43 protein-coding genes and 1 riboswitch (1 of these 44 running past the window's edge) are annotated in these 57,671 nt (G+C 61.3%); of the genes, 16 read left to right on the forward strand and 27 right to left on the reverse strand.

Translation table 11 applies throughout. The annotated features are described in order from the left end of the window. Window positions 1-14: 14 nt before the first annotated feature. On the forward strand, window positions 15-2,351 hold the full coding sequence (locus HER32_RS08985) for a patatin-like phospholipase family protein (protein ID WP_168681636.1): 2,337 nt from the start codon (window positions 15-17) through the stop codon (window positions 2,349-2,351). A gap of 69 nt (window positions 2,352-2,420) precedes the next feature. On the opposite strand, the gene HER32_RS08990 is transcribed toward HER32_RS08985, so the two are convergent. From HER32_RS08990 to HER32_RS09045, 12 genes are all read right to left on the reverse strand, one after another. Beyond that, on the reverse strand, window positions 2,421-3,248 hold the full coding sequence (locus HER32_RS08990) for an MIP/aquaporin family protein (protein WP_168681637.1): 828 nt from the start codon (window positions 3,246-3,248) through the stop codon (window positions 2,421-2,423). A 92-nt stretch (window positions 3,249-3,340) separates the two neighbouring features. Then, window positions 3,341-5,350 (reverse strand): type I pullulanase, encoded by a 2,010-nt coding sequence (gene pulA, locus HER32_RS08995; protein WP_197748884.1) that lies wholly within the window; start codon window positions 5,348-5,350, stop codon window positions 3,341-3,343. Between the two features lie 64 nt (window positions 5,351-5,414). Next, entirely contained in the window at window positions 5,415-6,149 is a 735-nt protein-coding gene (locus tag HER32_RS09000; protein ID WP_168681638.1) for an alpha/beta fold hydrolase, read from the reverse strand. 81 nt (window positions 6,150-6,230) lie between these two features. Further along, window positions 6,231-6,686: a hypothetical protein gene (locus HER32_RS09005; protein WP_168681639.1), complete on the reverse strand. Its 456-nt coding sequence runs from the start codon at window positions 6,684-6,686 to the stop codon at window positions 6,231-6,233. 191 nt (window positions 6,687-6,877) lie between these two features. Beyond that, window positions 6,878-8,371: a M16 family metallopeptidase gene (locus HER32_RS09010; RefSeq protein WP_168681640.1), complete on the reverse strand. Its 1,494-nt coding sequence runs from the start codon at window positions 8,369-8,371 to the stop codon at window positions 6,878-6,880. A 12-nt stretch (window positions 8,372-8,383) separates the two neighbouring features. Next, on the reverse strand, window positions 8,384-9,823 hold the full coding sequence (locus HER32_RS09015) for a M16 family metallopeptidase (RefSeq protein ID WP_168681641.1): 1,440 nt from the start codon (window positions 9,821-9,823) through the stop codon (window positions 8,384-8,386). A 92-nt stretch (window positions 9,824-9,915) separates the two neighbouring features. After that, a complete protein-coding gene (locus HER32_RS09020; protein ID WP_168681642.1) occupies window positions 9,916-11,250 on the reverse strand; it encodes a family 1 glycosylhydrolase in 1,335 nt (444 codons plus the stop codon). Window positions 11,251-11,264: 14 nt separating this feature from the next. Continuing rightward, window positions 11,265-12,941: a GMC family oxidoreductase gene (locus HER32_RS09025; protein WP_168681643.1), complete on the reverse strand. Its 1,677-nt coding sequence runs from the start codon at window positions 12,939-12,941 to the stop codon at window positions 11,265-11,267. A gap of 13 nt (window positions 12,942-12,954) precedes the next feature. Further along, on the reverse strand, window positions 12,955-13,554 hold the full coding sequence (locus HER32_RS09030) for a gluconate 2-dehydrogenase subunit 3 family protein (RefSeq protein WP_168681644.1): 600 nt from the start codon (window positions 13,552-13,554) through the stop codon (window positions 12,955-12,957). Between the two features lie 135 nt (window positions 13,555-13,689). Then, complete coding sequence (locus HER32_RS09035) at window positions 13,690-14,673, reverse strand: SDR family oxidoreductase (protein WP_149069647.1); 984 nt, start codon at window positions 14,671-14,673, stop codon at window positions 13,690-13,692. A 136-nt stretch (window positions 14,674-14,809) separates the two neighbouring features. Beyond that, window positions 14,810-15,937, reverse strand: a complete 1,128-nt coding sequence (locus tag HER32_RS09040; RefSeq protein WP_168681645.1) for an alkene reductase — start codon at window positions 15,935-15,937, stop codon at window positions 14,810-14,812. Window positions 15,938-16,099: 162 nt separating this feature from the next. After that, entirely contained in the window at window positions 16,100-17,215 is a 1,116-nt protein-coding gene (locus HER32_RS09045) for a PA14 domain-containing protein (RefSeq protein WP_149069649.1), read from the reverse strand. A gap of 179 nt (window positions 17,216-17,394) precedes the next feature. Here HER32_RS09045 and HER32_RS20315 point away from each other — a divergent pair, with 179 nt between their 5' ends. The 6 genes from HER32_RS20315 to HER32_RS09070 all read left to right on the forward strand — a co-directional run bounded on the left by HER32_RS20315 (window position 17,395) and on the right by HER32_RS09070 (window position 24,507). After that, window positions 17,395-17,520: a hypothetical protein gene (locus HER32_RS20315; protein WP_262383896.1), complete on the forward strand. Its 126-nt coding sequence runs from the start codon at window positions 17,395-17,397 to the stop codon at window positions 17,518-17,520. A gap of 97 nt (window positions 17,521-17,617) precedes the next feature. Next, a riboswitch (SAM riboswitch) is annotated at window positions 17,618-17,730 on the forward strand. Between the two features lie 72 nt (window positions 17,731-17,802). Next, window positions 17,803-21,525: a methionine synthase gene (gene metH / locus HER32_RS09050; RefSeq protein WP_168681646.1), complete on the forward strand. Its 3,723-nt coding sequence runs from the start codon at window positions 17,803-17,805 to the stop codon at window positions 21,523-21,525. 87 nt (window positions 21,526-21,612) lie between these two features. Further along, a complete protein-coding gene (gene metF, locus HER32_RS09055) occupies window positions 21,613-22,569 on the forward strand; it encodes a methylenetetrahydrofolate reductase [NAD(P)H] (protein ID WP_149069651.1) in 957 nt (318 codons plus the stop codon). Window positions 22,570-22,676: 107 nt separating this feature from the next. Continuing rightward, window positions 22,677-23,156 carry a tetratricopeptide repeat protein gene (locus HER32_RS09060; RefSeq protein WP_197748885.1) on the forward strand — a complete coding sequence of 160 codons (480 nt, stop codon included), beginning with the start codon at window positions 22,677-22,679 and terminating at the stop codon, window positions 23,154-23,156. A 202-nt stretch (window positions 23,157-23,358) separates the two neighbouring features. Then, on the forward strand, window positions 23,359-23,934 hold the full coding sequence (locus HER32_RS09065) for an energy transducer TonB (RefSeq protein WP_168681647.1): 576 nt from the start codon (window positions 23,359-23,361) through the stop codon (window positions 23,932-23,934). A gap of 42 nt (window positions 23,935-23,976) precedes the next feature. Further along, window positions 23,977-24,507: a hypothetical protein gene (locus HER32_RS09070; RefSeq protein WP_168681648.1), complete on the forward strand. Its 531-nt coding sequence runs from the start codon at window positions 23,977-23,979 to the stop codon at window positions 24,505-24,507. 72 nt (window positions 24,508-24,579) lie between these two features. Here HER32_RS09070 and HER32_RS09075 read toward each other — a convergent pair whose 3' ends face one another. Next, window positions 24,580-25,806, reverse strand: a complete 1,227-nt coding sequence (locus HER32_RS09075) for a molybdopterin molybdotransferase MoeA (protein ID WP_168681649.1) — start codon at window positions 25,804-25,806, stop codon at window positions 24,580-24,582. A 141-nt stretch (window positions 25,807-25,947) separates the two neighbouring features. Between HER32_RS09075 and moaC the strand changes: the two genes are divergently transcribed. From moaC to HER32_RS09090, 3 genes are all read left to right on the forward strand, one after another. After that, window positions 25,948-26,436, forward strand: coding sequence for a cyclic pyranopterin monophosphate synthase MoaC (gene moaC / locus HER32_RS09080; protein ID WP_168681650.1), 489 nt, complete (start codon window positions 25,948-25,950; stop codon window positions 26,434-26,436). Further along, window positions 26,426-27,604, forward strand: a complete 1,179-nt coding sequence (locus HER32_RS09085; protein WP_168681651.1) for an NTP transferase domain-containing protein — start codon at window positions 26,426-26,428, stop codon at window positions 27,602-27,604. The genes moaC and HER32_RS09085 overlap by 11 nt, the downstream gene beginning before the upstream one ends. Window positions 27,605-27,682: 78 nt before the next feature. After that, window positions 27,683-29,968, forward strand: a complete 2,286-nt coding sequence (locus HER32_RS09090) for a S41 family peptidase (RefSeq protein ID WP_168681652.1) — start codon at window positions 27,683-27,685, stop codon at window positions 29,966-29,968. A 14-nt stretch (window positions 29,969-29,982) separates the two neighbouring features. Here HER32_RS09090 and HER32_RS09095 read toward each other — a convergent pair whose 3' ends face one another. Together HER32_RS09095 and moaD are read right to left on the reverse strand one after the other, a co-directional pair. Continuing rightward, the gene (locus HER32_RS09095; protein WP_168681653.1) at window positions 29,983-30,402 is read right to left on the reverse strand and encodes a molybdenum cofactor biosynthesis protein MoaE; all 420 of its coding nucleotides are present in this window, start codon (window positions 30,400-30,402) and stop codon (window positions 29,983-29,985) included. A 155-nt stretch (window positions 30,403-30,557) separates the two neighbouring features. Beyond that, window positions 30,558-30,827, reverse strand: coding sequence for a molybdopterin converting factor subunit 1 (gene moaD / locus HER32_RS09100; protein ID WP_232066457.1), 270 nt, complete (start codon window positions 30,825-30,827; stop codon window positions 30,558-30,560). Between the two features lie 91 nt (window positions 30,828-30,918). Between moaD and moaA the strand changes: the two genes are divergently transcribed. After that, window positions 30,919-31,929: a GTP 3',8-cyclase MoaA gene (moaA, locus tag HER32_RS09105; RefSeq protein ID WP_149069660.1), complete on the forward strand. Its 1,011-nt coding sequence runs from the start codon at window positions 30,919-30,921 to the stop codon at window positions 31,927-31,929. Window positions 31,930-32,101: 172 nt separating this feature from the next. Beyond that, entirely contained in the window at window positions 32,102-32,380 is a 279-nt protein-coding gene (locus tag HER32_RS09110; RefSeq protein ID WP_149069661.1) for a DUF1294 domain-containing protein, read from the forward strand. 55 nt (window positions 32,381-32,435) lie between these two features. Here HER32_RS09110 and HER32_RS09115 read toward each other — a convergent pair whose 3' ends face one another. The 3 genes from HER32_RS09115 to moeB form a co-directional block, all read right to left on the reverse strand. Then, window positions 32,436-32,819: an ester cyclase gene (locus tag HER32_RS09115; protein WP_168681654.1), complete on the reverse strand. Its 384-nt coding sequence runs from the start codon at window positions 32,817-32,819 to the stop codon at window positions 32,436-32,438. Between the two features lie 35 nt (window positions 32,820-32,854). Then, window positions 32,855-34,018 (reverse strand): putative sulfate/molybdate transporter, encoded by a 1,164-nt coding sequence (locus HER32_RS09120; RefSeq protein ID WP_149069663.1) that lies wholly within the window; start codon window positions 34,016-34,018, stop codon window positions 32,855-32,857. A 237-nt stretch (window positions 34,019-34,255) separates the two neighbouring features. Next, the gene (gene moeB, locus HER32_RS09125; protein WP_168681655.1) at window positions 34,256-35,350 is read right to left on the reverse strand and encodes a molybdopterin-synthase adenylyltransferase MoeB; all 1,095 of its coding nucleotides are present in this window, start codon (window positions 35,348-35,350) and stop codon (window positions 34,256-34,258) included. 209 nt (window positions 35,351-35,559) lie between these two features. On the opposite strand from moeB, the gene fdhD reads away from it, so the two are divergent. Then, the gene (gene fdhD / locus HER32_RS09130; RefSeq protein ID WP_168681656.1) at window positions 35,560-36,426 is read left to right on the forward strand and encodes a formate dehydrogenase accessory sulfurtransferase FdhD; all 867 of its coding nucleotides are present in this window, start codon (window positions 35,560-35,562) and stop codon (window positions 36,424-36,426) included. Window positions 36,427-36,431: 5 nt separating this feature from the next. Here the strand turns inward: fdhD and HER32_RS09135 are convergent, their stop codons facing one another. The 4 genes from HER32_RS09135 to HER32_RS09150 are packed head-to-tail and all read right to left on the reverse strand — an operon-like array spanning window position 36,432 to window position 43,541. Next, window positions 36,432-38,849: a hypothetical protein gene (locus HER32_RS09135; RefSeq protein WP_168681657.1), complete on the reverse strand. Its 2,418-nt coding sequence runs from the start codon at window positions 38,847-38,849 to the stop codon at window positions 36,432-36,434. A 26-nt stretch (window positions 38,850-38,875) separates the two neighbouring features. Further along, window positions 38,876-40,018 carry a DUF4249 domain-containing protein gene (locus HER32_RS09140; protein ID WP_168681658.1) on the reverse strand — a complete coding sequence of 381 codons (1,143 nt, stop codon included), beginning with the start codon at window positions 40,016-40,018 and terminating at the stop codon, window positions 38,876-38,878. Then, the gene (locus HER32_RS09145) at window positions 40,018-42,804 is read right to left on the reverse strand and encodes a TonB-dependent receptor (RefSeq protein WP_168681659.1); all 2,787 of its coding nucleotides are present in this window, start codon (window positions 42,802-42,804) and stop codon (window positions 40,018-40,020) included. The genes HER32_RS09140 and HER32_RS09145 overlap by 1 nt, the downstream gene beginning before the upstream one ends. 8 nt (window positions 42,805-42,812) lie before the next feature. After that, window positions 42,813-43,541, reverse strand: coding sequence for a hypothetical protein (locus HER32_RS09150; protein ID WP_168681660.1), 729 nt, complete (start codon window positions 43,539-43,541; stop codon window positions 42,813-42,815). 205 nt (window positions 43,542-43,746) lie between these two features. Between HER32_RS09150 and HER32_RS09155 the strand changes: the two genes are divergently transcribed. Beyond that, entirely contained in the window at window positions 43,747-44,073 is a 327-nt protein-coding gene (locus tag HER32_RS09155) for a DUF7009 family protein (protein WP_168681661.1), read from the forward strand. Between the two features lie 32 nt (window positions 44,074-44,105). Further along, window positions 44,106-46,655 carry an FdhF/YdeP family oxidoreductase gene (locus HER32_RS09160; protein WP_168681662.1) on the forward strand — a complete coding sequence of 850 codons (2,550 nt, stop codon included), beginning with the start codon at window positions 44,106-44,108 and terminating at the stop codon, window positions 46,653-46,655. Window positions 46,656-46,684: 29 nt separating this feature from the next. Here HER32_RS09160 and HER32_RS09165 read toward each other — a convergent pair whose 3' ends face one another. The 5 genes from HER32_RS09165 to HER32_RS09185 form a co-directional block, all read right to left on the reverse strand. After that, window positions 46,685-48,964, reverse strand: a complete 2,280-nt coding sequence (locus tag HER32_RS09165) for a BamA/TamA family outer membrane protein (RefSeq protein WP_232066458.1) — start codon at window positions 48,962-48,964, stop codon at window positions 46,685-46,687. 105 nt (window positions 48,965-49,069) lie between these two features. After that, window positions 49,070-54,244 (reverse strand): translocation/assembly module TamB domain-containing protein, encoded by a 5,175-nt coding sequence (locus HER32_RS09170; RefSeq protein ID WP_168681664.1) that lies wholly within the window; start codon window positions 54,242-54,244, stop codon window positions 49,070-49,072. A 262-nt stretch (window positions 54,245-54,506) separates the two neighbouring features. Next, window positions 54,507-54,899, reverse strand: coding sequence for a RidA family protein (locus HER32_RS09175; protein ID WP_168681665.1), 393 nt, complete (start codon window positions 54,897-54,899; stop codon window positions 54,507-54,509). A 100-nt stretch (window positions 54,900-54,999) separates the two neighbouring features. Further along, entirely contained in the window at window positions 55,000-55,959 is a 960-nt protein-coding gene (locus tag HER32_RS09180; RefSeq protein ID WP_168681666.1) for a helix-turn-helix transcriptional regulator, read from the reverse strand. A gap of 180 nt (window positions 55,960-56,139) precedes the next feature. Further along, window positions 56,140-57,420 carry a TPR end-of-group domain-containing protein gene (locus tag HER32_RS09185; protein ID WP_168681667.1) on the reverse strand — a complete coding sequence of 427 codons (1,281 nt, stop codon included), beginning with the start codon at window positions 57,418-57,420 and terminating at the stop codon, window positions 56,140-56,142. Window positions 57,421-57,640: 220 nt separating this feature from the next. On the opposite strand from HER32_RS09185, the gene HER32_RS09190 reads away from it, so the two are divergent. Further along, on the forward strand, window positions 57,641-57,671 hold the beginning of the coding sequence (locus HER32_RS09190; RefSeq protein WP_168681668.1) for a 4-alpha-glucanotransferase. The gene runs 2,708 nt beyond the window's last position; only the first 31 of its 2,739 coding nucleotides appear in the window; the start codon lies at window positions 57,641-57,643; the stop codon falls past the right edge of the window.

Below are 57,671 nucleotides of genomic sequence, written 5' to 3' on the forward strand. Positions count from 1 at the left end.
CTCCTTCCCTGTCTATGCAACGAAAACTCTACTCCTGGCTGAGCGGCTTGCTGCTGCTGCTTAGCATTTCTACTTCCCAGGCCCAGAAAGTGGGGCTGGTACTGAGTGGCGGCGGCGCCAAAGGCCTGGCCCACGTGGGCGTGCTGAAGGTGCTGGAGAAAAACCGCATCCCCATCGACTACATTGTGGGCACCAGCATGGGCGCCATTGTGGGGGCTATGTACTCGGCAGGCTACTCGCCCGAGGAAATTGAGAAGATTGTGCTGAGTCAGGCGTTTCAGGACTGGGTGGCCAACCGCCCGCTCACGGGCAAGGTCTACAACTACTTTGAAACCGACGCCGACCCGGCCGCCCTGCACCTGGGTCTGGCCATCGACAGCAAATTCAAGACGCGCATCACGCCCCGGCTCATCAACGACGCCACGCTGAATTACCAGCTGGCCACCATGCTGGCGCCCGCCGGGGCCATTTCCGACTATAACTTCGACCAGCTGCTGGTGCCGTACCGGGCAGTGGCCTCCGAGGTATTCACGCGCAAGCGGGTAGTGCAGCGTAGTGGTTCCCTGGCCGATGCCGTGCGCAACTCCATGGCCTTTCCGCTGGCATTCCGCCCCATTCGGCAAACCGACGGGCGCTACCTCTTCGACGGGGCCGTGGTTGACAACTTTCCCACGGGCGTGATGAACGAAGAGTTCAAGCCCGATATCATGATTGGGGTAAACGTGGGCGACGTGGCTTACAAGCAGTATCCCAAGGACAAGGACGACCAACTGCTGACCGGCACCCTCATTTTTCTGGGCTCCAACGTAGCCGATACGCTGTCGGTGGGCCGCAACGGCATTTTCATCCAGCCCGATCTGGAGGGCTATGGCGCAGGCGACTTTAACCGCGCGAAGAAGCTGGTAAACCTGGGCGAAACCGCCGCCGAGGCCAAGCTGGCGCTGATGCTGCGCCGGATTCCGCGCCGGGAAGATACCCTGGCCCTGCAGCAGCGGCGTCGCGCCTTTCAGGAGCAGGCCCCACGTCCCGATTTCAAGCAGATCAACGTGCAGGGCCTGCCGGCCGAGCAGCAGGAGTTTGTGCGGCGCTTTTTCCGGCGCACCGGCAGCAGCTACACGCCTTCTGATATTGAGGAAGGGTATTTCACACTGGTAGACAACGACTTCTTCTCCAATGTATACCCGCGCGTGATGTACGATAAGGAGAAGAAAGGCTACGTGCTGAGCGTGGATGCCCGCCAGGCCAACAACCTCACCGCCGACCTGGGCGTGCTCCTTTCCACGCGCTCCATGAGCAACTTTTACCTGGGCGGCTCTTTCCGCTACCTCAACCGCTACCTCTACACCGTGCAGGCCAACGCCACGGTGGGGCGTTTCTACAACGGGGCCCACGCCGCGTTCCGCATCAGCGTGCCGGGCCGGTTCCCGCTGTACATCCAACCTCAGATTACTTTCAACAACTTCAACTACCAGGACACGGGCGGCCTGCTGGGTACCAACACCGAAACCACCCAGATTCAGCAGCGCGACCTGGTTACCAACATCCAGATTGGCATCAGCCCCAACTACCGCAGCCGCTATATTATCACGGGCGGGGCATTTACCAACCGCGACCGGTTCGCCAATACCGACCAGCTCAGCTCCGATGCCAGCCTCGACCAAAGCAGCCTGAGCGGCTTCACGGCGGCGCTGCGCTTCGAGCGCAACTCCCAGAACCGGCGACAGTACGCTACCCTGGGCCGCCGCGTGGAGTTTGGCTTTCGGGGAGTGTCGGCGGTAGAAAACTACGACCCCGGTACTACTGCCTTGGATATTCCGGGCCGGAAGAAAAACCACCAATGGGTGCGGGCCAGCGCCTTTATTGAGCAGTTTTTCTCCCTGAACAAGGTCGACAGCGTGGGGGTACGCACCAAATCGTGGGGGTTCACCACTGATCTGGTGGCTACTACCCAGGGAAAGTTTGCTACCTACCGCTCCTCTCTCACAGCTTCCCCGGCCTTCCTGCCCCTCCCCGACTCTCGCACTTTATTCCTCGACCGGTACCGGGGCACGGCCTACGCCGCCGCTGGCCTGCACTATGTACAGGCCCTGCTTGGGCCCATCGAGTGGCGCACCTCGGTGTACGCGCACGTGCTGGTGCGCCCCTGGGAAAGAGCAGCGAGTAACCCGCTGCTGGCCAACCGCAAACAAGCCATCAGCCGCCCCTACCTTACGGCCATGACGGGCTTCACCTACGAAACCCCCGTGGGGCCGGCTTCCCTGCAGTTCATCACGTATGATGAGCGGGAGCACCGCTTTGGGGTATTTGCCCACATCGGCTACGTGTTGTTCCGCGACCGGTCGTTGGATTAAGTTGCTGGTTTCTGGTTGCTGGTTTCTGGTTCCTAGTTATAAGCCAGCAACTAGCAACCAGAAACTTCATTACCGCGTGGGGTACAGGGGAGGCTCCTCGCCGGTAGCATGCGGGGAGGCCGGGCTGGGACCGCAGCCTGCCAGCACGGCGCATTCCAGGTCTTCGCCGTGGTAGAAATACCGGAACAACACCGTAGCCAGCCACATGGCCAGCGGGGGCGCCACCCAGTAAAGCCACAATCCGTGGTAGCGCCCGGCCGCTAAGGCGGTGCCCAAGGAGCGGGCGGGGTTCAGGCTCATGCCCGAGAGAGGCGTCTCAAAGACGATGTACAAGGCTAATAATGCTCCCAGTATGCAGCCCGTGTACTGCTTAAGCTTACGCGAGTGCAGCAACAGCAGCAGAACCAGCATCAGGAGAAACGATATGCCGAACTCCGCGACGAAAGCCACCAGGGTGCCATATGGCCCAGGCCGGGGCTCCGTCACGGTGAACTTCACGGCAGGGTGCGCATACCAGTCGCCAAACACCAGGCGCAACAGGAATGCTGCCGTGCTAGCTCCAAGCACCTGCGCCAGCACGTACCACACGGCATCGGGGGTACGCAGCTTGCCCAGTTGCCAGAACGCCAGCGTAACGGCGGGGTTGATGTGGGCACCGGAGCGTTTCCCCCAGGGACTGTACACAATAGCCGTGATGACCAGGCCCATTCCCAGCCCCATAAGCACACGGCGGCCCAGTTTCGCGCTCGGTAGCCACGGGGCAAGCGGCGAGGCCGGATGTTCCAGCAACATGGTGAGCAGGCCGGCACACGTCACAAAAAACGCCAGGCCCGCGGCTTCAGCCAGGTAGTGCGGCCAATGGCGACGGAAAGCAGCGCGCAGAGCGGCAAAAGACATGGCAACAGGTTCAGGACAACGCTTGCCTGATAAAACGGCCTCCGCCCGGCTCGGTTGCTATGGTTCAGCTCCCAGGCACGGCACGAGGTGGGTTAGGGCTGCACCAGCAGCATGGCCGAGGAGGCCGGTACTTCCACGCTCAGCGTGGCTCCGGTTCCTTCCAGCTTCCTGATGCCCTGCGGGTTTATCTGGTCGCCGGCCAATACCACGGAGTAGCGGCCGCCAGGCACCGTCAAGGTAGCTGGTTGCCGGTTGCCATTGAAGAGCACTACAATGGTTCCCCACTCGTCGCCGCCGGCGTGGTTGAGCAGGCGGTAGCCAATGGTCGTAGCCGGCTGATCAGGTAAGAACTCCAGGTGCTGCTGTACCAGTTCCCGCGTAGGCAGTCGGAAGGCAGGGTGGGCGCGGCGCAGGGCAATCAGCTGACGGTAGAACTCAAACACGCGCGGGTATTGCGCTTTGCGCGCCCAATCGAGCTGATTGACGTTGTCGGGCAGATTGTAGGAATTGTGGGAGCCACCTTTGGTGCGCAAGAACTCGTCGCCGATGGGCAGGAACGGCACCCCCTGCGAGGTGAACACAATGGTATTGCTGAGCAGGTCCATGCGGATAAGCTCCTCCTCGGTAGCGCCCGGGTTGGCTACCGTGAGCTTGTCCCAGAGCACCCGGTCGTCGTGGCAGGCTACGTAGTTGATGGCCTGCGCGGGTGTATTAGCCCAGGGTGCTTTCGAGTAGTTTACTTTGGTATAGTCGAGCTGGGGGTGCTGGGTAGCCGCCACAATACCAAACTTCACGCTTTCCTCCAGGCCAGGCTGGCCGCTGGCAAAGCCGGGCTCGGCCTGCCGGGCAAAATGGCCCTTTACCCCGTCACGCAGCTCGTCGCCAAACGCGGCAATACGGTCCAGCTTCAATACGTTGGCTTTCAGGGCCCGCTCCGCCTCGGGCAAGGGACTGGCGCCGGCCGTCCACCCTTCGCCGTACACGAAAATAGAATGGTCTATCTGGTCGAGGGCCACGCGCACAGCCCGCATGGTACGGATATCCAGAATGCCCATCAAGTCAAAGCGGAACCCATCCACGTGGTATTCCCGCGCCCAGTACGCCACCGACTCTGTAATGAGTTTGCGCACCATGGGCCGCTCAGAGGCTACCTCGTTGCCGCAGGCCGCGGCATCGGAAAGGGAACCATCGGCGTTGTGGCGGTAGTAGTAGCCGGGCACCAGCTGCTCAAAGGAGCTGCGGGCCGCATTGGCGGTGTGGTTGTACACCACGTCCAGCACCAGCCGTAGGCCGCGGCGGTGCAGCTTCTGCACCATCTGCTTCATCTCCAGGATGCGGGCTGCCGGGTCGGTGGGGTCGGAGGAATAAGAGCCTTCGGGCACGGTATAGTGCAGCGGGTCATAGCCCCAGTTGTAGCGGTTTTCCTGAAGCCGACTTTCATCCACGGAGGCGAAGTCGTTGGTGGGCAGCAGGTGGAGGTGGGTGATGCCCAGCTCGGAAAGGTGGTCGAGGCCGGTTTTCACGCCACCGGGGCCGCGCGTGCCCAACTCAGCCAAGCCCAAGAACTTGCCTTTCTGCTGGATTCCCGACTGCGGCTGCATGGATAGGTCGCGCACGTGCAATTCGCCAATCACAATGTCGGTAGCCTGCCGCAAGCGGGGGCGCCGGTCGTCGTCCCACTCCGTAGGGCTCACCATGGCTGGGTCGAGCAGGGCGCCTCTCTCCCCATTCACGCCCACGGCGTGCACGTAGGGGTCGGGCACCTCAGCCAGCTGCTTGCCTTTAATGGTGGCCTGCACTACGTAGAAACGGCCCGGCGGCTGGGCCGGTAGCGTATACACCCAGGTACCACCCGTCGATTTCTGCATGGCGTACTCGGCTACTGGCGTGCCACCCGTGCCTTCGGTGTAGAGCTTGAGCTGCAGCTTCTCGGCCGTAGGAGCCCACACCCGCAGCCTCGCCTGCCCGCGCACGAAGGTCAACCCCAGGTCGGGTCCGTCGTAGGTGGGCAGATCTGAATAGATATCGGTGAGGCGAGCGGTACGGCAGGTCGTGAGCATGCCTAGAGACAACAGGAGTAGGCAAATCGAGCGTAACTTCATAGCAAACAAAAAGTGGCTAACGAAGGTCGGCTTTTCACGCTGCTATTCCATACGTTGGCAGTAGCTATTCCAGGCCCTGCGCAAACGCGCGCAGCAACCGGGCTACTTCCTCGGGAGCTTCGTAGGGCAGCAAATGCCCCGCCCCGCTGATAATCTCCAGATGAGTACCCGCTGGCAGCAAGGGTAGCGTCTCCAACCCGTGCAACGACGGCGACATCACCGCGTCGGCATCACCCGCCACAATCGTACAGGGCACGTTGATAGACCACAGCCGGTCGGCAATATTCTCGCGGCTCCCACGCAGCAGCCACGCCTCCCAGGCCTCCTGACTACTGCGGAGGTTGTCGGCTATTATTTGCTGCTGCCAGGCCTGGGGCAACGGGCGGGCGGTAATCTTGCGTAGCGTGTTTTCGGCGGCTGCCGGCTTGCCCCAGGCGCGCAGGCTGGCTTGCCTGTCCTCATCGGTCATGGGCTCGGGCGTGGGTGGCGAAGGGCTGAGCAGCACCACCCCTGCCAACCCGGGAGGGCGCTGTGCGGCCAAAGCCAGAGCAATTTTCCCACCCATGCTATGGCCCACCAGCACGTAGCGCCCCACAGGCTGCTGTCGGATAAATAGAGCTACCTCGTCGGCGTAGGCATCCACGGAGTAACCGGCGTGCGGAGCCGGGGCCGTGCCAAAGCCTCCAAGGTCAGGAGCAAAAAAGGCATACTCGGAGCCAAGGGCATCAGCAACCGGCTGAAAGGCATGACCGGCGCCCGCCCAGTAATGCAGGCCGATAAAGGAGAGTGCGTGCGACATAGCTGCCTTGTACGGCAGAAGCCCTCTACTTGGCCTCCTACCTTACCGGCAGGTCCGTTGCTAAGCCGCCTGAAACTTCACTTACAGAGCATTTACCGCTTGCTGAGCCCGAAAAGTGCGCGTAAATCCATCAAATACGTCTTCGCGGAGCACCAGCTCACCGTCCGATAGTTTCTCGATGATGTAGCGCATATCCGGCCGCGCGGCGCTGGGGTTGATGGTAATGATGTCGCGCTGATCGTGGTACAGCAGCGTGGTTTCGATGGCGCGAGCATAAGTAGTGCGCCGGGTTTCCTGGCCGTTTACGTACTCCACCAGGGTGCCATCGGCTTTGAACTGCAAGGTAAGCTGGTAGCCCGGGGCAGGTGTTTGACCCTGGCCGCTTAGTCCGCCTTCGTCGGCTACCCACACCCACTGCGTACGCAGGGCGGCGGGGTCTTCATCGACCACTACGGCTGGGGCGAGGTCGGTTTTCTGGCAGTTGGCAGTGAGCGTGAGAAGCAGGCCGAACGCGGCGGTGCGCCAAAAGGTGTACATCGGGCAGGTAAGTTTGAGTTGGTAGAAAGGACGGAAAGATGCGCTAACAGCAGCATCCGACTATAAGAGCATACGCAACGGCAGAGCGTTGCATGATCTGCCAAGGTTACGCGTTGCTCCGGCAACTTGATGACACAAAAAAGCCACCCGGCGTGTACCGGGTGGCTTTTCATCAACAAATCAGCTATACGCTACAGGGCCTTCTTGCGCGAGGCCTGGAACTTCTTGATCTGGGGGTCGATGATTTTCTTGTCGCCGACTACCACAATGGTCATGGCCTCGGGGCGCACGTACTTGCGGGCAGTTTCGCTCACTTGCTGGGGCGTCACGGCGTTGATGTTCTTTACCTGCTCGGTGAGGTAAGAATCGGGCAAGCCATGCAGCTCCAGGGTGTTGAGCTGGCCGATGATGCCGCCGGGCGTGGAGTTGCGCAGCACAAACATACCCGACTCGTAGTTCTGGATGCCTTTCAGCTCCTCAGCCGTGGGTGGGGTTTTCTGCAGGCGCTCAATCTCATACACGATTTCCTTGAGCGAGTTGCCAGTTTCCTGGGTGGTCACGTCGGCGTTCTGGCTCCAGTTGCCGGTGCGGTAGTGCGTTTCGAGGTAGCTATAGGGCGAGTAGGTGTAGCCCTTGTCTTCCCGAATGTTGCGCGTGATGCGCGAGCCGAAGGAGCCGCCCAGCAGAGAGTTCATCACTCGCGTCCGAATAAAGTCGGGGTGCGAGGGGTCCACGGTAGGCAGGCCAATGATGATGGTCGACTGTGGGGCGTTGGGCCGGTCGAGGGTGGTGATGTCGGGGCGGGTCTGGGATTTGGCAATTTCAATGTGCGGGGCCGGGCCCTTGGGCATGCTTACCCAGGCCTTGGTAATGGCCTCACGCACGGCGGCATTGTCGAACTTGCCAGCCACGAACACGGCCGTGCGCTGGGCACCAAACTGCGTCTGGTAGAAGTTCTTCACCTGGGCCAGCGTGAGGGCATCAATTTCGGCGTCGGAGGGAATGGGCCGGCCGTAGGGGTGCGTGCCGTAGAGCGCAGCCGTGAACTTCTGGCGGGCCTGGGTGCCGGGCTGGGCACGGGCCAAGGCCATCTGACGCTTGAAGTCGGCTTTCACGCGGGCAAACTCGCTTTCCGGCAGCGTGGGGTGCAGCACCACATCGGCCAGCACCGCCGACAGCTCGGGGGCAAACTCGCTCAGGCAGGAAGCATAGATCTGGGTCTGGTCCATGCCCACCGACACGCTCAGGTCGCCGCCCATGCGGGCTACCTTGTCGGCCAGCTGCTGGGCCGAGAGCGTGGCAGTGCCTTCGCTCAACAGCTTGCCCAGCAAATCGGCTACGCCTACCTGGCCGGCTTCCTCGTGCACGTTGCCGGCCTGAATGGCCACCATCATCGTGACTTTGGGCACCTGCCCGTAGGGCACCAGTTTGGCCTTCAGGCCGTTGGAAAGCGTAAATTCTTCCTTGGCTGGCAGCTTGAAGTCGCGCGGGGTGCCGCCAGCGGGCGGGGTTTCGCGGGGCGTGCTGGGTGCAGGCGCAGCCGCGGGAGTTGCGGCTACAGCCGGTTTGGCGGGCGCCGCACCGGTGGTTTTGGTTTTTACCTTGACTTTCGTCTGGGCCAGGGCGGCCGGGGCGGCGGCCGAAGCCAGGGCCACGCAGAGCAGCCCGTTTACTAGGATTTTCATGGCGTGGTTAGGTTAGCTTTTGGCCAGTGGGTTGACGATGAGCAAGGTGCGGTTGGTGGGCCGCAAGTACTCCTGCACGGCGCGCTGCATCACGGCGGGCGTAACTTTGCGGAACTCCGCCTCCAGCTCGTTGATGCGGGCGGGGTTGTTGTCAAACAAGGCAAACGAGGCCAGCATATCGGCCCGGCCAAAGCCGGAAAGCTGGTCGTAGAGGTTGGAGCGCAGCTTCACCACCGCTAGGTCCAACGTGTTCTGGTCGATGCCATCCTTAGCCAGGCGGCTGATTTCCTGATCGAGCACACTTACCACCGAGTCGGATTTCACCGTGTTGTCATACACCAAGTCGCCCATCCACAGCATAGGGCCGGAGTAGTTGAAGGCGTTGCCGAGGTAGTTGATACCCCCGCTCACGTTGTCGGTGAGGCCGCGCTTCTGCACCATGGCCTGGTAGAGGCGCGAGTCTTTGCCCTGCAGCATAATCTGGTCGAGCAGGATGAGGGCATAGTACTCCGGCGTGTTCCGGTCGGGCATGTGGTAGGCAAAGGCCAGGGCCGGCTTGGTGGCCAGCTTGTCGTCCTTGGTGAAGCGCTGCTCCTTTTCCTGGCGGGGCTCCGTGATGTCGGGCTTGGGCGGCTGGGTAGCGGCCGGAATGTTGGCGAAGTACTTCTCTATCCAGGCTTTGGCCTCAGCGGGCTCAAAGTCGCCCGTAATGGCCAGGGCCGCGTTGTTGGGCGCGTAGTAGGTTTTGAAGAAGGCCTGCGCGTCGGGCAGGGTAGCCGCGTCCAGGTCTTTCAGGTCGCCGTAGAAGTTGTGGGCGTTGTTCCAGTTTTTGTTGGCGTACTGGGGCATGTCCAGCCACGGAAAGCCGCCGTAGGGCTGGTTGAGCACGTTCACGCGCACCTCGTTTTTCACCACACCCTGCTGGTTGGTCAGGCTAGCCTGGTTGATGGCGAGGCCGCGCATCCGGTCGGCTTCGGCCCAGAGCATGGTTTCAAGCTTGTGGGCGGGCACTATCTCGAAGTAGTTGGTGAAGTCGAAGCGGGTAGAGCCGTTGAGCGTGCCCCCGTTTTTCTGCACCAGCTGGATGAACTCCATCTTGCCCAGGTTCTGGGAGCCCTGGAACATAAGGTGCTCAAACAAGTGGGCGTAGCCCGTCCGGTCCCGGGGCTCGTTGCGGAAGCCCACGTTGTAGTAGGCCGCCACGGTAGCTGTGGGCGCGGTGTGGTCGGGCGAGAGTACCACCTTCAGGCCGTTGGGCAGGGTGTAGTACTCCACCGGAATCTGGAACGATGATGCCGCCGGAGCGGCGGGGGCTGCCGGAGTAGCTGTTGCCACGGGCGTTGAGGCCGGGGTATTCACAACGGATGTAGCCTTAGGGCTGCACGCGCCCAGCACAGCCAGCAGGGCTGCCGTGCCCCATACCGACCCACGGTCGGATATGCGTGTTTTCATAGAAGAGAGGTTAGGGTGAACGATGCGTGGAAACTGGTCCTCAACCTACAAAATCTTCTACAAACGACCGGTAGTATCCTACCTGTTAGGGTCTACTTCTCCACTTTGAGCGTGGCAGGGCGGCCGGTTAGCTCAAACATTTCACCGTGGGGCACCATGGTTATCTGCCCAAACTCCCGAATCATCATCTTATAGCTCTCTCCCACCGGCCGGATTTTGCGGTCGAGGTCGTAGAGGCCGCAGGCATTCACGGAAAGGCGCTTCTCGGCCAGGCTGATGTCCCAATCGAGCTGGTCGAGCAAGGAGTACCAGGTGAAGCCCACCACCGGCACGCCGTCCTGGCGGATGCGCTGCACGTTCACCCACTGCTTCCAGAGCCAGCACTCGGCATCTTTGGCGTTGAAGGTGTTGGTTTCGGTGTGCATCACGGGCTTGCGGTACCGTTCGTAGTACTGCTTGGTCATGGTGTACCAGCCCAGCACGTCCTCGGCCGCGCACCAGTTGCCGTCGGGCTTGATAATCCGTTCGTTGCGGCCGTAATAGTCGTTGCCCATGATCTGATAACCGGGCGGCTCTCCGGCCATAAACCACTCCAGCTCGTCGCGGGTAAGGCCGTTGTCGAGGCAGTACAGCAGCACTTCCGAGTCGATAGTGTGGGCGTAGAGCAGGTCGAGGGAAAGAAACCGCAGCTTGTTTTGCAGCCGGATTTCGGGGCTTTGCACGGCGCGCATCTCGTGGATGTACTCCGCCGATTCACTCTGCACAATCACGCAGTCGGGCCGGTGCTTGGCTATCTGCTGGTTGCCCATGATGCTGGCCGCCGTAATGTGCTTCATGGCCGTGATGAAGGCGCGGTCATCCTTTAATTGCTCGTTCCAGATACCATCCTTGGCGGAGGCCCGGGCCGTCACGTAAATTTCGTTGACCGGCGTATAGAACCGCACCCAGGGGTAGCGCCGGGCTACGGCCCCACAGTACTCGGCAAAATGCACCGGCAGCTCGGGGTTCTGGAAATTACCCACCCAATCGGGCACGCCAAAGTGCATCAGATCCAGAATGGGCGTGATACCCAGGCGCTTGATTTCGGCCATGGCCTTATCGGCAAACTCCCAGTCGAATTGGCCGGGAGCCTTATGAATGAGGTAGTACGGCAGGTTGTAGCGCAGCACCTTCAGGCCCAGCTCCCGCACCAGCGCGAGGTCTTCCTGGTAGCGGTTGTAGTGGTCGGTTTCAGCCAGCAAGTCGCGCCGGATGGTACCATTGGCAATAGTAGGGTACGAGCATTCGATGCCCGTGGCAAACATGAAGTTGCCGGGCAGGTTGGTGGGCAGGCCGGAGCCGTCGTGCCCGGCCGCGCCGCCGTACTCGTCGCCCTCGTAGGAGCCGTGGCCGAAGTGCTGCTTTATATGGGAGAGGAAGGATTTCATATTGGAGCTGTTAGCTACCGCAGGCTGGCCAGAAACTTATCGGCGGTGCGCAGGCTGAGGGCCATGATGGTAAGGGCCGGGTTGACGCTGAGGGCGCTGGGAAACACGGAGTTGTCGCAGATATAGAGGTTGGGCACGTCGAAGGCCCGGCCATCGGGGTTTACTACCGCGTCGTCGCCGCTGAGGCCCATACGCGCCGTGCCAATCACGTGGGCATACCGCTCGAAAGCCCAGATGTCGGTAGCCCCGGCGGCTTCCCAGATCTGGCGCATCAGCTGCTCGGCGTGGCGGTTCATGCGCTGCTCGTTTTCCTGGGCCGTGAAGTGCAGGCGGGGTTTGGGCAGGCCGCGCGCATCCTTCTCCTCGCTAAGCTCCAGGAAGTTGGCTTTGTGCGGGAGACAGTCCCCCAGGATGTTAATGCCGGCAATGTGGTTGTAGCTGCGCATATAGTTGCGCAGGGCCTGGCCCCAGAGCTTGCGCTGGCGCACCATCTGGGTGGCAAAGGTCACGGGCATCACCCCGATGCTCTGCAGCAGGTAGCCGCCCGCGAAGTCAGCGTTTTTGGGCCGGTGCGTGTCCTCGGAAATCAAGCCACCCGGAATGCCTTTGTAGGGGCGGATGTCTTCCGGGAATGTGCCCCACACCTGCATGCCGGGGTGGGCCATAAAGTTCTTGCCCACGTGGCCACTGTTCAGGGCCAGCTCGTTGAGCATAAGCAGGCGGGGCGTTTCTACGGCTCCGGCGCACAAGAAGAGGTGGCGGCAACGCTGGCGCACTGTCTGTCCATACTGCTCGTACACCACACCCGTCACCCGCCCAGTAGCGTCGCGCTCAATCTCCGTCACAAAGGCATCGGCCCTGATTTCGGCCCCGTAGCTTTCGGCCAGGGGCAGGAAGGTGACGTCCATGCTGGCCTTGGCTCCGCGGTTGCAGCCCGCCTGGCAGAAGCCCCGGTTGGTGCAGGCCTCGCGCCAGCCTATGCCCTCCTGGTAGTAGCGCGCCGACAGCGCCGCATTGGCCGCCGGCGAAGTCTGAATTCCCAGTTGAGCACAGGCCCTTTGCATGAGTTGGGCGGCGCCGTTCAGGGGCAGCGGCGCCAGTGGGTAGCCTTTGCGGCGGCCCGGGTTCCAGGGGTACGGGGTAGGCCCGCTGATGCCCAGGAAGTGTTCCAGCTCCTCATAGTAAGGCTCTAGTTCCTCGATGCCAAACGGCCAGTCGACACCCTGGCCGAAGTCGCGGTGCAGGGTGAGGTCGTCGGCGTGGGCGCGGGGCGTGTAGGCGGTGTAGTGCAGGGTAGAGCCGCCCACGCCGGTGCCCGAGTTGTTTTTGCCGAAAGCCACCGGGTTTTGGCCCGCCGACAGCCGCTCGTCGTTCCAGAACAGGAAGTTTTGGGCTTTTTCGTCAGTGGCATAGTCGCGGGCCGGGTCGCGGCGGGGACCGGCTTCCAGGGCCACCACTTTCAGGCCGGCCATGGCGAGGCGCGCTAGCAGCGGGGCCCCACCTGCACCCGTGCCAATCACCACGCAGTCGACTATCTCATTTGGCTCAGGCAGCGGCGCGGGCTGTTCCAGCTCAGTTGGATCTGTAGCTGGTGCGGCGTTTTCGACCAGAATGCTTTTCAGCAGCGGGTCCTGTATTTCCGGCTTAGTGGGATTCAGTACGCCTTCTTCCAGTACTTCTTCGTCGGGCATGAGGGGGCAATTACTAGTTACTAATTGGATCAGGTTCCCGGTCTTCGAGTTCGTCAAGACCGATACGCTGCCAGCCGGGCCCATCGGCCATGCCCACGTACCCAATTTCTTCCTGGGCCAGCGGATGGGCATAGTAGTTTTCGGTTAGCTCCGCCAGCAAATCCTCAAAAAAGCGGCTTTGCGGAACTGCTTTCCAGTTTTCGCCCGGCGCGGTGCCGGCGGCCACTTGCTCCAGTACTGCATCCTGCTCAGCATCATTCAGGGCTACAAACAGCTGCTGAAACTGCGCCTGGGCAGCCTGGTTGATGCCACCCAGCCCCAGCCGGAAAGCTTCCCGGTCGGGCGGCATAGCGTCGTAGCGCCAACCGTCAGCCAAGCCTGCGGCCAGTCGTTTGTCGATGCCCAGCGCCAGCGCTATGGGCTCGTCGCGCTCCGGCTGCGGAAAAATGCGGGCCGCCACGGCTTCCAATAAGGCATAAGTAGCCGTGTCGAAGAACTGGGGCGCATGGTCGGCGGCCGAAACCAGCCGGGCTTCCAGCGCCGCGCGGGTAGCCGGCGTTACAAGGTCGGTGGAAAGCATGGCGCGAACGGTGCCTGCGGGATACTGGGGCATGGGAAAGGATGCGGCGGTAAGGACGAGCTTATAGCAGTACCGCCGGCTTGGTTTAAAGGTTGTTGGATAAGCAAAAAAGAAGTACCTCCCCTACCCGGGAAAGCACTTCTTTTCTGCGACAGGGCGCTGCTTGGGCTACTGGTCGCTGCTCAGCTTACCGCCCGTGACGTGTACCAGGGAGCCGGTCATAAACGAGCCATCCTGGGAAGCCAGCAGCACATAGGCCGGAGCCAGTTCCTCGGGCTGCCCCGGCCGGGCCAGGGCTACCTCGTAGCCGAACTTTTCAACTTCCTCCTGCGGCATGGTACCGGGGATGTTAGGCGTCCAGACCGGGCCGGGCACTACGCAGTTCACCCGGATGCCCCGCTCGCCCAGGTGCGTGGCCAGGCTTTTGGTGAAGGCATGAATGGCCGACTTGGTGGCCGTGTAATCAATGAGCAGCGGGTTGCCGGTGAGGCCCACAATGCTGCCGGTGTTGATGATGCAGTCGTCCTTGGTGAAGTGCGGGACGGCGGCCTGCGCCATCCAGATATAGCCTAGGATGTTGGTGTCGAAGGTGCGACGGATCTGCTCCTCGGGAATGTCTTCAAACTTCTCCTGCGCCATCTGAAACGCGGCGTTGTTGACGAGGATGTTCAACCCGCCCAGTTCGGCGCGGGTGCGGCGCACGGCCTGTCGGCACTGCTCCGGGTCACGCACATCCAGCTGCAGCAGCAGGCAGCGGCGCTGCTGGGCTTCTACCAGGCGCTTGGTTTCTTCGGCGTCCACCTGGTTTTCGTTGAAAAGCACGGCTACATGAGCACCTTCCATGGCAAAGGCCACGGCCACGGCCCGCCCAATTCCGGAGTCAGCCCCGGTGATTAGGGCAATTTTATCCTGGAGCTTGCCGGCCGCCCGGTAGGTGCTGAAGTTCATGCCCGGTTGCAGCTTCATATCGGCTTGCTTGGCCGGGTAAGGCAGCTTTTGGGCGTGCTGCTTCATGTCCTTGGCGGTGGGGCGCTTTACGGGCTTGGGTGCTTCGGCCGCAGCCTGAGCGGCTTTTTTGGCGGCGGGTGTAGCGGCCGTTTTAACTGGGGCGGCAGCGGCCGGCGTTTTAGTAGTGGTTTTTTTGGCAGCCATACATACGCGGAAAGATGGTAGAGCTCCTCCATACGCAGATTTCTGCGGGGAAGCCGCTCAACAGCAGAAACACGAACAGAAAAGCCCTTTCCTGCCAGGCAGAAAAGGGCTTTTGCTTACGTAGGTTGCCAGGTGCCTAGTCGTGGTACACGTCGTTGGCGGGCTCGGCTACGGCTTCCTCTAACGAGGGGTAGTCGATGTAGCCTTTGTCGCCGGGTACGTAGAAAGTACTGAAGTCGGGCGCATTCAGGGCGGCGCCTTGCTGGAAACGCTCTACCAAGTCGGGGTTGGCAATGAAGGGCACGCCGAAGGCAATGAGGTCGGCTTCGTTGTTGCCTAGTGCTTCTTCCGCCGTCTGCTGAGTGTAGCCCCCGTTCAAAATAAAGGCCCCGTTGAAGATTTTACGCAAGTGCGCGGCCACAGCAGGTGCGCCCGGCGTAGCCATGGGGTGCCCTGGCAGCGCCTCAATAACGTGTACATAAGCCAGTCCGAAGCGGTTGAGCTGCTCGGTTACGTAGCTGAACGTAGCCACGGGGTCACTGTCTTGGATGCTGCTGCTTCCCTGGGGTGAAAAACGGATACCAACCCGGTCGGCGCCCAGCTCATCCACCACAGCCTGCACTACTTCGAGCACGAAACGGGCGCGGTTTTCCACGCTGCCGCCGTATTCGTCGGTGCGCTGGTTGGAGCCGTCCTGCAGGAACTGGTCGAGCAGGTAGCCATTGGCGCCGTGAATTTCGGCCCCATCAAACCCGGCGCGCTTGGCGTTGCGGGCAGCCTGGCGGAACTGGTCAACCACGCCGGCAATTTCGTTTAGCTCCAAAGCCCGGGGCGTCGGAATTTCTTCGAAGCCCTGCCCGGTAAAGGCTTTCACGCCTTCGGGCTTAATGGCGGAAGGCGCCACGGGCAGCTCGCCGCCGTGGAAAGCTGGGTGCGAAACGCGGCCCACGTGCCAGAGCTGAACAAAGATGCGGCCCCCGGCGGCGTGCACGGCATCCGTCACGCGCTTCCAGCCGGCTACCTGCTCTTCGGTATAGATGCCGGGCGTGTTGATGTAGCCCACGCCCTGGGCCGAAACCTGGGAGCCTTCCGTGATGATGAGGCCGGCCGAAGCCCGCTGCTCATAGTACGTTACTACCGAATCAGTTGGCACGTTACCGGCATTGGTCGCCCGGCTGCGCGTCATGGGGGCCATCACCATGCGGTTGGGCAATTGAGTGGCACCTAGCTGAAAAGAGGAGAAGATTTTGGTTGTCTGAGTCATGAGAAGAAAGGTGTGCAAAAACAGACGCGCTGCTTTGCTGGTGAAACCTAATGCCCTTAACCCATGTAGCTACATGAATGTTTCACCACCTATAGTTCTTCGCTTTATTTTTTCTTTAACCCGCCCGTCTTTCTCAGGTTTTGCTGGCGGCCTCATTACGCCCTAGCGGGCAATCAGCTCTACGCGGCGGTTGCGGGGGCGCAGGCGCGGGTCGCGGTTGTCGGCCACGGGTTTTGCCCCACCGTAACCCACGGCCGTCAGCCGCAGGGAGTCTACGCCGTGCTGCACGAGGTAGCGGCGCACCACCTGGGCGCGCTGCTCGGAAAGCTGCTGATTAAGCCGGGCATCCCCTACGTTGTCGGTGTGACCGGCAATTTCAAATCGGGCAGCGGCCTCGGCCCGAAGTACCCGCACCAAGCGGTTCAGCTCGGGCTGAGAGGTGGGCAGAAGCCGGGCTTTCCCCTGCTCGAAGTATAGATTTTTCAATTCCACCACTTCGCCTTTCACCAGATTAGCCAGGTTGGGCAGTGAGTCGGGAGTTGCGGCCGGAGGCGTAGCCACGGAAGCAGGTCGGGCTGGCACGGCTATGGTGGCCGTAGCCTGGGCGGGGGCCGTAGGGCGGGGGCGCCGCTCCACCCGTACGGCAGTCTGCGCCTTCGGGACGGGTGCTGCGGTTACTACCGGCTTGAGGGTGGGCTTTGGGGTGGGAGCGGCCACAGCCGGCGGAGCAGGCTTGGGCTTGGCTACGGGAATGGGGCGGGCCGTGCGGGGCAGACTCGTGAACAGTACTTCACTGCTTACCGGCTCAAATCCGTCCGGGGAATCTACGCGCCGCCAATCCAGCAGCGCCCGGGTATCCAAGTGGTTTTGGAAATACTCGATGCGGATAGGATAGTATTGACCGGCCTTGAGCTTGATGCGCACGGTGCGAGTAAGGTGGTCTTGGTCGCGCCAGGCATTTACCAGCCGCTTGCCGCCCAGCCAGAACCGGAAACCGTCGTCCATCACTGTCGAAAACTCATATTCCGCCGTTTCCGGCACTAGCAGCCAGCCTGTCCAGCGCACCGAAAACTCGTCGCTGGGCATGTCCGGACCCGGGGGGCGCTTTTCCCAGCTGAAGTCGATACGCTTATCGATACGGGTAAATACCAGCTCCTCAAAATTCATCCCGTTGTAGTAAGCCCCCTTGAGGCCGTCACCCACGGGCAGAGCCGATGTTTGCGCCAGCGTGTGGACCGCGCTCAACAGTACAATCAGCCAGGTAAAGGTGTATTTCATCTAAAAGCAGGGGAATAAAAGATAAGCTGAATCAGGCATTACTGGTGGTTGGCCAGCCCAGCCATTCGTTAACGTCTCAACGGCCTCGGGCCGTATAGACCGGAATATAAACCTACTCCGTTGCCTGGTCGTAAACGAAAATTGTGCGTGCGAATCCTATAGCCACGCGCCCTGCTATTATGCCCACGAAGAAAACCTCCGCTGCTACGGCCAAAAAAGAAGATCCGTGCTGGAAAGGCTACGAGCAAGCCGGCACCAAGCAGAAGGATGGAAAAACCGTCCCGAACTGCATCAAGAAAACGTAAGACTCCCGCAAACCTTTTACTAGCAGCACCAACCCCGGCCCAATCGAAAAGCCGGGGTTGTTGTTTTTAGCGGGTTCCGCCGTATCTTCGCCTCTGTTACTTATCCAGAAAGACCGAGGGATTGGGCCCGATGACGTCTTAGCAACCTGACTTGACACAAGGTGCTAACTCCCGTTTCAGGCCGCCTAGCGGGCTGGAAGAAGATAAGTACAGAACCGGCATCCGCGCCCGGCTCTTTCTGGATAGGCACTTTTTTGCTGCTGATTTTCTTGAAGAGCCGATATGCCGACCGTTCTCCCTTTCCCCGCCACTACGTCTCCCCTCCACGATATCCTGCGCCAGCGCGTGCTGATTCTGGACGGGGCCATGGGCACCATGATTCAGCGCCACACGCTCACGGAGGAAGACTTCCGGGGTACGCGCTTTGCCGACCACCAGCACCCGCTGCGCGGCAACAACGACTTGCTTAGCCTCACCCGGCCCGATATCATTCGTGGCATTCACGATGAGTACTTCGCCGCTGGGGCCGACATGGTGGAAACCAACACGTTCAGCGGCACCACCATTGCCCAGGCCGACTACGGCCTGGAGCACATTGTATATGAGCTGAACTACGAGTCGGCGCGGCTGGCGCGGGAATCGGCCGATGCGTTTACGGCCCGCACGCCCGATAAGCCGCGCTTCGTGGCCGGCGCTATTGGGCCCACCAACCGCACGGCCTCCCTCTCCCCCGACGTGAACCGCCCCGGCTTTCGAGCGGTAACCTTCGATGAGTTGGCCACTGCCTACCTGGAGCAGGTGCGCGGCCTGGTAGATGGCGGCTCCGACGCGCTGCTCATCGAAACCATCTTCGACACGCTGAATGCCAAGGCTGCCCTGTACGCGGTGCAGAAGTTCTTCGACGAAGGCGGCAAAGTGGTGCCCGTCATGATTTCGGGTACCATTACCGACGCCTCGGGCCGCACCCTGAGTGGGCAGACTGTAGAAGCCTTCTGGAACTCCATCCGCCACCTGCCCCTGCTGAGCGTGGGGCTGAACTGTGCCCTCGGCGCCGACCAGCTCAAGGTGTATATCAAGGAGCTGAGCCGCATTGCCGACGTGCACATTTCGGCCTACCCCAACGCCGGTTTGCCCAATGCTTTCGGTGGCTACGATGAGTCGGCCCAGGAGTTTGCGGGCGTGGTAGAAGGCTACCTGGCCGACGGGTTGGTGACGGTGGTAGGCGGCTGTTGTGGCACTACGCCCCAGCACATTGCCGAGCTGGCCCGGCTGGCCGAAAAATACGAGCCGCGCCAGCTGCCCGAGCTGCCTAAAGCCACTCGCCTGAGCGGGCTGGAACCGTTTGGCGTGTACCCCGACAGTTTATTTGTGAACGTGGGCGAGCGGTGCAACGTAACTGGCTCCCGCGCCTTCGCCCGCCTTATCCGCACCGGCAACTACGAGGCAGCCCTGCAGGTAGCCCGCGACCAGGTGGAAGGCGGCGCGCAGGTCATCGACGTGAACATGGATGAAGGCATGCTCGATTCGGAGCAGGCCATGACCACGTTCCTGAACCTGATTGCCTCGGAGCCCGATATTTCGCGGGTGCCCGTCATGATTGACTCCTCGAAATGGAGCGTGCTGGAAGCCGGCCTGAAGTGCGTGCAGGGCAAGAGCATCGTCAACTCCATTTCTCTGAAAGAAGGCGAGGACATATTCCGGCAGCGGGCCCGCACGGTGCGTCAGTACGGAGCCGCTGTGGTGGTTATGGCCTTCGACGAGAACGGCCAGGCCGACAACTACGAGAAGCGCATCGAAATCTGCCAGCGCAGCTACGATATTCTGGTAAATGAAGTCGGTTTCCCGGCCGAGGACATCATCTTCGACCCCAACATCCTGACGGTAGGCACCGGCATGGAGGAACACCGCAACTACGCGTTGGACTTCATCGAGGCCGTCCGCTGGATCAAGCAGAACCTGCCCGGAGCCCTCACCAGCGGGGGCGTGAGCAACATCAGCTTCTCGTTCCGCGGCAATGATGTGGTGCGCGAAGCTATGCACTCGGCCTTCCTCTACCACGCCATCCGGGCCGGCCTCGACATGGGCATCGTGAATCCCAGCCAGCTGGCCGTGTATGACGAAGTACCTAAAGACTTGCTGGAGCTGGTAGAAGACGTGCTGCTAAACCGCCGCGCCGATGCCACGGAGCGTCTCGTAGACTTTGCCGACACAGTAAAGCAGAAAGACAAGGTAGAAGTGGTGGCCGACGCCTGGCGCAGCCTGCCGGTGAAGGAGCGCCTGCAGCACGCATTAGTAAAAGGCATTACCGAGTTCATCGACCAGGATACCGAGGAAGTGCGCCAGCAGGTAGGGCGCCCGCTGGAAGTAATTGAAGGCCCGCTGATGGCCGGCATGAACGTAGTCGGCGACCTGTTCGGGGCGGGCAAAATGTTCCTGCCTCAGGTAGTGAAATCGGCGCGGGTGATGAAGAAGGCAGTGGCTTACCTGGAGCCCTACCTGCTGGCCGACAAGCAAAGCGGGGACCGGCAGACGGCCGGTAAAATCCTGCTGGCCACGGTGAAAGGCGACGTGCACGACATTGGCAAGAACATCGTGGGCGTGGTGCTGGCCTGCAACAACTTCGACATCGTGGACCTGGGCGTGATGGTGCCGCTGGAGCGGATTCTCGACGAAGCCCAAAAGCAGCAGGTCGACGTTATCGGCCTAAGCGGCCTGATTACGCCGAGCCTGGACGAAATGGTGTACGTGGCCCAGGAAATGGAAAAGCGCGGCCTCAAAACCCCGCTGCTCATTGGGGGCGCTACTACCTCCCGCCTGCACGCAGCCGTGAAGATTGCGCCCAACTACAGCGGCCCCATCGTGCACGTCAACGACGCCTCCCGCTCCGTGGGTGTGGCGGCGGCCCTGCTGGGCTCGGCCGATGCAGAGTATGCCCGTACCGTGCGCGAGGAATACCGCCAGCTCCGCGAGGACTACGCCGGCCGCCAGCGCGAGAAAAACTACCTGACCATCGAAGCTGCCCGCGAGAATGGCTTCAAGGCCGACTGGGAAACCACGTCCATTGTGAAGCCGACTTTCCTGGGCACCAAGGCGCTGGAGGATTATGATTTGGCCGAGCTGGCGGAGTACATCGACTGGACACCCTTCTTCCAGACCTGGGAGCTGAAAGGCCGTTACCCGCGCATTCTGGAAGACCCGAATGTGGGCGAGGCCGCCACCCAGCTTTTCAACGACGCCCAGAAAATGCTGCGCCAGATCATCGACGAGAAGCTGCTCACGGCCCGCGCCGTGGTGGGCTTCTGGCCCGCCAACACAGTGGGCTACGACACAGTGCAGGTATTCACGGATGACACCCGCACGGAAGTAGCCACCGAGTTTTTCACCCTGCGCCAGCAAAGCGAAAAGGCGGCCGGGGTGCCCAACCTCGCCTTCTCCGACTTTGTGGCCCCGCTCGAAACCGGCCGTCAAGACTATATCGGTGGCTTTGCCGTCACGGCTGGTATAGGCATTGAGAAGCACCTGGAGCGGTTCGAGGCCGAGCACGACGACTACTCTAGTATCCTGATGAAGGCCCTGGCCGACCGCCTCGCCGAAGCCTTTGCTGAGCGCCTGCACCAGCGCGTGCGGGAAGAGTTCTGGGGCTACGACCCGGCCGAAAACCTCACCAACGAGGACCTCATTCAGGAGAAGTACCGCGGCGTGCGGCCCGCGCCCGGCTACCCCGGCTGCCCCGACCACACCGAGAAAATCACGCTCTTTAACCTGCTCGACGCCGAAAACCAGACGGGCATCCGCCTCACCGAGAATCTGGCTATGTACCCGGCCTCCTCAGTGAGTGGCCTCTACTATGCCCACCCCGACTCGCGCTATTTCGGCCTAGGACGCATCGGTAAGGACCAGGTAGAGGATATGGCTCAGCGCAAGCACATGCCGCTGCCGGAGCTCGAGCGTTGGCTGATGCCTAACCTGAACTACGACCCCACTTCGGTAGCTGTTAGCTTGTAGCTACTGGCTGTTGGCTTTCCTCCAATTATTGCCCACTTATCCTTGCAAATAGCTAACAGCCAGCAGCTGAGAGCTAATAGCTGAAAAATGAAAGTAACCGAACACCTGACCCGCGCCGACGGCAAAACGCTGTTTTCCTTCGAGGTGCTGCCCCCCAAAAAGGGAGAGAACATCCAGAACCTGTTCTCCAACATCGAGCCTCTGATGGAGTTTAAGCCGCCGTTTATCGACGTCACCTACCACCGCGAGGAGTATGTGTACCGCCAGCACCCGAATGGCCTGCTGGAAAAGAAAACGGTGCGCAAACGACCCGGCACAGTAGGCATCTGCGCGGCTATCAAAAACCGGTTTGACGTGGACACCGTGCCCCACCTCATCTGCGGGGGCTTTTCGAAGGAGGAAACGGAAAACGCGCTTATCGACCTGCACTTCCTGGGTATCGACAACGTGCTGGCTTTGCGGGGGGACCCCATTAAATCAGAGGGTCACTTCAAGCCAGAGCCCGACGGCCACGCCTACGCTTGCGACCTGATCGGCCAGGTAGCTGACCTGAACAAGGGTGCGTACCTGGATGAGGAACAGGACGATGTGTGGGCCACCAACTTCTGCATCGGCACGGCGGGCTACCCCGAGAAGCACTTCGAGGCGCCGAACTACGGAGCGGATTTGCGCTACCTTAAGCACAAAGTAGACCGCGGCGCCGAGTACATTGTGACGCAGATGTTTTTCGACAACGAGCAATTCTTTAACTTCGAGAAGCGCTGCCGCGACGCCGGTATTACCGTACCCATCATTCCCGGGCTCAAGCCCCTCACCACCAAAAGCCAACTTACGATGCTCCCCCGGGCCTTTTATCTCAATATCCCGGAAGACCTGACCGATGCCGTGCACCTGGCCCCCGACAACGCCGCGGCCCGCGAAATCGGGATTGAGTGGTGCATCAACCAAAGCCGGGAGCTGATGGCCCACGGCGTGCCGGTGCTGCACTACTACAGCATGGGCAAGTCGGAAAGCATCCGGCGGGTAGCAGCGGCACTATTTTAGCAGGAAGCTGGTGACTGCGGGCGTTTGCTCATGCACTCGTGCCCGGGGCGCAACCAGAACGCTACCCCGCCCAGTCGCCAGCATCCTCACATTATCCTCGCACTACTTTGGACGCCCTCGACGAATTATTTGACCACCTGCGCCTGGCTACCACGCCCACGGAAATAGAGGCTTCGCAGGAGGGCATCTGGCAACTGTGGCTGCACACCGGCCACCCCGTGCTGGACAAGCACTTGGAGGCTGGAATGCGGGCCCTGGCGGCCGATGACTACAGTGAGGCCATCCGGGAATTTACGGCGCTAACCACGCTGGCCCCGGAGTACGCCGAGGGCTGGAACAAACGGGCTACTGCCTATTATTTGCGGGGCGAATACCGGGCTTCCCTGGATGATATCACCACTACCCTGGACCTGGAACCCCGGCACTTCGGAGCCCTCATGGGAAGGGCACAGATATTGCTTATGCTGGAACACTGGGCCGGAGCCATTACGACGCTGGAGCGCGTAGGAAAGCTCTGCCCATACTGGCCAGGACTGCAGGCGCAGATCTACGACTTGCGCGACAAAGCAGACGAGCTCGAAAATTAGCACCCCCGGAGTTTTCGTAGTAAAGCAGAAGTTTTGTAAATTTCCCGGAAGGTATGAGTCCCACCCTCTACCGCATGGTGTTTCAATAGCCGGCGCACGGCTACGGGGACAATACTTGTTGCCTGTAAATGGGTGGGAATACAGCCGCTAATTAATTGCACTGATCCCCAAAAAACTTTCCCACCTAGTTTGCGCAATTACCATGAAACAAACTCTACTATGCACATTTTTACTGCTTTTAGTTAGTGCATCAGCGGCATTGGCCCAGCGTACCCGAAAAACCGAATACGAAAGCGGCACCCTGGAGAAAGGTAATAAAGTAGGTGTGTGGGAATACTATGCCTACACCCGGGACGGAACGCAGGTGCTGGCCCAGAAATACGACCATTCCAAAAACCAGCTCCTCTTTTACCGCCCCATTGAAGAACGGATTTACCGCATCAAGGAAGGAGACACCTGGACCAGTGGGCGCGTAGATCAGCCCCCCCTGTTTTTGGGTGGGGACGCCATGCTCGGCTCGTTTGTAAACAAGCTGAACTACCCGGCCGAAGCCCAAAGCAAGAAAATCCAGGGCAAGGTGATTATCACGTTCGTGATTGATACCCTAGGCCGCACCTCCGACCACCAGGTGCTGCTGGGCATTGGCGGGGGCTGCAACGAGGAAGCCTTGCGCGTAGCCAAAAACATTCCCCAGCAGTGGATTCCGGCCCGCCGGGGCTCCAAGGCAGTACCCGTTGTGTACGAAATGCCCTTTACCTTCCGCCTCCAAACCCAGTAGCCTTCCCCGGCCAAATAGCGAGGAGCTGCGTATGTTAGGGGCATGAAAAGGCTCTTATCCTACGCAGCTCCGCTTTTTTGCGCGGCCCTGCTCCTCTCCTCCTGCGACTCTACCCCCCGTGAGCGACAGGAAGCCGTGAAGAACGAAGCCCGCAAGCTTGACACCCTGGCCAGCACCGCGGCCACTAAGCTGCGCGTGGCCGGCCGGCGGGCCGCTCGTTTCGACTCGATTTCGCGGGCGCGCAGCAGGCAACCCCTCGACAATGCCGCAACCCAGGCATTTACTCAGCAACTGCTGGGCACCTACGCCGACATCGACCAGCTTACCGTCACCTCTGTTGAACCGGCTTATACGCAGCTGCTCCGCCAGACGCGTACCCTGCGCCGCAGCTGGTCCCAGCGCGACTGGGACTACGCCAGTGCCATCTACAAGCGCATGAATGAGCGGCTAAAAGCTATCCGGCTCGATTTGCCCGCCAGAAGTGAGCTGCGCATCCGGGCCTTGCAGGCGGAGTTTATCACCATGGAGTCCAGCCGCGACGTGAAGGATCTGGGCGACGCAGTTTCTAAATAGTATAACCTACCTGATAAGCAGCGGCAGCTTACTCTGAGACCATCGGGTCTGGAGCAAGCTGCCGCTTCTGGTTTAGCCACGAAACCGCCAGACGGGCAGCAGGCTGCCGGCCGGAAAAAACGCGGTTTCCGCCGGCAGTTCCAAGAAAGCATTGGCCGCCAGCAAGCTGCTCAGGTCGCCGGAGCCCCCGGCCCGTACGGGGAAGGCCTGAAGGCTGCCCTGGGCGTTGAGGCGCTGCTCCACCAGCAGGAAGTGGGTAATAGCGGGCTTGAACTCCACATCTTCGGCCAGTACGGCTACGGGTGGCACCTCTACCGGGCGCATACCAGCTGGCTGCTGGATGGCCCGCAGCCAAGGCTTCACATAGCGAAAGAAATTTACAAATGTGGAAACGGGGTTGCCCGGCAGCGCGAAGACCACAGCTCCGCCCGCCAACTGCCCAAACCAGAACGGCTTCCCGGGCCGCTGACGCACCTCATGAAAAAGCTGCTCCACACCCAATTCCCGCAATACCTGCGGTAGAAAATCGGCTTTCCCCATGGATACGCCCCCACTCAGCACTACGGCGTCGTACCCGGCCAGCAGGGCGGGCAGGCCCAGGCGCAGGGCGGCGGGGTCGTCATCGAAGTGAAAGGCTTCTACCAGTGCCCCGGCCGCTGCTGCTGCCGCTTGCAGCATGAGGGCATTGGAACGACGAATCTGGTGCGGGGCGGGCTGGGCAGCAATGGGCACCAGCTCGTTGCCGGTGCTTACCACGGCTACCCGGGGCGGGCGCGATACCAGCACGGTAGCGGCTCCCACAGTGGCCGCTACGGCCAGCTCGGCAGGTTCTAGCAGCGTACCACTGGGCAGCAGCAAGTCGCCTTGTCGCCGGTCGGCGGCCTGCGCGTGGATGTTGTGCCCGGGTTTGGGCGCAGCCACCTGCACCGTGGCCCAGCGCTGCCCGGCTTCATCGGTGCGGAAGGCCACATCCTCGTAGCGAATCACGGTGTCGAGGCTTGCGGGCAGCATGGCACCGGTCATGATTTCCAGGGCTGCGCCAGGGTCGCCCACTTCAGCCGGTGGCTGACCCGCAAACTGAACGTCAGCAATGCGAAATTCCCGCTGCCCGGCCGCCAGCGCCGCAAACCGCAGGGCTATGCCGTCCATGGCTACCCGGTTGAAGGGCGGAAAGTCGCGGTCGGCGTACAGGTCTTCGCGCAGGATACGCCCCGCAGCCTGCGCTAGCTCGACCCGCTCCGGCGGTAGTAGCTGAACGGTGGACTGAACCAAACGCGTGGCTTCTTCAACTGAAATCATAGGGAAAAGATGTAACGCCTACCTTAGCCGGCCTCGTTAACCATTCGTATGCGGGCTGGTTGAAGAAATGCTCCTACCCCGCGCCCGCCACCATTTTACTTACCAAGCCCGCAAGCTAAGGCTTACGACTGTTTCCTACTTATGCCCGAAGCTCCTAAACTTACCCACCTCAACGCGGCCGGCCAGCCGGCTATGGTGGATGTAGGTGACAAACAACCCTCCCGCCGCGTGGCGCGGGCCCGCAGCCGCGTAGTGCTGGGCGCCGCTATTGTGGCCCTGGTACGCGAAGGCGACCTGCCCACCCGCAAAGGCCCGGTATTTCAGACGGCCATTCTGGCCGGCGTAATGGGTGCCAAGCGCACCGCCGAGCTGATTCCGCTCTGCCACCCGCTGGGCCTCGACAACTGCCAGGTGACCATAGAAGTAGATGGCCCCGATGCCGTACGGATTGAGTGCACCGCCACCGTGACGGGCAAAACCGGGGTGGAAATGGAAGCCCTGACCGGTGCTTCGGTGGCGGCCCTTACCATTTATGACATGTGCAAGGCGTTGTCGCACGACATTGTTATTCAGGAGACCCGGCTAATCAGCAAAACCGGCGGCAAACAGGACTTCTATCATGCTGAATAACTCCGACGCGCTTCCGCCGCGCAGCAAGCACGCCCAGCTTGCCCGGCCGCACTCAGGCGAGTTTAGCCGCCACGAGCTGGCTATTCTGGGCGCCCCCTGCGGCAAAATCAAGGAGTTGGCCGCCCGGCTGATTCCCTGGCTGGAACCCACGTTGCAGGTAGGCTACGTAGATGCCGACCACGCCGCCGGCGACGATGCGGCCCAGGGCGGCAGCGGCGGCCAGGCTGCTGTTCTGCAAGCTGGGGCCGCGGCCGAGCTAACCGACAAAATCACCTTCACCCGCCTGGACGTGAAGCGCGGCCTTGATAAGTTCAGTCAGCAGGAGTGGCTGCAGCACCAGGGTATGGTGCTCGTGAACGGCAACCACTTTCGGGCCCGCCAGCAGCTGGTTATCATCGACCCAGCCAAGCCCCTGGAAAAAAAGCTGGACCGCCTAACCGACGTGCGGGCACTCCTGCTGCCGGAAGGCGTAACGGAGGTGCCCGCCTACCTCCGGGCCCACCTCGGGGCAGCCGACGTACCCATATTTTTCTTGCAGGATACGGCTGCTATTGCTGAGCTGATTTTGCAGGAGTGGCGTGCGGCAGCTCCGCCCCTGCGCGGCCTGGTGCTGGCCGGGGGCCGCAGTCAGCGTATGGGCCAGGACAAAAGCAGGCTCGCCTACCACGGTCAGGAGCAACGCGCCTACGCCGCCGAGCTGCTGGCCCCTTTCTGCCAGGATGTGCACGTGTCCTGCCGCCCCGACCAGGTAGTGGAGTTGGAGTACGCCGGGCTGCGCCCTCTGCCCGACACCTTTGCCGACCTTGGCCCACTGAGCGGCCTGCTTTCGGCCTTTCGCCAGGACCCCAATGCCGCCTGGCTAGTAGTAGCCTGCGACCTGCCGCTGCTCTCGGCGACGACGCTGGAGCACCTGGTGGCGCACCGGCACGCCGGGAAGCTGGCTACGGCCTTCCAGAGCCCCGAAAATGAGTGGCCCGAGCCGCTTATCACCATCTGGGAGCCGCGCAGCTATACCACCTTGCTACGCTTTCTGGGCCTGGGCTACAGCTGCCCGCGCAAAACCCTTATCAACTCTGATATTACGCTGTTGGCCCCGCCCGCTCCACTGGAGCTGCGCAACGTGAACACGCCCGAGGAGGCGGCGCAGGTACGCCGGGAGCTGGAATAAAGACCTTTGGGGAAATAAATCTGCCGAGGTTTCCTTGTGGCTGCTACTTCCGGGCAGAATTCCGACTCTGGTAGCTATATGAAACTATGCTATTTCTGGCTTGTACCCTTACTGGTTACGAGCCTTACTGCTACGAGCCTTACTGCCCAAGCCCAGCAAGCAGCGCCCGCCCCAGGGCTCGATTTCGAGCAGCTAGATAATAAAACGCACCAGCCCAGTGGCTGGCGGGCCCCGGCCGACAATGGCTACCAGGTCACGGTCGATTCTGTGGTGAAATACCAGGGTCGGTATTCGCTCCGGATTCAGTCGGTAGCTACGCCTCGGCAGGAAGGCACGTACGGGGTGGCCACCGTGCAGCTGCCGGTTTACTTTCAGGGCAAAACGGTGCAGCTGCACGGTTATCTAAAAACCAGGAATGTGCTAAACGGCACGGCGGGTATCTGGCTGCGCCTGAACGACGGCCAGGGAAAAGCTGTGGCCTTCGACAACATGCACCTGCAGAACGTGCAGGGCACCACCGACTGGAAGCGGTATACTATTTCCCTGCCTTTGGCTCCCGAAGTGCAGGAAATTCTGCTAGGCGGTACGCTGCCGGCCACGGGCACGATGTGGGTAGACCAGTTGGAGGTGACGGTGGATGACAAGCCCCTCGCGCAGGCCGCTTTACGACCAGTCAAGCATTATAAGGCCGAGCAGGATACCAGCTTCAGTCGCGCTTCGGGCATCTCTCTGGGCAAGCTCAGTAAACAACAAGTAGAGAATCTGTCAGTACTGGGCCGGGTGTGGGGCTTTGCCAAATACTACCACCCGGCCGTGGCCGCTGGCGAGCATAATATGGATGCTTCCTTGCTGCGCCTGTTGCCTCGGGTATTGGCCAGCGCCTCTCTTAAGGCGCGCAGCCAGGTCCTGAGTGCCTGGCTTACCAGCCTGGGCCCTATACCGGCTTGTGCTGCTTGCCAAGAGCCGGCCGCCGATAGCACCCGGCTGCAACCAGACCTGGCCTGGCTAACCGACAAGCGGCAGGTGACCCCGGCTCTAAGCCAGCAGCTGACTTACCTGCGCACCCACCGCAACCAGGAGCCGCACTACTACGTGGCGGCCGCACCCTACGCCGGAAACCCCTTGTTTCAGCACGAAAATGCATACGCGCAAGTGCCCGGCAACCTGCCGGATGATGGGCTGCGCCTCCTGGCCTTGTACCGCTACTGGAACATGATTGCCTACTTCTTTCCTTACCGCTACGCTATTGAGGAAGACTGGCAGCGGGTCCTACCCGAATTCCTGCCCCGGTTTGTAGCCGCCCGCACGGCCGAGCAGTACCGCCTGGCTGTACTGAGCCTTGTTACCCGCATCAACGATACTCACGCCTACATTCTCCCCAACGACCCGGTGCTGTCGGCGTACTGGGGAAGTTACTTTGCGCCGGTACAGATCCGGTTTGTGGAAGGACGAGCCGTGGTGACTGAGTACTACGACCCAAGCCTGGGGCCAGCTACCGGGTTGCTGAAAGGCGACGTGGTGGTATCGGTAGACGGGCGCCCGGTAGCCGAGCTGATAGCCCAGCGGCGGCCGCTCACGCCCGCGTCCAACGAAGTAACCCGCCTGCGCAACATTGCCCGCGACCTGCTGCGGGGCCGTACGCCGCAGTTGCAGCTGGTGGTGCAGCGCGCTGGGCGGGAGCTGCCCTTCACCATTACCCGCTACCCCGCCGGCCAATTGAACCTCGCGCTCAACAACGGCACCCCCGACCCCAAAGCTCCGGCCTGGCACAAACTCCCGGGCAACATCGGGCACCTTATTCTGGGTACGATTCGGAACAAAGAGTTGCCCGCCATTATGCAGGATGCACAAACGACTAAAGGCCTCATCATCGACATCCGCAACTACCCTTCGGATTTTGTGGTGTTTGCGCTGACTAAGTATCTGCTGGCGCAGCCCGCCGACTTTGTTTGCTTCAGCGAGCCGCAATTCACGTACCCTGGTGTCTTCAAGCTGGCGGCTCCGCTCCAGGTGGTTCCCGGCCGCGGGCCAGCCTACGCCGGCAAAGTGGTGGTGCTGGTCAATGAGCTTTCCCAAAGTCAGTCGGAATACACGGCTATGGCCCTGCAGGCCGTGCCGGGCGTTACGGTGGTGGGCAGTACCACGGCCGGGGCCGATGGGAATGTATCGGCTATTGTGCTGCCGGGAAACGTCAATACCCGTATTTCTGGCCTGGGCGTGTATTACCCCGATGGGCGCGAAACCCAGCGGGTAGGCATCGTTCCTGATCTGGAAGTGAAGCCTACGCTGAAGGGTATCCGGGAAGGGCGGGACGAGGTGCTGGAGCGCGCCGTGGAGCTCATTACGAAAGCTTCCATCCCATAAGCCCGTAACAGTAGCTACGGGTGGGCGGCTACCCACACGTCCCCATCTTCGTAGAATTCTTTTTTCCAGATGGTTACCACCTGCTTTAGGGTATCGATGATGTACTGGCAGGCGGCGAAGCTCTCGGCCCGGTGCGGCGTGGATACAGCCACTACCACGGCCACGTCGCCGATATACAGCGTGCCTTTGCGATGCACAACGGTTACTTTTTGCAGCATCGGCCACCGCTCGGCGGCTTGCTCGGCTACTTTACGGAGCTGATGCAGGGCCATGCTGTCGTAAGCCTCATACTCGAGGCGCACCACGGGCCGCCCGGTGCTTTGGTTGCGCACCGTGCCGATAAACGTGTTGATGGCTCCGGCTCCATCGGCCTCCACGCTGCGCAGGGCAGTCGGTACGTCGATGGGTTGGTCGGTTAGGTCAATGTGAATCAAGGAGCTGAGAAGGTGAGTGAGGAGAAAAGAACGTCCTGCTGAGCGCAGCCGAAGCATCTCTACCGCAAATCGTGAGGACGAAGCGGTAGAGATGCTTCGGCTGCGCTCAGCAGGACGGGCTGTAGTACTTGGAAACCGGCAACTGGAAACCGAAATTACCCGCCACTTACCGGCGGAATCAGAGCAATTTCGTCGTGCTCCCGCAGCGGGGTATCATCGGCGGCGTACTCGTTGTTGACGGCCACGGCCAGGGAGCTGAGGCGGGCCAGGGCCGGGTAGCGGGCGTGCAGGTCTTGGAGCAGGCCCTGGGCCGACTGCCCTTCGGGCGCCACCATTTCCAGCGTCGGCTGCCCTACGATTTCGCGGGCAATGCCAAACAAAGCAACTTTCAGGTTCATGGACATATCAGCAGAATTGCGCAACATTACGTAGAGCAAACCCAAACAACCACGTCCGCGTTACGTTTTCTTTGCGGCGGCCGACAAACCATTCGGGCAGCACCTCTTCACTTTCTGCATGGCAAGCTTCCCCGCTCCTTCCGTTTTATTCGATAACCACGGCCGCCCGCTGGAGTACCTGCGCCTGGCCGTGACGGACCGGTGCAACCTGCGCTGCTTTTACTGCATGCCCGAGGAAGGTATTCAGTACCTGCCTAAGCAGGAGCTGCTCACCTACGAGGAAATGGAGCGGCTGGTAGGCATCATGGCCCACCTCGGCGTGCGCAAAGTGCGCCTGACGGGCGGGGAGCCATTCGTGCGCCGCGACCTGGTGCCGTTTATGGAGCGTCTGAGCCAGCTGCCCGGCATAGAGGAGCTGACGCTGACGACCAACGGCGTGCTGACCGCGCCCTACGTGCCGGCCCTGGCCAGCATGGGCGTGCGGGCCGTGAACCTGAGCCTGGATACCCTGGACCGCGCCCGGTTTGCCAGCATCACGCGCCGCGACGAGCTTCCCCGGGTACTCGATACCTTCTATGCCCTGCTGGCGGCCGGCATCCGGGTCAAAATTAACGCCGTGGTGATGGACGGGCAGAACACCCAGGACTTACTGCCTCTGGCCGAGCTGACCCGCGACCTGCCCGTAGATGTGCGCTTCATCGAGGAAATGCCCTTCAACGGCCATAGTCACGCCGCTACCCTGCCCTGGAACCACGTGCGCATCCGGGAGCACCTGGCCCTGAACCTGGGCGAGCTGACGCCCGTGCTTACCCGCCCCGGCGATACGGCCTCCCACTACACCGTAGCCGGCCACCAGGGCCGCTTGGGCATTATTGCGGCGTACTCGCGCACGTTCTGCGGCACCTGCAACCGGATTCGTCTCACGGCGGAGGGTGGGCTTAAAACCTGCCTCTACGACCAGGGCGTGCTGGACATCAGGGCGCTGCTGCGGGGTGGAGCCTCTGATGAGCAAGTAGCCGAGGCCCTACAACAGGCTTTCCGCAACCGCGCCGCCAATGGCTTCGAGGCCGAGCAGCAGCGGCCTACGCACCAGCTCAGCTTCGAGTCGATGAGCACGATTGGGGGGTAGGCGGAGCCCCTGCCTTCAGGTGTTGGCTCCAGCCTCCTGTCCGAGCGGCCTATCGAGACAAGGGCTATTTACCTTAGTCCTTTCAGCTGCTTGCTTGGACCCAGCGTTATAACTTGCGGCCCCGCTGCTGCATTTTTCGTCTGCCACATTGCCGGCAGAACGCCCCCGCACCATGACCGTACTTCTGAGCTGCCTGCTATTTCTCAACCTGTCGTGCTTTGTGCTTTTCGCCCTCGATAAACGGAAGGCTCAGCGCGGCCAGCGGCGCATTCCTGAAAAAACACTGCACCTCGCCACGCTGCCGGGCGCGGCTCCCGGTGCGTGGGCGGCCATTTTCCTGCTGCATCACAAAAACCGCAAAGCCGCTTTCTGGAGTGTCACGCTGGTGCTGACGCTGCTCCAAGGAGCGGTGCTTTACTTCGCGTGGCCTTACTTGCAGGCGTCGGTTTAGCAGCTCACGCGGCGGTTTCCGGCCATCCGGCGGGTACTGGCGGAAGAAGCAGGCCTCAGAACATGCCATTGCCGCTTTTATCCTCAGTAGGTATCACCTGCAGCACGTCCCAGTGCTCTACAATCCGGCCTTCGTCGTCGAAGCGGAAGATGTCGATGCCGGCATAGTCGTGGTCGTGGGGCCAGTGCTGGTGGCAGTGTAGCACCACGTGGTCGGCCGCGGCTATAGCCCGCTTAATGGTCACGTGTTTGCCGGGGTACTCCCGCTGCATCCGCTCGAAGTAGTCGATAAAGCCCTGCTTGCCATTGGCCACGTGGGGGTTGTGCTGGATATACTCGTTGCCTACGTAGCGCCGGATAGCCTCGGCAGGCTGGCAGTCGTTGAACATCAGCTCGTAGAAGGCAATGGCCGTTTGCTTGTTTTGCTCGGGGGTAGACATAAGATACGGTGCAACAGGATGAAGCTACTTACTACTTATTTTCCCAAACCCACCCAGCCGCGCCGCATGGCGTAGTGCAGCCCCGTACCTACCACCAGTCCAACTAAATAGCCATAGGGAAGGCCGCTGCACAGCAAGCCCACCAGCAACGCCAGCAGTAAATCGGCGCGGTGGGAACTGATGTCGCGCAGCAGGGTAGCCAGCGTGAGGGCCTCAAAGAGCAACAGTACCCCGAGAATGGGCAGCGGGAAGATGTGCACAAGCTGCTGGAAACCCTGGCTGAAAAACAAGCCCAGCCCCACGAACAGCAGGCCATAGATGATGACCGACCCACCCGTGCGCCCCCCAAACGTGTAGTGCCCCACCATACCGCCTGAGCCGTGGCACACCGGAAAGCCGCCCAGCAGCGGGTTTACCAGGTTCATGAGGGCATAGGTAAAGCTAATCTGGCGGACGGTGAGGGGCCGCTCGGGGAAATAGTCCTGCACCACCTGCCGGGTAGCCAGCACCGAGTTGCCGAGCGACAACGGAATCTGGGGCAAAGCCAGCAGCACGGCCCCGGTCAGGATGTCGGGCCACTGGGGCACGTGCCAGGCGGGCAGGCGCAGGCCCAGGGCTTGGTGGGCCGTAGCAAAATCGAGCTTGAACAGCAGACCATACGCCACGCCCAGGACCAGGACCATTAGGGCCGCGGGCCAGCGGCGGTTGCCGAGCAGCACCACCGTAATGAGGAAGCCCGCCGCCGCCAGGGCATAGCCGCCCAGCCCATCAGCAGGCACGTATTCTTTGAGGGCCAGGGTAGCCAGCTGCAAAGCCAGCCCAAACTGAATGCCCCGGATAACGGGCTTGGGTACCAGCCGGGCCAGCGCATCTATCAGGCCCGTAACCGAGAGCAACAGCATGCTTACCCCAATGGCCAGCCCCCCGCCAAAGATGATGCGGCCGGGAATCTTCTGCGCAATAACCAAAGCAGCAAAGGCTTTCAGGGGCTGCACCGGCATGGGCATTCCGTACCAGAGCCCCGAAAACAGCTGCATCACCCCAAACATGACCAGCACGCCCGCACTATCCATACCCGAGGCGGCAATAACGCCGATGAGCAGGGGCAAGTCAGTCCCCAGGTCGCCGAAAGCCCCCGCCAGCTCGTTGCGGTCGAAGCGAATACGGGGACGGGAAGCCGGCGAAGCAGTAAGGGGCATGGGACTTTGGGGGCTAATGTGGAAATGGGCGGCGCTATGCTAATGTGAGAAATGCACTGACCAAGCATTGAAGCAAACGTAGTACGACTCCGCCACTGCCATTTCTACAAAGTGTTTTCTGAACGCGGTAGAAAAAGTGCTGTTCTTTTAAGGTTGATATTTTCGTCCTGTACATATATAGTGTGGAATAGTAGCTCAATAGCACATTCTCCACATTAGCACATTAGAAAAGCACATTTAATACACTTCCTCTTCCTGCCAGGCCAGGATACCCCCGTTCAGGTTGAGCAGGTTGGCAAAGCCAAACTCCGTTTGCAGCCGCGTAATGGCCTGCTCGCTGCGCCGGCCGGAGCGGCAGTACACCACCACCGGGTGCTGACGTGGTACGGAGCCAGCGCCTTTGTGCAAGCTACCCAGCGGCAGCAGCGTGGCCCCGGGCAGATGACCGGCCAGGTACTCTTCCGGCTCGCGCACATCGAGCAGGAATGGCGGGTGGGCCGATTCCAGCTGCCGCCGCAGCTCGGCCACCGAAATCTGGTTGACGCCCGCCGTGCAGAGGTCGGCGTAGTCGTCGGGGTTGGCGGTGTCGAGGTTGATGGCGGCTTGCTCGGGCCGCCGCGCAAACTTGAGAATGCGCGTCTGAAACGTTAGCGCATCAAACAGCCACAGCCGCCCGCTGAGCACCTCCCCCATGCCGAGCAATACCTTCAGGGTTTCCGTGGCCTGGGCCGTGCCTATCAGGCCGGGCAGCACGCCTAGCACGCCGGTGGCCTCGCAATTGGGGGCCTCGGCGGCGGCAGGGCTCTGCGGGAACAGGCAGCGGTACGTGGGCCCACCCTGGTAGTTGAACACCGAGACCTGCCCTTCGAACTTATAGATAGCGCCCGAAATCAGGGGTTTGCCCAGGCTCACGCAAGCATCGTTGAGCAGGTAGCGCGTAGGGAAGTTGTCGGATCCATCCACTACTACGTCGTAGCGGCCCACCAGCTCGCGCACATTGCCCAGCGTAGCCCGGCAGCCGTGCACCTCCGTTTTCACCAGGGGGTTGAGGCGGTGTACGGCTTGCGCCGCCGTTTCGGCCTTGGGCCGGCCCAGGTCGGCGGGGCCGTAGAGAATCTGCCGCTGCAGGTTGCTTATGTCGACGGTATCGGCGTCTACGATGCCCAGTGTGCCCACACCGGCCGCGGCCAGGTACTGCAGCACCGGGCAGCCCAGGCCGCCGGCTCCTACTACCAGCACGCGGGATTTTTTAAGCGTGAGCTGACCGGCTTCTCCAATCTCGGGCAGCTGGAGGTGACGGCGGTAGCGCTGGCGTTCTTCGGTCGAAAGCATAGGGAACAGGAAAACAACAAAGCCAGAAAGCAGGCCCAGCCTTGCTAACTAGTGCAACCTACTCAAAGTTACTTCGGGCCTCCAGCCCCGGTCTACTGGGGCGCAAAGTCAGCTCAGCAAAATTCTTTTATCCTTTTGGGAGCGACGATAGTTAAAGTCAGTAGTACGGCCCGAAAGCCGGTAGTTTCTTTTTCTTCGTTGCTTTGCTTATGCCCGCTCCGGTTCTTCTCCCTCCCACCAGCTACGACCACGTTACGGTGCAAAAGGTGCAGGGTACGGGCATGACTACGGCCTCTGATATTCTGGCGGCGGAAGAGCCCCTGGAAATCCGGATTGGCTACGGCCCTGCCGCCCAGCGGGAGCACCGTACGCTGGCTATTACCATGCGCACGCCGGGCCACGATTTCGAGCTGACCGCCGGCTTCCTGTTTACGGAGGGGCTGGTGCAGGCCCGGCTTGATCTGCTGGGCCTCGTCTACTGCCCCGATGTGGAGAAGGAAGAAGAGCGGGAAAACGTCGTGCGGGCCGAGCTGGCTTCTACACTTGGTCTCGATTTGCCCCGGCTGGAGCGCCACTTCTACACCAGCAGCAGCTGCGGCGTATGCGGCAAAACCAGCATTGAGGCGGTACATGCTGCCTGCGGCCCCACGCTGCCTGCTACTGGCCCCTATGTAGCGCCGGCCGTGCTCCACGAGCTGCCCGGCCGCCTTCGGGCTGCTCAGGAGCTGTTCGACCAAACCGGGGGCCTGCACGCGGCGGCGCTTTTTTCCTTGCAGGGCGAGCTGCTCTTGCTGCGCGAAGATGTGGGCCGCCACAACGCCCTGGACAAGGTAATTGGGGCTGCTTTCTTGCGGGGGGAGGTGCCGCTGCACCAGCACATCCTGCTGGTAAGTGGGCGCGTGAGCTTCGAGCTGGTGCAGAAAGCCGCCGTGGCGGGCATTACCATCCTGGCGGCTGTGGGCGCCCCCAGCTCCCTGGCCGTTACCGCTGCCCAGAACTTTGGCCTGACGGTGTGCGGCTTTGTGCGGCAGGGGCGCTACAACGTGTACTCCCACGCCTGGCGCCTGCAAAGCTAACGGCCCTACAGCGCCGGTTTTACCTCGAAGGTGAACGTGGCGCTGCCGGCTTGGCCATTTTCCGCCAAGCCCTGTACAACCACCAGATACCGGCCCACTTGGTCGGAGGTGTAAAAGGTAAGGGGGGCCGCCGAGGCATCCGGATTCCAGTACAGCAGGTTGCGGAAGTCGGGCAGGCGGCTTTTGCGGGCCTGGGGCGTATCGTAGCGGGGGGCATAGAACTCGCGCTGCCCTTGCAGGCCTTCGTACTCCTGCAACAGGGCGTGGGCATCAAGCGGGAAGCCCGCCAGGTCGCCTTTGTAGGTGGTGTAGCTCACAACGCCATCGTATACAAGTCCTCCAATAAAATAACGGGTAGTAACCACGTCCAGCTTTTGCACCTTCAGCGGGTCGAAAGCCATGATGCGGTTGATATTGAACACGGGCATGCCGTCGAGCAGCACCAGCGGGTTTTCCGTCACCGACTGCGAGTTGTCGTCCAGCACCCGGAAGTGAAAGCCGTCTTTGCGAATGCGCACCATCACGCCGGGCACGTATTCCCGCATTACTTCCTCCATCACCTTAAACCGGGTGTAGTCGTCGAGGCGGTATTGCTCGCTGGGGCGGCCATAAAACGCGGTGCTGTCTACCGCAGGCAAGGTATAGGAACTGGGGCGGGCGGCGTAGCGCTGCTGCACCTGCGCCTGCACGTAGCGGCGCTGCAGGCTCGCGGCCAGGCTCTCCGAAAGCGTGAGCTGGCCCGCCCCACCCGCCGCGAAGCGCGCGGAGAAGGGCGGCTGCAGCTCTACCCGGTACATGCTGTCGCGCAGGGAGTTGGCTTGCGCTACCACTTGCCTACGCCCATACAGTTCGCCCATTTCAAACTGCACGCTTCCATCGGCTTTGCTTACGGCCGTAGCCAGCCGGATATGGCGGCTGGGCGCCGAAAGGTAGCTGGCCACCCCCGCGCCCGGCGCCCCCGTGCTACGGTTTACCACGCGGCCCCGCACCACATGTCCATTAAGCTCGGGCAGGAAGGCAACCGGCGGCGCTTTTTCGGCCAGCACATCGTCCCACCGAAACCGGCTCCAGCCTTGCGTGAGCATCAGATTATCGGCGGCCGCTGCTACTTCCTGGTTTGCGGTCTTGAGGTAATACCCAGGCTGCTCTACCGGGCCCTTCAGCTCAGAAGTAAGCCACAAATAGCCCGCAATATCCGGATTCGCCGTGGTCGTTAAGGAGTCGAGCTGGTACACGGCCACGGATAGGCTGGCGGCAGGCCCTGAGGCGGCCTGGAGCTGCAACGTCACTTTCTCCCGGCGGGCGTACTGGGCCTTATCTGTCTGGACCGTGAGAGTTAGCCCCGTGGGAGGGCGGCTGAAATACAGCCGCTCACAAACGGGCTGCCGTCGGCTGTTGAAGAGCGTGAGGTGGGCAACGCCCGCAGCCAGCTGGGATTTATTTACCACGAAAACTGCCTGTCCGTCTACCAGCTGGCCGGCAGTGGCTAAGGCTACCTTCTGCCCGGCATGAGCCAGCAGAAATACCTGCTCATTTTCCAGGGCCGCACCCCGACTACGCACCGTTACCCGCAGCTGCTCCGCGCTGCCCTCGGTAAGGTGCAGCACGTAGCCCTGCTCCTGCACGGCGGGCAGCGCGTAGGTGGCGGTTTGCCGGTTTGGCAGCTGCACCACCGCCTTGTAGGCCGTGCCGGCCTGGGCAGGCGTAAACTCAACGCGACCAAGGCCAAACCGCAGGGTGCTGAAACGGCCTACACTGACGCCGTTTTTATCCAGCAACGTGCCTTCGGCCGCTATACCCTGGCCGGCGCTGTTCGTGATTTTAACTCCCAAGGTGCTCTTGATGCCCGCCACCAGGTAGCCGCCTTCGGGAAAAAACTGCACGTCGTAGGCAGCGGCGGGCGTTGGGGTGATACCACCGGCCGGGGTGCTGGTATTCACCACCGTGATGGTCGTATGGAAGTAAAGCTCCGGGCTGAAGTTCTGCATCCAGCTGGTGTACGCCCGCACCGTGTAGCGGCCGGAGGGCAGCGTAGCCGGCAGCACAAACGAGCCGCGGCCGGTGGCTTGTTTCAAGGCCACTTGGGCTTGCAGCACCGCTTTATTTCCTGAGCTCAGCACTTCTACGTACGCTATTTTGCTGGCGGGCAGGGGCTGATGCGAGCTGCCAGCCACGGCGTATACCTTAAACCACAGGGTTTCGCCGCTCACGTAGCTGGGGCGGTCGAGGTGCAGAAACAGCTTTTCGGCGGGCAGCCGTTGCTGGTAGCTGGTCAGGCGGTGGGCAATGGTTTGCAGGGAATCGGCCTGGGCCAGCGCCGACGCCGGGTTGCCTACAAGCAGCCAGCCCGCCAGCCCGGTTACGACATAAGCCAGACGAGCCAACGAAAAACGGCGAAGCAGCGGCAGGGGTAGATAGAGCATACACGCGTTGGGTTAAGGCTTCGCTGCTAAGGCCAGAAGTCTGGTTTCACGTTGGTACCGCGCAGGCGGCAGTCTACGCACACGCCGGGGCTGCTGGTATAGCCGATGAGGGTGCGGCCGGCATATAAGCCCTCAAGCGGCAGCAGATTGGGGTTGCTGAAGTAAAAGGCTACATCAGCCAGCTTTACGGTGTCGGGTTTGCCGCACGACTCGTAGCCCGTCTGGAAACGCACAATAGACTCCAGCTCCGTGCGGTCGATAAACAGCCGCTTTTCCGTGTAGGTAGCCGCGCCCACGTAGCCAATAACCGGCTCGGCCGCGTCGGCCTGGTTGTGCACGTTGCCGGTGAGCTGGGTGGGCTGGGGGTCGAAGAGGCCACCGAGACTTTCGGTGTTCTTTTTGAGCTTTTCCCAGTAGGCAAATTCCTCGGCTGTGAGGGCGTATTGCTTTACCAGAATGCTGTATTTGATGCCCAGCTTAACAGAGGTGGACTCCAGCAGGCGCAATGGGAAGTCTTTCACCACATCCTGGCTGAGCCGGCTGGTGCTTCCCAGCTGAATAGCAGTGGAGCTTTCGTTGCCCCAGCAGTAGTAAATGTTCTCCTGCCGGTTCTGCATCACGCCATCTACATACTCCACGCCCGAGGAGTAAGCCGAGTGAAACAGCCAGGTTTCGTCGTAGCGCCAGCGGTAGTAGCGCGTGGCGTTGGCGTCGTCGTGGGTACTCACGTAGACCTGCAAGCCCCGGTTCGTCAGCGCCCAGGTTACTTTATCGATGGGCGGGGTCTGGCGGGCGGCCACCAGGTCCGACGCATACTCCTTGCCCGCGGCAGTACGGATGCGCAGGCGGTAGCGCAAAGCAGGGTTCAGGCTCATGGCGGCCGACTGATACGTGCCGGCTTCCTGCTCGGGGAGCGGATAGGCGGCCCCGGCCTCATCCTGAATCGTGACGGTGGCGTCGGCTTCCACGGGCACGGGCGCGTCGGCCTTGTTCTTGGTGCGCGACAGGCGGATCGTGGTTGGCCCGTTCAGGTTGATGAAGCCGTCTACCACCAGGTAGCTTTGGGGCGAGTTCAGCACGTCCGGCTCGAACTTATCAACGCAGCCGCCCAGCACCAGAAGCAGGACACCGGCCAGGAGTTTCCACACGCGGGAGTTGAAGTCCATCATCAGAACTTGAAATTGTACGTGACGCTCGGAATCGGCTGCCCAAAAATGGAAAGCTGGTAGCCGTTGATTTTGCCGTTCTGCGCCTTGAAATACACGGAGTAGGGGTTGCGCCGGCCCGTGAGGTTGTACACCGACACCGTCCAGGAGCTGTGGGCCAGCTTTTTGGCTTTGTGGCCGCCCTCGATGTTGAGGGCAAAGTCTACGCGGTAGTAGTCGGGTACACGGTAGGCGTTGCGGTCGGAGTAGAACACGCGGGTGGCGCCCTCCAGGTAATAGGTGGTGAGCGGCAGGGTGATGGGGCGGCCGGTGCTGTAGTTGAAGTTCAGGGACGTGCTGAAGCGGCGGCTGAAGCGGTAGTTGCCGGCCAGGGTCACGTCGTGGGGCTTGTCGAAGTTGCTGGGGTAGTACTCGCCCCCGTTGATCTGCTCGGCGGGTGTGCCGGCGTTGGCCCGCACCAGGGAGCGGGAATAGGTGTAGCTCAGCCAGCCGTTGATCTTGCCCGTCGATTTCTTCACCGAAAACTCTGCCCCGTAGGCCTTGCCCTCGGCGTTGATGATATCGGTTTCCAGGTGGTGGTTCAGCAGCAGCGAGGCCCCGCTGATGTAGTCCACGAAGTCGTGCATGAACTTGTAATAGGTTTCCACCGAGGTTTCAATGGTATTGTTGCGGAAGTTGCGGTAGTAGCCCACCGAGAACTGGTCGCCCACCTGGGGCCGCACGTAGGCGTCGCTCAGCTTCCAGGTATCAGTGGGCGAGATGGAAGCCGTGTTCGACAACTGGTGAATATACTGGCGCGTGCGGTTGTAGCTGGCTTTCACCGAGGCGCGGTCCGACAGCGCATACTTCAAAGAAACGCGGTACTCAGGCCCGTGGTAGGTAGCAATGGTTTTTCCCGCACCGTAGCGCACCGTATCGGTGATGGTGTACACCGAGCGGGCCACGCCGGGCGCGTACTGGTACACGTCGCGGGCGCCCAAGGCCTGATACAGGGAGTAGCGCAGCCCCACCGAAACCGCCAGCCGGGGCGTCACGTCCCAGCGGTCTGATATATACAAGGCACTTTCCTGACCTTGCTCGCGGTCCAGCTCATCGAGCTCTATCAGCGACTCTGCACCCCGGGGCGTGAGGCGGCCCGGCATCAGGCGGTAGCGCAGTGTACTGGCCCCGAAGTCGATGGTGTGCTTGGCGTTGCGGAAGTAGCTGAAATCGGCCTGCAGGCCTACCTGGGCCAGGTCAAACGCCAGCGCCGAGGCACTCACCAGGTTTTTCTCGCTCGTCACCTCGTACCCATACTGGCTGCCGGTAGCGGTAAGCACCCCGTAGAGCGTGTTGCTGAAGGTGTGGCGCCACTTCAGGCTGGCGTTGCGGTTCTGGTAGGCGTAGGCCGTATCGGAGGCCAGCTTGAACCGGTCCCGGCTCAGGTAGCCGGTGGCGTAGAGCGTGTTTTTCCCGTCCAGCTCGTGGCTGAGGTGGGCACTCACGTCATAAAAGGAGGCGGCGCTTTCCCGCAGGCTGCGGTCGGGCAGGCGGCGCAAAATCCAGTCGGAGTACGAGGAGCGGCCCCCAATGATGAACGAGCTTTTGTCTTTGATGATGGGGCCTTCCAGCGTGAGGCGGCTGGTGAGCAGCCCAATGCCGCCCGAGCCGGCCAGCTTTTTCTTGTTGCCGTCGCGGGTAGCAATGTCCAGCACCGACGACAGCCTACCACCGTAGCGGGCCGGAATGGCGCTTTTGTAGAGCTCCACCGTCTTCAGAATGTCGGGGTTGAAGGCCGAAAAGAAGCCAAAAAGGTGCGAGGGACTGTACACCGTGGCGTCGTTGAAGAGAATCAGGTTCTGGTCGGTAGCCCCGCCCCGCACGCTGATGCCGGTGCTGCCCTCGCCAATGGACTTTACCCCGGGCAGGGTAAGCACCACCCGCAGAATGTCGGTTTCGCCGAAGGCCGTGGGCACCTGCCGGATGGTTTTGATGTCGAGCTTTTCCACGCCCATCTGCAGGCTAGCCACGTTTTTGTCTTTCTCAGCTTCCACCCGCACCTCCTTCAGGGCGGTAATATCCTCTTCCACTTCTACCTCCAGCTTGCCATCGGCGTGCAGCATAATGCGGCGCTGAGTGTTTTTGATGCCAATACCCCGGATGTTGAGCACGTGCTGGCCCACTGGCAGCGTAAGGGCGTAATAGCCAAACTGGTCGGTGCTGGTACCAATCGAAGGACCTTCAATGTACACGGACGCCCCCAGCACCGGCTCCCCCGACTTGGCTTCGCGGATGTGACCGGCTACGGTGGCCGTAGCCCCTCTGGCGGCGCCCACCCGGCCTATTTCGTAGAGACGCGCACTACTGGTAGCCCGGGTAGCCGGGACGGCCGGATCAGTGGGCTCCTCTGCCGTAACGGCCACGGCACTGCCCTGAAAGTAATTGTCCGGCAGCGTGACGGGCAGCGGGGTGCCCATTGTCAGGAATACGTTGTGCTCCTCGTCCACGGCAACCCGAACGGGCGTGGGAGCAAAGGCCTGCTGCAGGACGCTGGTCAGGGGTTGTTCCAGCACGCGCACGTTCACCAGCACGCCCTTTACGCTGGCCGAGTCGAAGTAAAACCGATAGGTACTCTGTGCTTCCAGCTGGCGCGCAAACTCCTCCACGCTCAGGTTCTGGAAGTTTCCGCTAATAAGCGGCTCTGCTCGCTGGGCAGAGGCAGCCCAGCTGCTCAGGCAGCAGGCAATCAGCAGAATAATTCGATAAAATGGCTGCTTGAAGCAAGCAGAAGCCTGAAGCCGTTGGCCCATGGTTCTTTCTAGTGTCTGGCGGGGGAAGAAGGCACAGGCAGGGTAGCGTAGTACTGGAGCAAGGCAGTCAGGGCTTCCTGGCGGCGGGTACTGCTGAACTGGAGCTTCCGGGTTTTGATGTATTCCCGCAGGCGCGCTTTGCTTTCGGGGAAGAGCGCCAGCACCGACTTGGCCTTCCCCACGCTGTGGAGTTCTGTGCCCTGGCGGACGAAGAACTCGTCTTTCTGGGTTATTTCGCCTTCCATCCCCCCAGCAACGGAGCGCTGCTGCAGGTTTTTGCGGTGGGCGGCCAGCAGCTGCACGCTCCCATCTATTAGCACCTCGTAGAAGCCCGTGCGGATGGGCGCGGCGCGGCTGGAGTCGGCTACCAGACGGATAAACGAGTGGCTACCCAGGCTAAAGCGGGTGACCCGCTCGTTGATGAGCTGCAGGGTCAGGGCGCCCAGCGGTGCTTTCAGCACCAGCACCTCACGCACAATATCGTAGCGCAGGGGCACGGAGTAGGTGCCCCCGCCGTACTCCACGGTGCCGGGCTGCGGGTCGGCCGAGTCAAAAAAGGCGTGGCCCTTGATGTAGGACCGAACATAGTTGACGTATTCCTGCCCGTTGTACAGTTGCGAGTCAAAGTCCAGGCCGGCCTCGTAGTGCTGGCGCAGGGTGCGCAGAACCGGGGGCACTTCGCTGGGGGCCGCGCTGGCCGTTTGGCCCAGGGCAAAGCCGGCCGGCAACAGCAGCAAGAGCCCAGCGCAGCTATAAAGCTGGTATAATTTCATCCGAAGCAGGTGGTCTGAAAGTATAAGATAGCGCAAGTACGCCCAGCGTTGCATCAATTCAACCCCGCCTGCTCGTTCACCCGTTTGGGCCTGCACGGGTAGATAACAATCTATAGCAACCTCACTACCTTCCGAAAACCTTTTCTACCCGATTCGGCTAGTACTTGCTATGAAAATTCGCCTGGAAGAAAACACGCTGCGCGTACGCCTAGATGCCCGGGAAATTTTAGCGTTTCAGCAACAGGGCCGCCTGGAAACCGTGGTTTGCCTGGGTTTGCTGGCCTCCGACCAGCTAACCTACACCCTAGAGCGCACCCCCGACGCACAAGCATTGGCCGTTGCCTACGCGGCGGGCACTGTGCGCGTGCTGGTACCGACGGCGGCCGCCGATGCCTGGACGACAACCGGGCAAGTCAGCCTCCAGGGCGCTATGCCCGTATTCAACAACCAGGTGCTCCAAATTCTGGTTGAAAAAGACCTGGGCTGCAAGCACTAGTATCCTCTCTCACCCTAGCTAGTTCCCGCCCCATGGAAGAGTCGCCTATCAACGACCCCGGCAAAGCCGGCAAACAGCACGAGCAGCAGGCGCAATTGGCGCCCAAAAGTGGGGAGCGGCCCGACCAGGGAACAGCCCCGACCAACGACCACTACCGCCCCGACCCGCAGATGGAACGCGACCAAAGCAGCATCCCCCCGCCCGATGTAGCCAATGCCCAGTACCACCACCCTGTACTGGCACAGCCGCCCGCGGCCCTAACGGGGCTGCGTCTGGAGGAGCCAGCCAAGGTGGCAGCTGGTATTACGGCGGTTATCAAATCCATGGAGTTCAGCTGGAGCGAGGGTGGCCTCAGCCGGGGTACGCGCGGGCTGCTGAACATGAACCAGAAGGATGGGTTCGACTGCTCCAGCTGCGCCTGGCCCGACCCCGACGAGCACCGCTCGGTGGCCGAGTTCTGCGAAAACGGCGCTAAGGCCACCGCCTCCGATGCCGACGAGCGAGCTGCCGGCCCCGAGTTCTTCGCCCGGCACAGCCTGGCCGAGCTTTCCCGAATGACCGACCGGGACCAGAATAATGCCGGGCGGCTCACGCATCCGCTGGTGAAGCGCCCCGGCGACAACCACTACTCCCCCATTGAGTGGCCCGAGGCCTTCCAGCTGATTGCCCGGGAACTGAATGCCTTGGACTCGCCCGACGAAGCCGTGTTTTACACCTCCGGCAAGGTGCCCAACGAGCCGGCCTTCCTGTTTCAGCTCTTTGCCCGGCAGTTTGGCACCAACAACCTGCCCGACTGCTCCAACATGTGCCACGAAAGCAGCGGGGCCGCGCTCAGCCCCACGCTGGGTCTGGGCAAGGGCTCCGTCACGCTCAATGATATTCACGAGGCCGAGGTTATTCTGATTATCGGCCAGAACCCGGGCACCAACCACCCGCGCATGCTCACGGCCCTGCAGAAAGCCAAGCGCAACGGGGCGCAGATTATTGCCATCAACCCGCTGTTCGAGGCTGGCCTGAACCACTTCCGCAACCCCCAGGACTTCATGAACCCGCTCCGGGCCCTGGGCGCGCTGATGGGCGATGGCACCCCGATTACCGACCTGTTTTTGCAGGTGCGGGTGGATGGCGACATGGCCTTGCTGCGGGGCATTATGAAGCACCTGTTCGAAGCCGAGGACCTGAACCCTGGTCAAGTGGTGGACCGGGCATTTATTGCCGAGTTTACTACGGGCTTTGAGTCGTTTGAACAGAACATCCGCAATACCAGCTGGGAGGACATTGAGGAACTCAGCGGTATTTCGCGGGCCCAGCTGCTGGAAGCGGCCAACCTGCTGGCCCGCAAGCAGAAGATTGTGACCTGCTGGGCCATGGGCGTGACGCAGCAGCGCCAGGGCGTGCAAACCATCCAGGAAATCGTGAACCTGCACCTGATGAAAGGGGCCATTGGCAAGCCCGGGGCGGGCACCTGCCCGGTGCGCGGCCACTCCAACGTGCAGGGCGACCGGACCATGGGCATCTGGGAGCAGCCTACCAAGGTTTTTCTGGATGCCCTGGGTAAGGAGTTCAACTTCACCCCGCCCTACGAGCACGGCCTGGATACGGTAGAGTCCATCAAGGCTATGTACAAAGGCAAAACCAAGGTGTTCTTTAGCCTGGGCGGCAACCTGCTGGCCGCGGGCCCCGATACCGAGGTTATTGCCGAGGGCATGCGCAAGCAGAAGCTCACGGTATTTGTGGGCACCAAGCTCAACCGTGGCCACCTCACCACCGGCGAAACCAGCCTGCTCCTCCCCTGCTTTACCCACGCCGATGTAGATATGCAGAAGTCGGGGCACCAGATGACGAGCTGCGAAAACTCCATGGGCATCGTCAGCCAGAACAAGGGCGTGCTGGTACCGCTACCGGGGCAGATGATGAGCGAGGTGGCTATTCTGGCGGGTGTGGCCATTGCCACCCTGGGCAACCGCACCAACATTGCCGACTGGGTAGCCATGACCGAAAACTACGACGTCATCCGCGACCATATCAGCCGGGTAATTCCAGGCTTTGAAAACTTCAACGAGAAGCTGCGACGGCCAGGCGGGTTCTACCTACCCAATGGCCCACGTGAACGAAAGTTCACCACTGCAAACGGCAAGGCTAACTTCAGTACAACGGAGCTGGAAAAATACGCTCTGGAGCCGGGCCAGCTGGTGCTGATGACGGTGCGCAGCCACGACCAGTTCAACACCACCATCTACGACTACAACGACCGGTACCGCGGCATCCACGGGGAGCGGCGCGTACTGTTCATGAACCGCCAGGACATGGCTGAGCGGGGCCTGCACGCCAAAGATCTGATTGACATCACAAGCCACTTTAAAGGGGAGCAGCGCACGGTGGAGAAGTTTGTAGCGGTGCCTTACGACATCCCCCGGGGTAACGTAGCCGCTTATTTCCCTGAGGCCAACCCCCTGGTACCTGTAGGCAGCGTAGCTAAAAAGAGCAACACCCCCACTTCCAAATACGTGGTAGTGACGGTGGCGCCAGCGCACAAAACCGTGGGTGCCCCGCTGGAAGTCCGGCTTGCTGCCGAGGCGTAACCAGGCTCAGCACTTTACCCAGGCTACTGCTAGAAGGGGTAGCCGATGGCCAAGTTGGGCACCAGGGACTTGCTGCCCCCCGTGCCATAGGGCGTCCGCAGTGGGTAAGCCACGTCCAGCCGCACCACGATGAACTCGATGTCGACGCGCAGGCCCACGCCGGCGCCTACGGCCAACTCCTTAAAGAAGGAGTTAAACTGAAACTGCCCGTTGCGGCCATCGGGTGTAGAGCGGGTGGGGTCGGGGTTCACCAGCCACACGTTGCCGGCATCCACGAACAAGGCGCCCTTCACGTAGGGAAACAAGTCCTGACGGTACTCGGCGTTGGCCTCCACGCGCACGTCGCCCACCTGGTCGTAGAAGCGGGTTACTCGTTCCGTGGTGTTGGTGGGCCGGTAAGTGCCGGGGCCCAATTCGCGGGGCAGGAAGGCCCGCACACTGTTGGGGCCGCCCGCGCCATACTGCTTCAGGTAGGGCAGTACGCGGGAGTTGCCGTAGGGCATGCCCAGGCCTACCAGCAGGCGGGTGGCTATCTTGTTCCCGCTCCTGGGGTCGGGGGTGATGCGGTAGTAGTTGCGCACTTCCACATCGAACTTCCCATACTGCGAAAACTCCTGGCCGAACACTTCCTTCTGGCCGGCCGCGTTGGGTTTGCCCAGCAGGCTGGCCAGGGCCCCGGAGCTTTCTACGCCTCCGCTGAAATAGAACTGGTTGCGGCGCTGCTCATACACCTGCGTATTATAGGTGTAGGTGTACGAGCTGGCCGGAATGAACTGCTGGCGGAACGAGGCCGCCAGAAACGGGCGTTCCTGTAGCAGCTGCGCAAACACCCGGGTGGTATCGGCCAGCCGAATGTATTGCAGGTCGACGGGCTTGAAGTCGTGCTGGTTGGTGATTTTGGTTTTCCAGCTGTAGCCGTAGTTCAGGTTGAAAAAGTCTTCCCGGAAGAAATCCTGGCGCGTCACGTACTTATAGCCGGCCCCAAACACGGTGCGCGGCTGAAAGTCAGACTCCCGAAGCTTGATGTCGAAGGGCGCAATAAAGCGCGGTACCAGCAGCTGGCCATTCACGCCCAGTTCGTAGGAGGTGAGGCCAAATACCGGCAGCTTTTCTCCAGTTTCGGGGTCGGTGCCCGAGGCGCCGGTGCGGGTTTCAAAAGAGCCCACCACGTTCAGGAGTAGCTGTTCGGCCCCGCGCAACGCCGACCTATCCCGGTACTGAATGGTGAAGCCTGGCCCGGTAAAGCCGCTGGTTTTCTTTACCAGCTGCACCTCGGCCCGCACCGACTTCTTCTTGAGCTGGGTCATGCGCACGTAGGCGTTCAGGAAGCCGTAGCCCAGCGAATCGGGCTTCTGCCGGGAAGGGCGAAACTGAATGTCCACGAACTTGAAGGTTCCCAGGCTCATCAGGCGGCTTAGGGTCTGGTCGTGGCGGCGGCGGCGGTACAGGGAGTCGGGGTAGAGAAATGTAGCGCCCGTAATGGCCCGCGCCTTGAAGACCTTCTCATCCGGCACGTAGCGGTACTTCCGGAAGATGATGGCGTCTTCCCGGGTAGTGGTATCCGTCAGGCCGTAGCGGGTGTTCAGGGTCACGCGGTTGAGCACGTAAGGCTGCACGGCGTTTTCGGGCACGGAGCCCTTCACCTTGATGAACACATTCACCTGGTTGTGCTGGGTGCTGTCGACTTCGTAGAGCAGGTAATCGGGCGAGAAGTAGTAGTAGCCGCTCTGCTTCATCTGGTCGTCGATGCGGGTGCGCTCGGTAATCAGGGTATTCAGATTGTACGGTTCTCCTACCTTCAGCAAGGAGCCAGCCTGCGTTTTGCGGATGTCGCGGTCGACCAGGGTGTCGCGCTCGGGGAAGTGAATTTCCTTGATGGTGTAGGGTCGCTGGATATTGGCCGTGTACTCGATAGTGGCCGTAGCTCCTTTAGCCTTCACCGGGCTCGAAACCTGGGGCGCGGCAAAGTAGCCGTTGTTGTAGAGGCGGTTTATCATCAGCCCCTTTACCTTGGTAGTATCTACCTGACTAATCAGCACGGGGGCCTCGCCGTAGCGGTCGGCCAGAAACTTGCCCAGGCCCTTTTTCTTGCCCTGGCCCATGTGCCAGAAGTAGAGCTTGGGCCGCAGCCCCAGGATGGAGGCATTAGGCTTGGGCCGGATAACTGATTCCAGCTCGGTGGATATTTCGGCCTCGCGCGGAATGGTGTAAGCCGACTTCAGCTTCACGGTGCTGCCCGTGTAGAGCTTATCCCCCTCGGGCACAAAGCGGGTGCCGCTGCATCCGGCCAGCCATAACCCGGCCAGCAACAGCCCCAGCCGAAGCCCGGCCCGACTGGTACGAGTTGAAGTAATAAGAGCACCCCTCGACTGCATCTGCGTCATCCGTTCAAAAATCCTTGTCAATCTGTGGTCTTAGTTCAGGGCGTTGTTCTTGAGCGTGTCGGCCTCGGCCTTACGCTCGTCGCGGCGGGCGCGGCGGTCAGTGCGCACGGCTTCCTTCACTTCCTGCGGGGGTTTGGCAAACAGCTCCTGTAGGCTGTTGTAGTCGCGCTGGAAGATGAGGGCCGCCCCGGTGCGGGCAAAGGGCCCGTCGATATCCTGGTAGGCGTTGTCGCGGAAAGCACGCAGGCGCAGGCGTCCATCGGCCAGGATGTTGTACTCCACGCTCACGTTGCCGGCAAACTGGCTGGTGGCGGCGCTACCCTGAGAAAGTTGGTTGCCGGAGTTGCCTCCCAGCGGTACGTCGGTACCGAGGCGCACCGTCACCCGCTCGTTGAACAGCTGGCGGCGCACGGCCACATTCAGGTCGGTGCGGTTGGTTTGCTCCCCGCTGCCTTCTACCGCCGTGTAGGAATTCACGCCCAGCTCCAGCCCTACGCCGGCCAAGTATTGCCCGGTGAGGTTATTGAGCTGGTCGGTGAGCACCTGACTGGCTGAGCCGCGCAGCTGGTTGCCTACGAAGGTGCCGGGGCCCGCGGTGCTCTGCAGAGGATTGTCGGCCAGAAAGCGGCCTAGCACCATCAGGGCAAACACCTGCTTGTTCAGCTCGTTGGTCTGGCTGGGCTGACGTAGCTGCTCCAGCTTGGCCCGCACGGGCTCGGCCACGGCGCCGGTAGTAGTTTCCGGGAGGCGAATGTCGAAGCCGATAGTAGGCTTGAGCAGCTGGTCGGTTACGTTCAGGTACACCTCAAAAGGCAGGCGGTTGCGCGAGAGGTTACTCAGGGTGGGGTCCCCTTCGGTCTGGTTGGCAATCAGGTCAGCGGCAACGGCCTGCACCTTGTAAATAGCCGACACGTTTACCTGCGCGTTGTACGGGTCGCCGGTCCACACCAGGTAGCTACCCTGGCCAATGACAAACTTGCGCTCGGCCAAGTCGTAGAGCGACATTTTGTACTGGCCCTCCGTCACGTTCAGGCGGCCCACCAGGGTCTGGGCGCCGCGCTCATCCAGCTTGGCGTCCAGCTGTCCTTCGGCCCGCACCCGCAGGTTGTCGCCGGAGGCCTCGTCAATCACCACGGTGAAGGGCGTACGGTCCGTCACGGTGATGTTGGCCTGCACGTCGTAGCCCGTGGCTACCAGGGAAGAGTCGATGTCGGCTACTTCGCGCACCAGCGCCGAGTCTACCTTGGGCGCATCCTTATCCACGAAGATGACAATGCCTTCGCGCTCCACTACGACGGGGTCGTCGGAGGGCACCACCACCGTCAGGTCGGAGCCATCGGCCACGGTGGCGCGGGTGCTCACCTGGGGGCGGTAGAGGAAGCCCGTCACGCGCGTATCCGAGTCAACGAACAGCTTACCGTAGTAAAGCGGGTTGTCGCGGCGGGTGCTTTGCACGGCCAGGAAGTTGTTGGTCTTGGCCCGCAAATCAAACCGGTATTGCCCCACGGAGGCCAGGCTGCGGGCCGGCACGATGTAGCCATTCACCAAGGCCTTGTTACCAAGGGAGTCGATGATGGCGAAGTTATCGAAGTGCAGCCCCCGCTCATCGAGCACCAGCTCCTCCTCCGATAAGCGGAAGGGTGCCCCCAACTGAGAAAGGGTGAAACCGGCATTTCGGAAATGCACGTTACCGCGCAGCTGAGGAGCGGCCGTGGTACCCCGGATGGTGAGCGGCCCGCTGAGGGCACCCGTCATCTCGCGCAGCTGCCCGGCCGAGAACGGCTCAATGGTTTTCAGCTGCAGCTGGTTGAGGTCTACATCCAGGGAAATTTCCCCCGAGCCCAGGTAGTAGCCGGTCGCCAGCACGTCGTTCTGGTCGGGTCCGCCCGTGAGCGAGGCCACCACGTCGTAGCGGTTGGCGGTCTGGTTTACGGCCTGCAGGGCTACGTTGCCCAGGATATACTTATTGTAGGCAAAGTCCGTCAAATCCAGGTCGGCGGTGAAGGTCTGGCCGGTGCGGCCCAGGTTGTACACCACGGCATCCCCATTGAGGGTGCCGCCCACCAGGGAGTCCTGCAAGCCCGCGGCCCGACCCAGGCCGTAGAGGTCGAAGTTGCCAATCTGCACCTGCAGCGGGTTGCGGGCACCCGACAAGGTTTGCAAGGACAGGAAACGCTCGGCCCGGCCCGTGTAGCTGAGCCGCACGTTCTGCGCTTCTATGTTGCCGGTGCTGGTGGTGTAGCGCACGAAGTTGTTGGGCAGGGCCGTCCACTCTTTGCCGTCCACCATCACCTGCTGCCCAAAGCTGAACTGGTAGGCCGCTCCGCCGTTGAGCACCTGCAAAACGCCCGGCAGGTTAAGCCGCTCTACCGAGTCCGACTCGGCAATGCGCACCCGCGTGCCAATCTGGTTGTTGGCAATGCTGCCTACTACCGAAGGATTGGGAATGCGCAGGGTGGTATCCTGCCGTACCTGGTCGAGGGCCACGGAGTAGTCGAGCTTCTGCGGGTCGGAGCCCACGCGCAGCTTCAGGGAGTCGAAGGTGATGCCCTGGTAGCGCATGCGGGCCACGTCGGAACGCACCGTCAGGCTGGCGGCGCGGCTGTCGTAGGCGCCATTGGCCTGGAAGGGCGTAATGCGCGTGAGGCCCGGCAGCAGCTTGGGCAGAAGCTTGGTGCCCGACTGCGGAACCGTAACATTGAAGGTAAACTGCCGGGCTGCCGGGCTGGGCCGGAACTGGATGCCCGGCAGATCGAAATACCGGTCGATGTGGCTCTGCAGCTCAGTTACCATGTCACCCAGGCGAGTGTTCCCCCGGATAGTAGCCTGCAGGATGCTGGAAGCAAAATCCACTTCGGTGCGGCCGGTTTGCTGCAGGAAGCGGGCGTTGAGCGTGTCCAGCGGAATCAGCTGGTTGTTGAGGTTGATGGCCACGCCGGTGCCTTTCACGGTACCATTGAGCGTGTTCAGGTCCGAACCGCGCAGGTTAGCATCGAGGTTGCCCTGCACCCGCAGGTCACCCCCGGAGTAGAAGCCGAGGGCCGTAAGATTCAGACTCTGCACGTTGCCGCTGAAAGCGTACTGCGGAGCGTTGGGGTTGCGCAAGTCCACGGTGCCCTTGATGGCGAAGGCCGCGTTGGCGTCGCCGGTGCTGCGGGCATCGATATCGTACTGCTGACCCCGGATGCCCACTTTTGCGTCGATGTTACTATAGGTATAGTTACCGTAGCGGGCTTTGGTGAGCTTGGCCGTGAGCTGCCCTTGCATGGTTTCGGGGTCGAAGCCCCGGCCAGCGTAGGTACCGCTGCCGGTAATCGGGCCGATATCAGGCTGGCGCAGCAGCTTGCCCAGCTGAAAGTTGCTGAGGCTGAACTTGGCGTTGAACGGCTCCTGCCCCGCCGGACCCGGCTTCATGGTGGCGGCAATGGTAGCGCCGCCAAACGAGGTAGCAGTCTTCAGGTTCAGGGCCAGGTCGTTGGCCGTGGGCCGCCCGCGCACGGTGCCGCTCAGGGTCGCGCGGTCGGGCAGGTTGATAACGTCTTCCGGGATGAGGCCGGCGGGCAGAATGTCATTTAAGTCGCGCTTGGTGGTGGTCAGCTGCCGGATGTTCAGGTCGGTGTACAGACGTCTATCCGTATTCGGCAAACCCTGAATGCGGCCCGAGCCGCGCACGACGGTGTTGCGCAAGCCCACAATTTCCAGGTCGTTGAGCGTAAAGTTGTTCAGCCGCCCATTCACGCGCCCGCTCAGCAGCACCGATTGGTTGGCGCCGCTGGTAAAGGGCTTTTCGGTGATAAGGTCGGGAGCCAGGTACAGGATGTCGCGGAAGCCCAGGCGGGTGTTGCGCAGGTCGGCCTCCATCCGCATCTTGCCCAGCTGCTTCATATCCGAGAGCATGCCCAGCGAGTCGAAACCAATGGCCAGGGTGCGGCGGATGCGGGTATGCGGGGTAATCAGATCGAGGTCGTCGAGGCGGATTTGTACCGAGTCGTATACCACGTCGGCCTGGGCCTTATCTACCCGGAAGCCACTTTGCTCCCGTCCGCGCAGCAGGTCGATGCGGCCGGTGGTGCGGTTTTCGGTGTACACCAGGTTGCGGGTGCGCAAAGCCAGGGAGTCAAACAGCAGGTGGTTGTAGTCCATGGCGGCCAGCCGGGTGCGCTGCCGCTTCTCATCCACATTATCAAAGGCAAACCGCAGCCCACTGATATCCGACTGCTTGAGGGCCACGCGCCAGGAGGTGGCAGCGCCCGTAGTCTGCGACACAGCCGAGTCGAGCTTCTGCACCGCTTCGGCCGGGTTGATGACGCGCTGCGCCACCGGCACGTTCTCGTTCTGGGCGTAGCTAACCTCGGAGTTGCGCAGCGTGAGGGAGTTCAGGTCGATACGCTGCCGGATCAGGTCGATGTTGTCGGCCGTGACTTCGCCCTGCCCGATGCGGGTTTTGATGTACTGGCGCGAAGGGTCGTTGCGGTAGTTGAGGGCTACGTTGTCGAGCGTAGCCTTCTCCAGCCCGAAGGTGAGGGTGAGGGGCTCGGCGGGCGTATCCGGCGGCACCTTGGTTTGGGTAATATTCAGGGCCGTGTTTTTCAGCGCTACCGACTCTATGCGGTAGATGCTGCGGTCTACGTCCACCTCATTCATGGCCACGGCCAGGTCTCCTACGCGGGTGCGCACACTCATGCCATCTACCTGGTCGTTATAGGTCAGGTACACATTCTGCAAGTGGGCGTCGCCGATGTCATACTTAAAGCCGCCCGTGGAGTCGGCGGCCGTGGTCGTGGTGGTGTCGCCGGTGGCAAAAGCCGCCAGGATGTAGTCGAAGTTATACGTTGAGTCGGGCTCGGTGCGGCTGATATGCACGGTGCCATCCACCAGCTCCACAGAGCTGACGTTGATCTGCGACTTGGTAAGGGCCCACAGGTCGATGCCCACGGCCAGCTTGCCCACCGAAAGCAGGGTGTCGCCTTTCTGGTCTTCGAGGTACACGCCATCCAGGGCCAGACCGTGGCGCCAGTCGGTGCGGAACTTGGCAATGCGCACCTCCGTGCCAATTTTATCCTGGAGGTAGCCAGCGGCTTTGCGCGCGGCGAAGTCCTGAACCGAAGGCAATTGCAGGGCCACAATTACCCCAACTACGAGCACCAGCACAAAGGCCAGCAGCCCGAGCACAACATAGAGCGCGCGCCGAACGGGAGTAGACAAAGAGTTGATAACGCGAGAAGTTGGAAGGGTTTCGGCCTTCCCAACGGAATTTTGGCCTTTGAGGTTAGGGTCGGGCTTAAACTCCCCGGCCGAATGCCCTTTCCCGCCCCCACCCACTCTTTTTAGTTCCGGTTGCCCATAACAAGTAGTACACCGCGCATTGGGTACACCGGCAAAAAGCCCGTCCACTTCCTCACCTAGGTAAGGAGCAAACGGGCTTTCTGTGGCGATCGGGCGTCAGGGTGCCTGGTGGCCCAGGCGCTTATTTCACTACGGTAGCTTCCAGCTCCACGGTTAAGGAGGCAAACAGGCCTTTAACTTCCAGCAGCGTCGTAGCTTGTTTGATGCCGTGTTTGATTAACCACGCCTGGTAGATGTCGGTGCACGTGGCGAAGAACTCGGCTACGGAGGTCGTGTATACATTCAGCCGCACGATTCCTCCGCACTCATACCCGGCCTCACTGATCAGCTGCTCCAGGTTCTGAAAAGTTTGCTGCAGCTGGCTGCGCATGTCGGCGGAGCTGGGCTGGCCTTCGGCATCCAGGGCTACCTGCCCGGAGCAGTAAAGAGTGCCAGTCGGCTGCTTGATTTCAACGGCTTGTACGGAGTTGGTGTACTGTCCCCATTTCCAGGGGTCTACGAGGTGCTTTTCCATTGCTTGGGATTTGTCATATCAAGTGTCCCTCACTCAACGAAACAAAGGTCCAGCCACCAACTGACAGCCCTATGTCAGCATGTTTTCGACCCGTAAAAATTTATTCAGGCTGGCAAAAGAAGTCGTGTGCCCGCTGAGCCAGCGCGCGGAGTGGAGCTGACAGGGCCCTGGGCTCCACAATAGTCAGGGCGCCGGCGTAGGGCAGCAGCCAAGTGGCCAGATACGGCAGCTCGCCGATAAACAAGGTCATTTCGAGTTGCCCATCAGGCAGGTGCTGCTCGTAGGCCCAGCCGTACTGATGCTTGGTGTCGTGCAGATGCTGGACCAAGGCCGGCAACAGAGCCGCTGGCTGGAACCGGAGTACCACCCGTTCGCGCGGGCGTCGGCTGGCTTCCGCGGCCCAATGCTGCTGCTGCAGGTCGGGCCGCACTACAAAGCTTTCCGCCCTTAGCTCCAGGCCCAGGATGCGGTCCAGGCGAAAGTTGCGGATAGTCTGGCGTAACCGGCAATAGGCCACCACATGCCAATGCCGGGTAAGGAAGAGGCTGATGGGCTCGATGTCGCGGGTGGTTGGAGCCTGGTTTTCGGCCGTTTGGTAACGCAGACTTACCACGTGGTGCATGGCAATGGCCGCCACCAGCTGCTGATAAGCCGGCGGCTGGCCGGCTTGGCGAGGGCCAAGCACCTGAATGTGCGGGGCAAGCCGGTCGAGGTGGTCCCGGTCGGGGCGGCGCAGCACGGCGCGCACTTTGTCCATAGCGGCAGAGCTGAGTTGGGCCGTGGGCGCGTCGGTAAGGCGGCCGGCCAGCTTTTCGGCTGTAAGCAGGGCAGTGGCTTCCCCGCGGGTAAACATGACGGGCGGCAGGCGGTAGCCCTCGGCCAGGGAGTAGCCAATGCCCGGCTCGCCGAGCAGCGGTACCCCGGCTTCTGCCAAGGTGCGCAGGTCCCGGTAGATGGTACGCAAGCTCACCCCAAACTGCTCAGCCAATGCGGCCCCGCTTACTTTGCGTTTGGCTTGCAGCTGGATGAGTATGGCCGTAACGCGGTCGAATCGGTTCATCGGTACACAAAGAAGGCTCCCACTAGCTGCTTGAGCAATGCATGAGCTTTACTGCTGGGGCTGCTATAAGCCCCCAACGAGGGAAGCCGTCTGCAATAACCGAAGAAGCCTCCGAAACCATTCACCGGCTGGGGCCAGGTAGGGTTCCGGAGGCTTTCAGGCAAGAACTGCCCGCTAAATTTAGTTGCGACTCAGGGCTTTTTGGGCGTAACCACTTTTTGCCAGGAACGCGGTGGCATCCTTCAGATTAAGCATATCGGCTACGGCCTGTTTCTTGTCGGGAGCCTGCTCGTAATAGGCTTCGCAGATTTTGTAGCCGATGTAGTAGCCAAGGTCGCAGGGCCGCTCGGCAGTTTCTTCCTGGGAGTTGGCAATCCAGTGGCTCCAGTCTTTTCCGCCCATTTCTTTTTCAAACTCCGCCCATAGCTGCTTTTCGTGGGCATCACCGTACGTAAACAGCCGGGGGTTGGCGCCTTTTGTTTCGCTCACTAGCCCCGCCAGGAAATCGGCCATGCCCTCGTTGATGGCCGCGTGCAGCAGCGTCCCGTTGCCATCAAGCTGGATGTTGTGAATCATTTCGTGTACCACCACAATGGGTAGCTCCTCAATGGGCCCCAGGCGGTTACGCTGCACCATAGAAAGCTCCGCCGTTTTCACCCCAGCGCCTCCTGCCGACTGGTCGGTGCCGAGCAGCAGACCCGTGCGGCTTACCGTCCCGCCTGAGTTGTAGCCCCCTATCAAGAAGTACACATCCGAAAATGTAGCGGCTGGGTACAGGGCCTTCAGCCGCTGGAAATACCCCAGCACGCGCGGCTTCATACCTTCCAGGGCCAGCGTAGTAGGCCGGATAGAGGCATAGAACTGGGGCTTGCGCCGGATACCACGCACAAACCGGGGCACGTTGTAAATCCGGGAGGCGTAATAATCCTCCAGCCCCGGCGAGGCTTTGGCGAAGTAGTATTTCTGATATATCTCAGCGGCGTGGGCTGTGTCGCGCTGGGCCCGGTCGTAGGCCTGCCAGAAGTGGTCGATGTCCGTCGTCACGAGCCTGACATCCTCGGGGCGGCTGATGACGCGCTGGTTGGCGGCCGTCCGGGCTACGAGCTTCTCCCAGTTCTTGTCGGTGTGGAGCAGGGCTAGGTCGGTGTCGTTGCGCAGGTTGTTGGCATCGTCGAAACCGGCTGCTATGGATTTCTCTAGGTATTTGCGGGCATTGTTGGCGTCGCCTTGCAGCCCGTAGCAGCAGGCCTCGTTGTAGAGCGCCGTAGCGCGCTGCCGGCGCAGGGCCGTTTTTTGGCGGGCCGCCAGATGGTAGGTTGCCGCACTGGCTTGGTACTGCTTATTGGTGTACTGCCTTTGCCCCACGCGCAGCAGGGAGTCGACGGCGAGGGGGCGCTGGGCAAACGTCGTGAGGCTCGTCAGGCAGCAGGACAGTAACAACGCAACGGATGAGGTCTTCATAGCGGTGAAGAGTAGTAAGAGCTGAAACTAATACTTAAAAGTAGATACCCCTCCTCTGGGTGCAAGGCTATTCACCCGTTTATGTGAGTAAAAAGGGGTGGGCATAGTCTGTCAGCAGGCCTGCTCCCGTATGATGCGACGAATTCTGCCCACGAAGTAGCGCACCGGCCCCGGTAGGCTATTATCTTTCGGCCTTATTACTGCCTCATTTGTCCTGCCTATGTTGCTTCAATTCACAATACCCTTCCGCA

It is taken from the genome of Hymenobacter sp. BT18, from assembly GCF_012273015.1.
Taxonomy (GTDB): Bacteria; Bacteroidota; Bacteroidia; order Cytophagales; family Hymenobacteraceae; genus Hymenobacter; species Hymenobacter lutimineralis.

What these genes read in the sequence shown, in the direction of transcription:
- HER32_RS09070 (WP_168681648.1), top strand. Translation starts at nt 23,977, where the DNA reads ATGAAAAGGCTCTTATCCTACGCAGCTCCGCTTTTTTGCGCGGCCCTG.
- HER32_RS08985 (WP_168681636.1), top strand. Translation starts at nt 15, where the DNA reads ATGCAACGAAAACTCTACTCCTGGCTGAGCGGCTTGCTGCTGCTGCTT.
- metF (WP_149069651.1), top strand. Translation starts at nt 21,613, where the DNA reads ATGAAAGTAACCGAACACCTGACCCGCGCCGACGGCAAAACGCTGTTT.
- HER32_RS09005 (WP_168681639.1), bottom strand. Translation starts at nt 6,686, where the DNA reads ATGTACACCTTTTGGCGCACCGCCGCGTTCGGCCTGCTTCTCACGCTC.
- HER32_RS09020 (WP_168681642.1), bottom strand. Translation starts at nt 11,250, where the DNA reads ATGAAATCCTTCCTCTCCCATATAAAGCAGCACTTCGGCCACGGCTCC.
- HER32_RS09085 (WP_168681651.1), top strand. Translation starts at nt 26,426, where the DNA reads ATGCTGAATAACTCCGACGCGCTTCCGCCGCGCAGCAAGCACGCCCAG.
- HER32_RS09035 (WP_149069647.1), bottom strand. Translation starts at nt 14,673, where the DNA reads ATGGCTGCCAAAAAAACCACTACTAAAACGCCGGCCGCTGCCGCCCCA.
- HER32_RS09160 (WP_168681662.1), top strand. Translation starts at nt 44,106, where the DNA reads ATGGAAGAGTCGCCTATCAACGACCCCGGCAAAGCCGGCAAACAGCAC.
- HER32_RS09135 (WP_168681657.1), bottom strand. Translation starts at nt 38,849, where the DNA reads ATGCTCTATCTACCCCTGCCGCTGCTTCGCCGTTTTTCGTTGGCTCGT.
- HER32_RS09040 (WP_168681645.1), bottom strand. Translation starts at nt 15,937, where the DNA reads ATGACTCAGACAACCAAAATCTTCTCCTCTTTTCAGCTAGGTGCCACT.
- HER32_RS09075 (WP_168681649.1), bottom strand. Translation starts at nt 25,806, where the DNA reads ATGATTTCAGTTGAAGAAGCCACGCGTTTGGTTCAGTCCACCGTTCAG.
- HER32_RS09155 (WP_168681661.1), top strand. Translation starts at nt 43,747, where the DNA reads ATGAAAATTCGCCTGGAAGAAAACACGCTGCGCGTACGCCTAGATGCC.
- moaD (WP_232066457.1), bottom strand. Translation starts at nt 30,827, where the DNA reads ATGTTGCGCAATTCTGCTGATATGTCCATGAACCTGAAAGTTGCTTTG.
- HER32_RS09045 (WP_149069649.1), bottom strand. Translation starts at nt 17,215, where the DNA reads ATGAAATACACCTTTACCTGGCTGATTGTACTGTTGAGCGCGGTCCAC.
- HER32_RS09025 (WP_168681643.1), bottom strand. Translation starts at nt 12,941, where the DNA reads ATGCCCGACGAAGAAGTACTGGAAGAAGGCGTACTGAATCCCACTAAG.
- HER32_RS20315 (WP_262383896.1), top strand. Translation starts at nt 17,395, where the DNA reads ATGCCCACGAAGAAAACCTCCGCTGCTACGGCCAAAAAAGAAGATCCG.
- HER32_RS09015 (WP_168681641.1), bottom strand. Translation starts at nt 9,823, where the DNA reads ATGAAAACACGCATATCCGACCGTGGGTCGGTATGGGGCACGGCAGCC.
- moeB (WP_168681655.1), bottom strand. Translation starts at nt 35,350, where the DNA reads ATGCTTTCGACCGAAGAACGCCAGCGCTACCGCCGTCACCTCCAGCTG.
- moaA (WP_149069660.1), top strand. Translation starts at nt 30,919, where the DNA reads ATGGCAAGCTTCCCCGCTCCTTCCGTTTTATTCGATAACCACGGCCGC.
- HER32_RS09065 (WP_168681647.1), top strand. Translation starts at nt 23,359, where the DNA reads ATGAAACAAACTCTACTATGCACATTTTTACTGCTTTTAGTTAGTGCA.
- HER32_RS09030 (WP_168681644.1), bottom strand. Translation starts at nt 13,554, where the DNA reads ATGCCCCAGTATCCCGCAGGCACCGTTCGCGCCATGCTTTCCACCGAC.
- moaC (WP_168681650.1), top strand. Translation starts at nt 25,948, where the DNA reads ATGCCCGAAGCTCCTAAACTTACCCACCTCAACGCGGCCGGCCAGCCG.
- HER32_RS09175 (WP_168681665.1), bottom strand. Translation starts at nt 54,899, where the DNA reads ATGGAAAAGCACCTCGTAGACCCCTGGAAATGGGGACAGTACACCAAC.
- metH (WP_168681646.1), top strand. Translation starts at nt 17,803, where the DNA reads ATGCCGACCGTTCTCCCTTTCCCCGCCACTACGTCTCCCCTCCACGAT.
- HER32_RS09000 (WP_168681638.1), bottom strand. Translation starts at nt 6,149, where the DNA reads ATGTCGCACGCACTCTCCTTTATCGGCCTGCATTACTGGGCGGGCGCC.
- HER32_RS08990 (WP_168681637.1), bottom strand. Translation starts at nt 3,248, where the DNA reads ATGTCTTTTGCCGCTCTGCGCGCTGCTTTCCGTCGCCATTGGCCGCAC.
- HER32_RS09120 (WP_149069663.1), bottom strand. Translation starts at nt 34,018, where the DNA reads ATGCCCCTTACTGCTTCGCCGGCTTCCCGTCCCCGTATTCGCTTCGAC.
- HER32_RS09010 (WP_168681640.1), bottom strand. Translation starts at nt 8,371, where the DNA reads ATGAAAATCCTAGTAAACGGGCTGCTCTGCGTGGCCCTGGCTTCGGCC.
- fdhD (WP_168681656.1), top strand. Translation starts at nt 35,560, where the DNA reads ATGCCCGCTCCGGTTCTTCTCCCTCCCACCAGCTACGACCACGTTACG.
- HER32_RS09185 (WP_168681667.1), bottom strand. Translation starts at nt 57,420, where the DNA reads ATGAAGACCTCATCCGTTGCGTTGTTACTGTCCTGCTGCCTGACGAGC.
- pulA (WP_197748884.1), bottom strand. Translation starts at nt 5,350, where the DNA reads ATGAAGTTACGCTCGATTTGCCTACTCCTGTTGTCTCTAGGCATGCTC.
- HER32_RS09110 (WP_149069661.1), top strand. Translation starts at nt 32,102, where the DNA reads ATGACCGTACTTCTGAGCTGCCTGCTATTTCTCAACCTGTCGTGCTTT.
- HER32_RS09090 (WP_168681652.1), top strand. Translation starts at nt 27,683, where the DNA reads ATGAAACTATGCTATTTCTGGCTTGTACCCTTACTGGTTACGAGCCTT.
- HER32_RS09140 (WP_168681658.1), bottom strand. Translation starts at nt 40,018, where the DNA reads ATGATGGACTTCAACTCCCGCGTGTGGAAACTCCTGGCCGGTGTCCTG.
- HER32_RS09180 (WP_168681666.1), bottom strand. Translation starts at nt 55,959, where the DNA reads ATGAACCGATTCGACCGCGTTACGGCCATACTCATCCAGCTGCAAGCC.
- HER32_RS09145 (WP_168681659.1), bottom strand. Translation starts at nt 42,804, where the DNA reads ATGGGCCAACGGCTTCAGGCTTCTGCTTGCTTCAAGCAGCCATTTTAT.
- HER32_RS09115 (WP_168681654.1), bottom strand. Translation starts at nt 32,819, where the DNA reads ATGTCTACCCCCGAGCAAAACAAGCAAACGGCCATTGCCTTCTACGAG.